We start from the raw sequence: 54134 nt of genomic DNA on the forward strand, positions 1-54134 counted from the left end.
GGGGGCAGACGGCCAGGGGCGTCCGCCACGAGAACCACGGCCTGGAGGGTCACTCCTGATGGCTGCTCATCCCGTCGGATCATATCCAGTACCCGTGACACCGCCTGGAGACCGGAAGCGTGCGTCCGTGCCACGAGAAGGACTTTTCCGGACGCTCCGGCTTCCGTTTCGGGCCACCTGGCGCCGCAGTCGTAACCGCCGAACACCGTGGCCAGCGTGCTTGCCCCCGCGCCTCCGTGGGCGTTCATCCAGCTGAAGGCGGTCGTCCCCGGAGGGGGCCCGGAAACCGGAAGACCCGTGTCCGCAAAGGGTTGTGGAGGTGCGGTGGAGATGTCGACCGGAGCGGAGTCGCCGCCGATCGGTCCCCGGATCCAGATCTCCGGACCACCAGGTGTTTTATCGTTCAAGGCTTCATCTCCCCCCGTGTCGACGCATGTCCGCGGTCTCGCGTAGCGTCCAGCATCGACAACTTAGTGCGAATCTCTGGGGATTGTTTGTGACAGTCTCGTGACCGTGCTGCCGGGAGTTCCCCAGGAGACTCGCACCGGCAACGGCATTGGAACACGACTACGGGGGAGTGATGTCGAAAGAGGGGGGCGGGGGCGCAGCCATGTGGGTGGCGGGCGCCGGAGCGGCGGCCGTCTTGATGCCGTTCATGCTGTTCGTCGGCGTCAGCGGCGGCGGGGCGGACCCGAACATGGACGTCGTCGCGGGCGGCGCGCTCAATCCGAAGAACGTGCCCGCGCAGTACCTGCCGTGGGTGTTGAAGGCGGGCTCGATGTGCCCGCAGATCACCCCACCGGTCATCGCCGCGCAGATCGAGGCCGAGTCCGGCTGGATCAACGGCCGTACCTCGCCCGTCGGCGCGCAGGGCCTGTCCCAGTTCATGCCCGGAACCTGGGCCGGTTGGGGTCGCGACGACGACGGCAACGGCCGAATAAACCCGTTCGACCCCGGCGACGCCATCATGGCCCAGGGCCGCTACGACTGCGCCCTCGCCCGGGACGTCGAGCGGTACAAGGCCCGCGGCATCGCCGCCGGCCCCACCCTCGACCTCACCCTCGCCGCCTACAACGCGGGACCGGGAGCCGTGGAGAAGTACGGCGGCATCCCCCCGTACCGCGAGACCCGGGGCTACGTCGTCGCCATCAAGAACGCCATGGCGAAGTACACGGCCATCGCCTCCGACCCCGGCGGCGGCACCATCCCCGCCGGCCAGCAGATGGCCTTCCCGCTGCGCGGCAGCTTCCCGGTCACCTCGCCCTACGGCATGCGCGTGCACCCGGTGACCGGCGTCCACAAGCTGCACACCGGCATGGACTTCGGCGTCGCGGCCGGCAACCCCGTCCTGGCGGCCAAGGAGGGCACGGTCACCTTCTCGGGCTGGAACGCCGCCTACGGAAACCGCGTCATCATCTCGCACGGCACCATCGGCGGCGCGCAGGTCTCGACCACCTACAACCACATGTCCGCCCTGAACGTCGGGGTGGGACAACAGGTCGGGGTCGGCACGGTGGTCGGGCTCGTCGGCTCGACGGGCTACTCCACCGGCGCCCACCTCCACTTCGAGGTCCAACAGAACGGCAGCTACGTGAACCCCGCACCCTGGATCGGCAGATGAGCGGGACGAGGACGCAGAAGAAGGGGAAGGGCGTCATGCGCAACACGCTCGGCCTGGCACTCGCGACCGTCGCGGGCGCCGCGCTCCTGACGGGGTGCGGCCTGAAGGACCTACGGGACGACAAGGGCGCGGGACCCTCGCCGCTGCCCTCCGTCTCGGAGACCTTCCCGGTCAAGGCCCCGCTGCCGGCCGGGAAGCCGCTCGACGGCCAGGCGAAGGTGCGACCCGTGCCCGCGCCCGACCCCGCCGACCCGAACTCCGTGGCCCGCGCCTGGCTGGAGACGGTCTACAGCCACGACACGGCGTACGACACCGGGCCGCAGGACGCCAACCTGCGCGCCCTCGACCACCTCACGCCGCAGCAGGCCGAGGCCGAGCGCGCCTACCGGCCCGGCGCCGGCAGCGGCGCGGCCTGGGCGGTCTGGGCGGAGCACAAGGCGTGGACCACGGTGGAGATCACCGCCGACGAGGACGACCAGGGCCCGGGTGACACGCCGACGTCCTCCTTCCGTACCTTCTACGTCGACGGCAAGGCCCACGGCCGCGACGGCTGGAACGGCACCGGGCCGCAGCTGACCGCCGTCGTGGAGCTGACCATGACCGCCCCGGGCACGTGGAAGGTCGCCGGAGCCACGGTGACGCCGGCCGCGATCCCGCCCGGTCCCGTCCCGACCACGTCGTCTTCGGCGGCCTCCTCCCCGTCGCCCTCCACCACCAACACACGCTGAGCCGAGCAGAGCCGAGGAACGCATGTCCCTATTCAGTCGACGAGGCCGGAAGTCGGAGCCCGCACCGCAGCCGGCACCGGTCGAGGCGGTCCACGTGGAGGTACGGGTCACGGCGGACGGCTACGCGGAAGTGGCGGGCCGGCCCGTCGTCGCGGGCGTCGGGGAACCGGTGCAGGACGCGGTGCTCGACTACCTCCACCGGCAGGCGCTGTCGAGCGGGGCGCCGGTCACCGCCACGGTGCGGGACGAGCGCATCGCCTCGATCGTGCCGATCCAGGTACTGGCGGACGGCTCCAGCCGGTTCACGGCGGAGCCGGTGCCGCTGCCCGGCGCGGTGCCGGTGGCGCCGGTCGCGCCCGAGGTGGTCGCGCCCGCGCCGGTGGTGCCGGAGGTGGCCGTGCCCGTAGCGGTCGTGCCGCCGGTCGCCGTGGTGCAGGAGCCGCCCGCGGTCCCCGCGCCCGTCCCGGTGCCGCAGGACCGGCCGGTGCCCGCGCCGCCGGCGGAGCCCGTTCCGGCTCCCGTACCCGAGCCGACGCCGCTCCCCGCGCCGGTGCCCGCGCCGGAGTCCGTGGTGGCGCCCGCCCCGGAGCCCACGCCCGTCCCGGTGCCGCAGGCCCAGCCCGAGCCGACGCCCGTGCCCGCGCCGGTCGCGCTCCCCGTGCCCGAGCCCGAGCCGGTCCCCGTGCCCGAGCCGACGCCGGTGACCGTGCCCGCGCCGGTCGCGCTCCCGGAGTTTGAGCCCGAGCCGGTGCCCGCGCCCGTCCCACTCCCGGAGCCGAGCCCCGTTCCCGCGCCGGAGCCGGAGCCGGAGCCGGAGCCGGAGCCGGAGCCCGCGCCCGCGGTGGCGGTGGTGCCTGCCCCCGAGCCCGCGCCCGCGCCGGAGCCCGTCGTGGCGCCCGCGCTCCCCGCCGCGCCCGCCCCCGTACCGGATCCGCCCTCGGAGCCGGCGCCCGTGGCGACGCCCCAGCCCGAGCCGACGCCCGCGCCCGAGCCGACGCCCGAGCCCGAGCCGACGCCCGAGCCCGAGCCGACGCCCGAGCCCGAGCCCACCCCCGCGCCCGTGCAGGTGCCGCCCCCGCCGCCGATGCCGCCCACGGCGCCGCCCGTACCGCCCGCGCCCCCGGCGCCCGCGCACGCGCCCGGGCCCGATCTCATCGAGGGGCCCATCGCGCGGATCAACGACGCCATCCGCCGCGGCTGGATCGAGTGGGCCGCCGGCCACGCCCGGGAGAGCACCGCCACCGCCGCCGAGAGCCTCGGCTGGGAGGACCCCGGCGTGCTGCGGCTGCGCGAGCTCAACGCGTACGTCGCCTACGTCGCCGGCGACGCCCGCCGCTCCTTCCACAGCTCCCTGGAGATCGCCCGGATCCGCTCCGGCCGCCAGGACCCGCTGGCCCTCCAGAGCGTCCACAACGCGGCCGCCGCCTGGGCCAAGGTGAGCGACCCGGTCGAGGCCATCGCCATGGGCCGGGACCTCGTCGCCCTGTGGGTGCTCGCCGCGCCCGCCGGGGCGGACACCGCCCACCTCGACGCCGCCCGTGCCCGGATAGCCCGCATGGAGCAACGGGCCGCCCGCTGACCGTTCCCGTCAGGAGCCGGCGGGCCCGCCCCGCCGGCGCAGGCGCGCCAGCGTCGGGAACGCCAGCAGCGCGAGCAGCGCCAGACCCCCCGCCGCGAGGCCCGGGGCCAGGCCCTTCGGGGTGAAGGAGCACGAGACCCGGTCGGCGCCGGCCGGGACCTCGACGGCCACCAGCCCGTGGAAGGGCTCGATCGGCGCCGAGCACCGCCAGCCCTCGACCGCCGTCATCGCGAAGACGGCGGTACGGGCGCCGCCCGCCGGCAGCGTGGCCTCGATCGTGTGACCGCCGACGTCCACGGACGCGGCGCCCGTCGCCGTCAGCTCCCGCACCCGGGCGTCGAGCGCGGCCCGGTCCAGACAGCCGATCGGACGGTCGCCGGCCGTCGCGCCCTCGGTCCGGGTGTCGACGGCGACCTCGACGCGGCCCGACGCGGGCACCCGCCCCAGCGGCAGGACCCCGCTCATCCGGTCCTCCAGCGGACGCCGCAGCTCACCGGAGCGCAGCGTCCCGTACAGCTCGGGGGAGTACCAGAAGGCCTCGGAGCCGGGCGTGCACCGGGCGGCGTACGTCTGCTCGGTCGGGGTGCCGCCCGCCGTGACGGCGGGGACCTCGTAGACCCGGGCGCCGAGCACGTTCTCCTGCCGGGCGTAGACGCCGTCCGGGTTCGGCGACGCGAACGGGGTCCCCGACCGGACGGTGACCAGCGGGGGAGCCGCGAACCGCGCGCCGGTCCAGGTGTTCGGCGCCGTCCCCGGCCGGACCCGCGCACCGATCGAGAAGATCGCGTCGAGCACCGGGTTGTCCGCCCCGAAGAAGGTCCGGCCGTCGTTCTTGTAGCCGTACCCCAGCGGCTCCAGCGCCCGGTAGGTGACCTCCGGCAGGTAGCTGCTGTAGTACTGCGGCCCCTCCGCCCCGAGCGCGAGCGCGTCGTTGTACGAGGTCTGTGGCGCGCCCGAGTCCGTCCGGTACGCGGGCCAGCCGTCCACGTCGCGGACCGCCTCGAAGTGGCGCGTGATCGACTGGCTGGAGGTGACCGCCGGCTTCGCCCAGCGCTCGCGGGCCCGCCGCGCGTCCGCGTTCGCCGCCGCCACGGTCGACTCCGCGAAGACCACGCCCACCATCAACGCGGCCGCCACCGGCACCAGCACGCGCCGCTTCCCGCCCGGCGCGAGCAGCACCAGCGCGAGCAGCGACACCGCGCCCCCGCCGAGCACCGCGGGCCAGGTCCAGCCGCCGAAGTCGTCGGTGTGCCGGAGCGCGAACGTGGCCACCACCAGCAGGGCGGCCGACAGGGCCAGGTGCAGGGGGCGGGGCCGGTGGGCGAGCGCCAGCCAGGCCACGATCACGACCATGCCGCTGAAGACGAACGCCTCGCGGTACGGATTGCCGTTCGGGACCGCGAGCCCGTGCCACACGTACTGCGTCGGAGGGAACTGGAAGGAGACGGCCACCAGCACGACCGCGGCCGCCCACACCAGTCGGGTGCGGCGGGCGACGGCCGTGTTGAACAGGAAGCTGCCGGCCAGGATGAGAGCCAGGGAGGCGACGTACAGGCGCGGCCGGCCGCCCCACAGGTGCGTCGCCGGGAGCATCCCGGACAGGAACACCTCGATCCGCACCGGGTCGAAGGCGGCGGCCTTCGTCGGCTGCGCCGCCCCGCTCGACAGGAAGGACGGCAGCAGCAGCGGCAGCGTCAGCAGGATGCCGACGGCCGCCGCGGAGGCGGCCCGCCACAGCGCCCGCACCCGCTGCCGGCCGGTGAGGTCGAGGGTGAGCATCCGGACGCCGAGGAGCACGCAGGCGGCCATCGTGGCCATCATGGCGGTGTAGAAGTTCCCGAACCAGGCGAGCGCGACGAACAGCGCGACGCCCGGCCACCGCCGCCCCTCCAGGCACCACTCGACGGCGATGCCGAGCAGCGGCAGCGCCACCAGCCCCCACAGCCACATCGGGATGTACGAGGCGTCGCTGAGCGCCCACCCGCACAGCCCGTACGTCGCCCCGAGCACGCCCCGCTGCCACCACGGGCCGGGCTTCAGCCTGCCCAGGTACACCGCCATCAGCGCGGCGGCCGTGCCCATGGTGATCGGGGTGATCGCGAAGACGGCCAGGTCCACGTGTTGGCGCGGCACCAGGACGGCGAGCCAGGAGAAGGGGTTGCCGAGGTAGGTGTAGTAGTCGGAGAGGAACTGTTGTCCGAAGCCGCCGCGCCAGCTGAACAGCAGGTCACCGGCGGCCTGCCCGTGCACCAGGTCCCACAGGGCGCGGTGGAAGGGCACGTACTGGTTGGCCTGGTCGTTGATGGCCCGGCCGGTGTCGCCGAAGGGGAACCCGCCGCGGGCCACCCAGGCCGCGCAGAAGGCGCCCGAGGTGACGAGGAAGGCCAGCAGGGGACCGTAGAGGCGGGAGAGCGCGCCGCGCCCGGTCGCCGGGCCGGCCGCGCCGTCGTCGGGAGGCGGGGTGTCCGCCGTCTTCGGCTCCGGTGTGACCGTCCCCAATGTCCCGCTCCTGGCACTCGTACGTGTTTGGACTGACCCGCTGCGATTCGCAGGAAGTGTAGTTCGCCCGCTCTACCACGAACGGGCGCCGGTCGCGCGGCCGGCCCGGTGCGATGCCCCGCCGCCCGTGTGCCGCTTGAGCTGTGGTCCCGTGGGGCGGGGTGCCGTGCCGCTTATGTTTTGACCGCAGTGGATGCGGTGGGTACGCTCAGACCTTGTGCCTGGGGTGTGCCTGGGCTCCCGTGCGTGTCCATCAACCGCACGCGAGTCGTATCGGCCACCGCGATCCACGCGTTTCCGCGCTTGCGCGGAGGTCCGCCGGATCCGACACACCCGACCGCGTGGGTCGGCAAAGTTCCAGGTTAGCTTCACTACACGGCACACAGAAACCGGAGAAGTAGTGCCTACGATCCAGCAGCTGGTCCGTAAGGGCCGGCAGGACAAGGTCGAGAAGACAAAGACCCCCGCGCTTGAGGCCTCGCCCCAGCGTCGTGGCGTCTGCACGCGTGTGTTCACGACCACCCCGAAGAAGCCGAACTCGGCGCTCCGTAAGGTCGCGCGTGTGCGTCTGACCTCCGGCATCGAGGTCACCGCTTACATTCCGGGTGAGGGACACAACCTGCAGGAGCACTCGATCGTGCTCGTGCGTGGTGGCCGTGTGAAGGACCTGCCGGGTGTTCGTTACAAGATCATCCGCGGTGCGCTTGACACCCAGGCTGTCAAGAACCGCAAGCAGGCCCGCAGCCGCTACGGCGCCAAGAAGGAGAAGTAAGAATGCCTCGTAAGGGCCCCGCCCCGAAGCGCCCGGTCATCATCGACCCGGTCTACGCATCTCCTCTGGTGACCTCGCTCATCAACAAGATCCTCCTGAACGGCAAGCGCTCCACCGCCGAGCGCATCGTCTACGGCGCCATGGAAGGCCTCCGCGAGAAGACCGGCAACGACCCGGTCATCACGCTGAAGCGCGCGCTGGAGAACGTCAAGCCGTCCCTCGAGGTCAAGTCCCGCCGTGTCGGTGGCGCGACCTACCAGGTTCCCGTCGAGGTCAAGCCGGGTCGTCAGTCGACCCTGGCCCTCCGCTGGCTCGTGGGTTACTCCCGCGCCCGTCGTGAGAAGACCATGACCGAGCGCCTGATGAACGAGCTGCTCGACGCCTCGAACGGTCTTGGCGCTGCCGTCAAGAAGCGTGAGGACACGCACAAGATGGCCGAGTCCAACAAGGCCTTCGCGCACTACCGCTGGTAGTCCCAACCCACATCGAGACCGAGAGAAGACTGAGCCGATATGGCTACCACTTCGCTTGACCTGGCCAAGGTGCGCAACATCGGCATCATGGCCCACATCGACGCGGGCAAGACGACCACCACCGAGCGCATCCTGTTCTACACCGGTGTGTCGTACAAGATCGGTGAGGTCCACGACGGCGCCGCCACGATGGACTGGATGGAGCAGGAGCAGGAGCGTGGTATCACCATCACGTCTGCCGCCACCACCTGCCACTGGCCGCTCGAGGATGTTGACCACACGATCAACATCATCGACACCCCGGGTCACGTCGACTTCACCGTCGAGGTGGAGCGTTCGCTCCGCGTCCTCGACGGCGCCGTCACCGTCTTCGACGGTGTGGCCGGCGTAGAGCCGCAGTCGGAGACCGTCTGGCGTCAGGCGGACCGCTACGGCGTCCCGCGCATCTGCTTCGTCAACAAGCTCGACCGCACCGGCGCCGAGTTCATGCGCTGCGTCGACATGATCAAGGACCGCCTCGGCGCCGTCCCGATCGTGATGCAGCTGCCGATCGGTGCCGAGGCCGACTTCCAGGGTGTCGTCGACCTCGTCCGCATGAAGGCGCTCGTGTGGTCCGCCGAGGCGACCAAGGGCGAGATGTACGACGTCGTCGACATCCCGGCCACGCACACCGAGCTGGCCGAGGAATGGCGCGGCAAGCTCGTCGAGCAGGTCGCCGAGAACGACGAAGAGATGATGGAGCTCTTCCTCGAGGGCGAAGAGCCCACCGAGGAGCAGCTGCACGCCGCCGTGCGTCGCATCATCCTCGGCTCCGGCAAGGGCAAGGGCGAAGCCACGATCACCGCGGTGTTCTGCGGTACGGCGTTCAAGAACAAGGGCGTCCAGCCCCTGCTCGACGCCGTCGTGCGCTACCTCCCGTCGCCCCTCGACATCGAGGCCATCGAGGGCCACGACGTCAAGGACGCCGAGGTCGTCGTGAAGCGCAAGCCGTCCGACGAGGAGCCCCTCGCCGCGCTCGCGTTCAAGATCATGAGCGACCCGCACCTCGGTAAGCTCACCTTCGTCCGGGTTTACTCGGGCCGCCTGGAGGCCGGCACCGCGGTGCTGAACTCCGTCAAGGGCAAGAAGGAGCGCATCGGCAAGATCTACCGCATGCACGCGAACAAGCGTGAGGAGATCGACGCGGTGGGCGCCGGCGACATCGTCGCCGTCATGGGCCTGAAGCAGACCACCACCGGTGAGACGCTGTGCGACGACAAGGCGCCCGTGATCCTGGAGTCCATGGACTTCCCGGCTCCGGTCATCCAGGTCGCCATCGAGCCCGCTTCCAAGGGTGACCAGGAGAAGCTGGGTGTCGCCATCCAGCGTCTCGCGGAAGAGGACCCGTCGTTCCACGTCCACTCGGACGAGGAGACCGGCCAGACCATCCTCGGCGGCATGGGCGAGCTGCACCTCGAGGTGCTGGTCGACCGCATGAAGCGCGAGTTCAAGGTCGTCGCCAACGTCGGCAAGCCGCAGGTGGCCTACCGCGAGACGATCCGCAAGGCCGTCGAGCGTCACGACTACACCCACAAGAAGCAGACCGGTGGTACCGGTCAGTTCGCCAAGGTGCAGATCGCGATCGAGCCGATCACGGACGCCGATGGTCCGGCGTACGAGTTCGTCAACAAGGTCACCGGTGGCCGCGTGCCGAAGGAGTACATCCCTTCGGTCGACGCCGGTGCGCAGGAGGCCATGCAGTTCGGCATCCTGGCCGGCTACGAGATGACGGGCGTTCGCGTCACGCTTCTCGACGGTGGCTACCACGAGGTCGACTCCTCCGAGCTCGCCTTCAAGATCGCCGGCTCGCAGGCCTTCAAGGAGGCCGCGCGCAAGGCTTCTCCCGTGCTCCTCGAGCCGATGATGGCCGTCGAGGTCACCACGCCGGAGGAGTCCATGGGTGACGTCATCGGCGACATCAACTCCCGCCGTGGCCAGATCCAGGCCATGGAGGACCGTCACGGAGCCAAGATCGTCAGGGGCCTCGTGCCGCTGTCGGAGATGTTCGGCTACGTCGGCGACCTCCGCAGCAAGACCTCGGGTCGCGCCAGCTACTCGATGCAGTTCGACTCCTACGCCGAGGTTCCCCGGAACGTCGCCGAGGAGATCATCGCGAAGGCCAAGGGCGAGTAACTCTTCCGAGTACACGCTTTAGGCTTGTCACCGGAGCCTCTGGGGCAACAGGAGCAACCCTCCCGTTGCCCCGGGGAACCCGGCTTTCCAGCAAAGATCACCTGGCGCCGATCTGTAAGGCGTACAGAACCACTCTCCAGGAGGACCCCCGTGGCGAAGGCGAAGTTCGAGCGGACTAAGCCGCACGTCAACATCGGCACCATCGGTCACATTGACCACGGTAAGACGACCCTCACGGCCGCCATTACCAAGGTGCTGCACGACGCGTACCCGGACCTGAACGAGGCCTCGGCCTTCGACCAGATCGACAAGGCTCCTGAGGAGCGCCAGCGCGGTATCACCATCTCCATCGCGCACGTCGAGTACCAGACCGAGGCGCGTCACTACGCCCACGTCGACTGCCCGGGTCACGCGGACTACATCAAGAACATGATCACCGGTGCCGCGCAGATGGACGGCGCCATCCTCGTGGTCGCCGCCACCGACGGCCCGATGCCGCAGACCAAGGAGCACGTGCTCCTGGCCCGCCAGGTCGGCGTTCCGTACATCGTCGTCGCCCTGAACAAGGCCGACATGGTGGACGACGAGGAGATCCTGGAGCTCGTCGAGCTCGAGGTCCGTGAGCTGCTCTCCGAGTACGACTTCCCGGGCGACGACCTTCCGGTCGTCCAGGTCTCCGCGCTCAAGGCGCTCGAGGGCGACAAGGAGTGGGGCGAGAAGCTCCTCGGCCTCATGAAGGCCGTCGACGAGTCGATCCCGACCCCGCCGCGTGACACCGAGAAGCCGTTCCTCATGCCCGTCGAGGACGTCTTCACGATCACCGGTCGTGGCACCGTCGTCACCGGTCGTATCGAGCGTGGTGTCCTCAAGGTCAACGAGACCGTCGACATCATCGGCATCAAGACCGAGAAGACCACCACCACGGTCACCGGCATCGAGATGTTCCGCAAGCTGCTCGACGAGGGCCAGGCCGGTGAGAACGTCGGTCTGCTCCTCCGTGGCATCAAGCGCGAGGACGTCGAGCGCGGCCAGGTCATCATCAAGCCCGGTTCGGTCACGCCGCACACCGAGTTCGAGGCCGCCGCGTACATCCTGTCGAAGGACGAGGGTGGCCGTCACACCCCGTTCTTCAACAACTACCGCCCGCAGTTCTACTTCCGTACCACGGACGTGACCGGCGTCGTGACCCTCCCCGAGGGCACCGAGATGGTCATGCCGGGCGACAACACCGACATGACGGTCGAGCTGATCCAGCCGGTCGCCATGGAGGAGGGCCTGAAGTTCGCCATCCGTGAGGGTGGTCGCACCGTCGGCGCCGGCCAGGTCACCAAGATCACGAAGTAATTCGTGCTCTGACCTGGTAGTCCGCGAGAGCGGACGCCATGTTTGACAGAAGGGCCCCTTCCCACCGCCTCGGCGGCGGGGAGGGGCCCTTTGTCATACCCCCCGGTAAGGATGGGATAAGGGGCCCGTGAGAGGCTCCGGCACGGATCGACGTACGAACGTTCGGGGCGGGGAGCATGGCGCAGCAGCAGCACGGTGACGGGTCGGGGATATCCGACGAGGAGTGGGCCCGGTTCGGCGCCGAGGTCGCGCGGGAGCGCGCGGACGCGCCGAGGGAGCCCTCGGCGCGGGCGCGGATGGTCACCGAGCGGCTGCGGCGCGAGGAGGAGGAGCGGGCGCGGTCGGCCGGGCGCGGCCTCTTCGGACGCCGCCGGCCCGCGCCGAGCGACCCGCCCGGATGGCGTACGGGGCCGACGTGGCAGGAGACGCGGCAGCGCGGGCGCGCCAAGCGGGGCCTGAAGGCCGCGGCGGCCATCGCGTGCATCGCGGCACTCGCGGTGATCGTCGTACGCCCCGAGCTGGTCATCGACCGGCTGACGGGGGAGACGCGGGACGGCGCGGGTTCCACGAGCGCGGCCCCGCTGCCCGCGGAGTCCGTACGCCCCACCGCGCCCCCGCCGCCCGTGGACCCGGACCGGCCGACCCTGAAGGACCCCTTCCGAGGCTCCCCGGCCCTCCAGTGGGCCGACGGGGAAGCCGGCATCGAGGTGCCCGCGGCGAGCGCCCTGGCCGGGATGTCGCAGGAGCAGGTCGCGGGCGCGCTCGCGAAGGCGAAGACCTTCCTGGTCGCGGCCAACCTCGACCCCGCGACCCTGCGGGGTGAGCGGCCCCAGGCGGCGTTGGCGCTCCTGGACCCCCGGCAGCCGAAGGTTCCCGAGCAGGTGGAGCGGTCCCTGACGCGGCCGACGAAGGAGGACGACCCCGCCACCCTGTTCACCCGCTTCGACCCGGCCGAGGTGCGGCCGGTGGGGGACGTGGTCAAGGTGCGCGGCAGCATGCGCGCGGAGGCGGGGGACCCCGGGGAGCTGCGGGTGGTCGCCGACTACACCTTCGTGTATCCGATGACGAAGCCGACGACGGCCGAGGACCGGGACGTGCAGCGCACGATCGTGCGCCGGCAGATCACCTTCTCGCTGCTCGACCCCTCGCGTTGGCAGGCCACCAAGGGGCGGCTCCAGCTCCACACGTACGACTCCGAGTGGTCGAACGTGCGGTGCGAGGCCACCGGCGGCTTCCTGCACCCGGACTTCCCGCAGGACGTCGCGGATGGACCGCAGCCCTCCGGGCCGGCCGTGGACCCGTACGACCGCAGCCGCGACATCGAGGGCGAGGGGTGCGGGACCATCACGAGGTCCTGACCAGGGATCCCCGTCGCGTGGCGCGGTTTGACGTGTCCGCGCGGCGGGGTATTCTCTTCCGCCCGATTGGCCAGGTACGTGTCTCGTATGGCAGACTACTCAAGTTGCTCGGCTGAGTGCCGATGCTGTGCGCCTCCCGCCGGGAGGACCGGAAGCGAGTCCCACAGTACTCGTCGTCCTTAATCTGCCTCTCGGGGCAGCAATGGGGGCGGACGTACGGGAATCTTCTGGGAAGTGTCAGCACGGTGCCAACCAGGCACTCGGTGGGTGTTTCTCCCCCGAAGCGCGGTCAGGACCGCATCCCCTTGGACGAGGGAATTTCCGTATGGGAATTTTCTGTAGAGGGAGTGCGACACGCCCGACCGCGTGGGTCGGAGAGAAGCCGCGGAACCCCGTTCCGCAGCCTCCCGGGAGCCAGAGCGTTTCCACACAGAGACAGGACTACGGAGTAGCCATGGCGGGACAGAAGATCCGCATCCGGCTCAAGGCCTACGACCACGAGGTCATCGACTCCTCGGCGAAGAAGATCGTCGAGACGGTGACCCGCACTGGTGCGTCGGTCGCGGGCCCGGTGCCGCTGCCCACTGAGAAGAACGTGTACTGCGTCATCAAGTCGCCGCACAAGTACAAGGACTCGCGCGAGCACTTCGAGATGCGCACCCACAAGCGCCTGATCGACATCCTCGACCCGACGCCGAAGACCGTTGACTCCCTGATGCGACTCGACCTCCCGGCCGGTGTCGACATCGAGATCAAGCTCTAAGGGCCGGTGATCTGAGAGATGGCTAAGCAGATCAAGGGCATCCTGGGCGAGAAGCTCGGCATGACGCAGGTGTGGGACGAGAACAACCGTGTTGTTCCCGTCACCGTCGTCAAGGCCGGTCCGAACGTCGTGACCCAGGTCCGTACCAACGACATCGACGGCTACGAGTCGGTCCAGATCGCCTTCGGCGAGATCGACCCGCGCAAGGTGAACAAGCCCCTCAAGGGCCACTTCGCCAAGGCCGACGTGACCCCCCGCCGCCACCTGGTGGAGCTCCGCACCTCCGACGCCAGCGAGTACACGCTCGGCCAGGAGATCACTGCTGAGGTGTTCGAGTCCGGCGTCAAGGTCGACGTCACGGGCAACAGCAAGGGCAAGGGCTTCGCCGGTGTCATGAAGCGGCACAACTTCCGGGGCCTCGGCGCCGGTCACGGTGTGCAGCGCAAGCACCGCTCCCCCGGTTCGATCGGTGGCTGCGCCACCCCTGGGCGTGTCTTCAAGGGCATGCGCATGGCCGGTCGCATGGGTAACGAGCGCGTCACCACCCAGAACCTGACCATCCACGCGGTTGACGCGGAGAAGGGTCTGCTGCTCATCAAGGGCGCGGTCCCCGGTCCGAACGGCGGCCTCGTCCTGGTCCGTACCGCGGCCAAGGGGGCTTGAGGTAATGAGCACCATTGACATCCTTTCGCCGGCAGGCGACAAGGCCGGTACCGTCGAGCTCCCCGCGGAGATCTTCGACGCGAAGACCAGCGTTCCGCTGATCCACCAGGTCGTCGTCGCCCAGCTGGCAGCTGCCCGTCAGGGCACGCACAAGACCAAGACCCGTGGCGAAGTCCGTGGTGGTGGCCGCAAGCCGTACCGCCAGAAGGGCACCGGCCGCGCCCGTCAGGGTTCGACCCGCGCTCCGCAGTTCGCCGGCGGTGGCGTCGTCCACGGCCCGCAGCCGCGTGACTACTCGCAGCGGACCCCGAAGAAGATGAAGGCCGCCGCCCTCCGCGGTGCCCTCTCGGACCGTGCGCGTCACTCCCGCATCCACGTCGTCACCGGCGTGGTCGAGGGTGCCGCCTCCACGAAGGCCGCGAAGACGCTGTTCGGCAAGATCTCGGAGCGCAAGAACCTGCTCCTGGTCGTCGACCGCTCCGAAGAGGCCGCGTGGCTGTCCGCCCGCAACCTGCCCCAGGTTCACATCCTGGAGCCGGGCCAGCTGAACACGTACGACGTGATCGTCTCTGACGACGTGGTCTTCACCCAGGCCGCTTTCGAGTCCTTCGTGTCTGGCCCCAAGGCCGTTGAGACCGAAGGGAACGAGGCCTGATGTCTGAGGCGACCGTTACCAGCAAGACCTTCACCGACCCGCGCGACCTGCTGATCAAGCCGGTCGTCTCGGAGAAGAGCTACGCGCTGCTGGACGAGAACAAGTACACGTTCATCGTCGCGCCCGGCGCCAACAAGACCCAGATCAAGCAGGCCGTCGAGGCGGTCTTCTCGGTCAAGGTCACCGGGGTCAACACGATCAACCGTCAGGGTAAGCGCAAGCGCACCAAGACCGGTTTCGGCAAGCGCGCCAACACCAAGCGCGCCATCGTGACCCTTGCCGAGGGCAACCGTATCGACATCTTCGGCGGCCAGGCCTCCTAACGGAGGTCTAGTCGTCCGGAATCGGACGAGGACTGAGAAATGGGTATCCGCAAGTACAAGCCGACGACCCCGGGCCGTCGTGGCTCCAGCGTCGCCGACTTTGTCGAGATCACGCGGTCCACGCCGGAGAAGTCGCTGGTCCGCCCCCTGCACAGCAAGGGCGGCCGTAACAACACCGGTCGTGTGACCGTTCGCCACCAGGGCGGTGGCCACAAGCGCGCCTACCGCGTGATCGACTTCCGTCGTCACGACAAGGACGGCGTGCCGGCCAAGGTCGCGCACATCGAGTACGACCCCAACCGCACCGCGCGCATCGCGCTCCTGCACTACGCGGACGGCGAGAAGCGCTACATCATCGCGCCGAAGGCTCTGAAGCAGGGCGACCGGATTGAGAACGGCCCCACGGCCGACATCAAGCCCGGTAACAACCTCGCGCTCCGTAACATCCCGGTCGGTACCACGATCCACGCGATCGAGCTCCGTCCCGGTGGTGGCGCCAAGTTCGCCCGCTCCGCGGGTGCCTCCGTGCAGCTGCTGGCGAAGGAGGGCACCATGGCCCACCTTCGTATGCCGTCCGGTGAGATCCGTCTCGTCGACGCGCGCTGCCGCGCCACGGTCGGCGAGGTCGGCAACGCCGAGCAGTCGAACATCAACTGGGGCAAGGCCGGCCGCATGCGCTGGAAGGGCGTTCGCCCGACCGTCCGCGGTGTCGCGATGAACCCGGTTGACCACCCGCACGGTGGTGGTGAGGGCAAGACCAGCGGTGGTCGCCACCCGGTCTCCCCGTGGGGTCAGAAGGAGGGTCGTACTCGCTCGCCGAAGAAGGCTTCGAGCAAGTACATCGTCCGCCGCCGCAAGACGAACAAGAAGCGCTAGGAGCGGGTTTAGATGCCGCGCAGTCTCAAGAAGGGACCCTTCGTCGACGACCACCTCGTGAAGAAGGTGGACGCTCAGAACGAAGCTGGTACCAAGAACGTCATCAAGACCTGGTCCCGTCGCTCGATGATCATCCCGGCGATGCTGGGTCACACCATCGCGGTGCACAACGGCAAGACGCACGTCCCGGTGTTCGTCACCGAGTCGATGGTCGGCCACAAGCTCGGCGAGTTCTCGCCGACTCGCACCTTCCGCGGCCACGTCAAGGACGACCGGAAGTCGAAGCGCCGCTAAAGGCGGGGTGGTTACGACTATGACTTACACCGAAGGGACAACCATGGAAGCCAGGGCCCAGGCGCGGTACATCCGCGTCACGCCCATGAAGGCCCGCCGCGTGGTGGACCTTATCCGTGGCATGGATGCCACGGAGGCTCAGGCGGTCCTGCGTTTCGCCCCGCAGGCCGCGAGCGTGCCGGTCGGCAAGGTGCTGGACAGCGCCATTGCCAACGCCGCACACAACTACAACCACCCGGACGCCTCCACGCTGGTCATCAGCGAGGCGTACGTGGACGAGGGCCCGACCCTGAAGCGGTTCCGTCCGCGTGCCCAGGGCCGTGCCTACCGGATCCGCAAGCGGACCAGCCACATCACCGTGGTCGTCAGCAGCAAGGAAGGTTCCCGGTAATGGGCCAGAAGGTAAACCCGCACGGGTTCCGGCTCGGCATCACCACGGACTTCAAGTCCCGTTGGTACGCCGACAAGCTGTACAAGGACTACGTCAAGGAAGACGTCGCCATCCGTCGGATGATGACGTCCGGCATGGAGCGCGCCGGCATCTCGAAGGTTGAGATCGAGCGCACCCGTGACCGCGTGCGTGTGGACATCCACACCGCTCGTCCCGGCATCGTCATCGGCCGCCGTGGCGCCGAGGCCGACCGCATCCGCGGTGACCTCGAGAAGCTCACGGGCAAGCAGGTCCAGCTGAACATCCTCGAGGTCAAGAACCCCGAGCTCGACGCTCAGCTCGTTGCCCAGGCCGTTGCCGAGCAGCTCTCCTCCCGCGTCTCCTTCCGTCGTGCCATGCGCAAGAGCATGCAGGGCACCATGAAGGCCGGCGCCAAGGGCATCAAGATCCAGTGTGGCGGTCGCCTCGGCGGCGCCGAGATGTCCCGCTCCGAGTTCTACCGCGAGGGTCGTGTGCCGCTGCACACGCTGCGCGCGAACGTGGACTACGGCTTCTTCGAGGCCAAGACCACCTTCGGCCGTATCGGTGTGAAGGTCTGGATCTACAAGGGCGACGTCAAGAACATCGCCGAGGTTCGCGCCGAGAACGCTGCGGCCCGTGCGGGTAACCGCCCGGCCCGTGGTGCCGGCGCTGGCGACCGTCCCGCCGGCCGTGGTGGCCGTGGTGGCGAGCGCGGCGGCCGTGGTGGCCGCAAGCCGCAGCAGGCTGCTGGTGTCGAGGCCCCCAAGGCCGAGGCTCCCGCCGCCGCTCCGGCCGAGAGCACCGGAACGGAGGCCTGACCGACATGCTGATCCCTCGTAGGGTCAAGCACCGCAAGCAGCACCACCCGAAGCGCCGCGGTATGGCCAAGGGCGGTACTGAGGTCTCGTTCGGCGAGTACGGCATCCAGGCGCTCACCCCCGCCTACGTGACGAACCGCCAGATCGAGGCGGCTCGTATCGCGATGACCCGCCACATCAAGCGTGGCGGCAAGGTCTGGATCAACATCTACCCGGACCGCCCGCTGACGAAGAAGCCCGCCGAGACCCGCATGGGTTCCGGTAAGGGTTCCCCCGAGTGGTGGATCGCGAACGTGCACCCGGGCCGGGTCATGTTCGAGCTGTCCTACCCGAACGAAAAGATTGCGCGTGAGGCCCTCACTCGTGCGGCCCACAAGCTGCCGATGAAGTGCCGGATCGTCAAGCGCGAGGCAGGTGAGTCGTGATGGCGACGGGAACCAAGGCGTCCGAGCTCCGCGAGCTCGGCAACGAGGAGCTCGTTGCCAAGCTGCGCGAGGCCAAGGAGGAGCTGTTCAAGCTCCGTTTCCAGGCGGCCACCGGCCAGCTGGAGAACAACGGCCGGCTCAAGTCCGTCCGTAAGGACATCGCTCGCATCTACACCCTGATGCACGAGCGTGAGCTCGGTATCGAGACGGTGGAGAGCGCCTGATGAGCGAGAAGAACGTGACCGAGACCACTGAGCAGCGCGGTTTCCGCAAGACCCGTGAGGGTCTGGTCGTCAGCGACAAGATGGACAAGACCGTCGTCGTCGCCGTCGAGGACCGCGTCAAGCACGCGCTGTACGGCAAGGTCATCCGCCGTACGAACAAGCTCAAGGCTCACGACGAGCAGAACGCTGCCGGCGTCGGCGACCGCGTCCTCATCATGGAGACGCGTCCGCTGTCGGCGAGCAAGCGCTGGCGCATCGTCGAGATCCTCGAGAAGGCCAAGTAATCACTTGAAGGGGTAACCCTTCGAGTTCGTTCCGCCAGGCTCGGTCGGGGCTCCGCTGTCCGCAGTGAAGCCCCGGCCGGGAACCGGCAGACAAACAGGAGATAGACGTGATCCAGCAGGAGTCGCGACTGCGTGTCGCCGACAACACTGGTGCCAAGGAGATCCTTTGCATCCGTGTTCTCGGTGGCTCCGGTCGCCGCTACGCGGGCATCGGTGACGTCATCGTCGCCACCGTCAAGGACGCGATCCCCGGCGGCAACGTGAAGAAGGGTGACGTCGTCAAGGCGGTCATCGTTCGCACCGTCAAGGAGCGCCGCCGCCAGGACGGCTCGTACATCCGCTTCGACGAGAACGCCGCCGTCATTCTGAAGAACGACGGCGACCCTCGCGGCACCCGTATCTTCGGCCCCGTCGGCCGTGAGCTGCGCGAGAAGAAGTTCATGAAGATCATCTCGCTCGCGCCGGAGGTGCTGTAAGCATGAAGATCAAGAAGGGCGACCTGGTCCAGGTCATCACCGGTAAGGACAAGGGCAAGCAGGGCAAGGTCATCGCGGCCATGCCCAGCGAGAACCGCGTCCTGGTCGAGGGTGTCAACCGGGTCAAGAAGCACACCAAGGCCGCGCAGAACCAGGCCGGTGGCATCGTCATCACCGAGGCCCCGGTCCACGTGAGCAACGTGCAGCTGGTCGTGGAGAAGGACGGCAAGAAGGTCGTCACCCGCGTCGGTTTCCGCTTCGACGACGAAGGCAACAAGATCCGCGTTGCCAAGCGCACGGGTGAGGACATCTGATGGCTACCACTCCGCGTCTGAAGACGAAGTACCGCGAGGAGATCGCGGGCAAGCTGCGTGAGGAGTTCTCCTACGAGAACGTCATGCAGATCCCCGGCCTCGTCAAGATCGTCGTGAACATGGGTGTCGGCGACGCCGCCCGTGACTCGAAGCTGATCGACGGCGCCATCCGCGACCTGACGACGATCACCGGTCAGAAGCCGGCCGTCACGAAGGCCCGCAAGTCCATCGCGCAGTTCAAGCTGCGCGAGGGTCAGCCGATCGGCTGCCACGTCACCCTCCGTGGTGACCGCATGTGGGAGTTCCTGGACCGTACGCTGTCGCTCGCGCTGCCGCGTATCCGTGACTTCCGCGGTCTGTCGCCGAAGCAGTTCGACGGCCGTGGCAACTACACCTTCGGTCTCACGGAGCAGGTCATGTTCCACGAGATCGACCAGGACAAGATCGACCGTACCCGGGGTATGGACATCACCGTGGTCACCACGGCGACCAACGACGACGAGGGCCGCGCGCTCCTTCGTCACCTCGGCTTCCCCTTCAAGGAGGCGTAAGCGAGATGGCGAAGAAGGCTCTCATCGCGAAGGCTGCCCGCAAGCCCAAGTTCGGTGTGCGTGCGTACACCCGCTGCCAGCGCTGCGGTCGTCCCCACTCCGTGTACCGCAAGTTCGGCCTCTGCCGCGTGTGCCTCCGTGAGATGGCTCACCGTGGCGAGCTGCCGGGCGTGACCAAGAGCTCCTGGTAATCCCCTCACCCTTTGGGTGTTGAGGTTTTCCAGACGCTCTCGGTAAGCATCAGGTCGGCGGACCGCCCTGCCCGCATGCCGTAGGCTTGTGGGGTTGGGCGTCCGCCGCCCTATCGACTTACTACGCCGTAGGTCCCCGTGCCGCACCCGTCCCGCCACTGAGTGGGGAGAGGGATGGCGCATACAGGAAACCCCGGCGAGAGAGGCCGAAGGCCACTTCATGACCATGACTGACCCGATCGCAGACATGCTCACGCGTCTGCGTAACGCTAACTCGGCGTACCACGACTCCGTCGTGATGCCGCACAGCAAGATCAAGTCGCACATCGCGGAGATCCTCAAGCAGGAGGGTTTCATCACCGGCTGGAAGGTCGAGGACGCCGAGGTCGGCAAGAACCTCGTCCTCGAGCTGAAGTTCGGGCCGAACCGTGAGCGCTCCATCGCGGGCATCAAGCGGATCTCGAAGCCCGGTCTGCGCGTGTACGCGAAGTCCACCAACCTGCCGAAGGTCCTCGGTGGCCTGGGCGTGGCGATCATCTCCACGTCGCACGGTCTCCTGACCGGTCAGCAGGCAGGCAAGAAGGGCGTAGGTGGGGAAGTCCTCGCCTACGTCTGGTAGTCGGGAACGGAGGAAAAGCAATGTCGCGAATCGGCAAGCTCCCCATCCAGGTTCCCGCCGGTGTGGACGTCACCATCGACGGCCAGACGGTCGCGGTGAAGGGCCCCAAGGGTTCCCTCACGCACACCGTCAAGGCGCCGATCGAGATCGTCAAGGGTGAGGACGGCGTTCTGAACGTCACCCGCCCGAACGACGAGCGTCAGAACAAGGCCCTGCACGGCCTGTCCCGCACGCTGGTGGCGAACATGATCACCGGTGTGACCACGGGGTACGTCAAGGCTCTCGAGATCAGCGGTGTCGGTTACCGCGTGGCCGCGAAGGGCTCCGACCTGGAGTTCCAGCTCGGCTACAGCCACCCGATCCTGATCGAGGCGCCCGAGGGCATCTCGTTCAAGGTCGAGTCCCCGACCAAGTTCTCGGTCGAGGGCATCGACAAGCAGAAGGTCGGCGAGGTCGCCGCCAACATCCGCAAGCTGCGGAAGCCCGACCCGTACAAGGCCAAGGGTGTCAAGTACGCCGGCGAGGTCATCCGCCGCAAGGTCGGAAAGGCTGGTAAGTAGCCATGGCATACGGTGTGAAGATCGCCAAGGGCGACGCGTACAAGCGCGCTGCCAAGGCTCGCCGCCACATCCGCATCCGCAAGAACGTCTCGGGTACGGCGGAGCGTCCGCGCCTCGTCGTGACGCGTTCGAACCGCAACATCGTTGCTCAGGTCATCGACGACCTCAAGGGTCACACCCTTGCGTCGGCGTCGACCCTGGACGCTTCGATCCGCGGTGGCGAAGGCGACAAGAGCTCGCAGGCCCAGGCTGTCGGCGCGCTCGTCGCCGAGCGTGCCAAGGCCGCGGGTGTCGAGACCGTCGTGTTCGACCGCGGTGGCAACCGATACGCCGGGCGCATTGCCGCTCTGGCTGACGCCGCCCGCGAAGCCGGGCTGAAGTTCTAAGCCCCGGTTCCGGGACTCACGGACGTAACAGAGAGAGGTAATCCAATGGCTGGACCCCAGCGCCGCGGAAGCGGTGCCGGTGGCGGCGAGCGGCGGGACCGGAAGGGTCGCGACGGTGGCGCTGCCGCCGAGAAGACCGCTTACGTTGAGCGCGTTGTCGCGATCAACCGTGTCGCCAAGGTTGTCAAGGGTGGTCGTCGCTTCAGCTTCACCGCGCTCGTCGTGGTGGGTGACGGTGACGGCACCGTAGGTGTCGGTTACGGCAAGGCCAAGGAAGTTCCCGCGGCCATCGCCAAGGGCGTCGAGGAAGCCAAGAAGAACTTCTTCAAGGTTCCCCGCATCCAGGGCACCATCCCGCACCCGATCCAGGGCGAGAAGGCGGCCGGCGTTGTCCTGCTGAAGCCTGCTTCCCCCGGTACCGGTGTTATCGCCGGTGGCCCGGTGCGCGCCGTTCTGGAGTGCGCCGGCGTTCACGACATCCTGTCGAAGTCGCTCGGCTCCGACAACGCGATCAACATCGTGCACGCGACCGTGGAGGCCCTCAAGGGTCTGCAGCGCCCCGAGGAGATCGCGGCTCGCCGTGGTCTGGCCCTCGAGGACGTCGCCCCCGCGGCTCTCCTTCGTGCGCGCGCTGGGGCGGGTGTCTGATGGCCCGCCTCAAGATCACGCAGACGAAGTCGTACATCGGCAGCAAGCAGAACCACCGCGACACGCTGCGTTCGCTCGGGCTCAAGCGCCTGAACGACGTCGTCGTCAAGGAGGACCGCCCCGAGTTCCGCGGAATGGTGCACACCGTCCGCCACCTCGTGACGGTTGAGGAGGTTGACTAATCATGGCTGAGAACAGCCCGCTGAAGGCCCACAACCTCCGTCCCGCCCCCGGCGCCAAGACCGCGAAGACCCGTGTCGGTCGTGGTGAGGCGTCGAAGGGTAAGACGGCCGGTCGTGGTACGAAGGGCCAGAAGGCCCGCTACCAGATCCCGCAGCGCTTCGAGGGTGGGCAGATGCCCCTCCACATGCGCCTGCCGAAGCTCAAGGGCTTCAAGAACCCGTTCCGCACCGAGTTCCAGGTCGTGAACCTGGACAAGCTCGGCGCTCTCTACCCCGAGGGTGGAGAGGTCACGGTGGCCGACCTGGTCGCCAAGGGCGCGGTTCGCAAGAACAGCCTCGTCAAGGTCCTGGGCCAGGGCGAGATCTCCGTGGCGCTGCAGGTTTCGGTTGACGCCGTCTCCGGCTCCGCCAAGGAGAAGATCGCCGCTGCCGGCGGCACCGTCACCGAGCTCGTCTAAGACGAAACTCAGTGACAAATAGCTAGAAACCCGACCGGGGATGCCTCACATATGGGGCATCCCCGGTTGGTCGTTCCACGGGGGGCGCAGTCGCCGGTAAGGTGGCCTGCACCTTTGCTCGTACGTTATTCGTCGATCCCTCAGACCGTCACCTCTGACGCAGTAGCGCGGGGGTCGCAGGAGGCACCGTGCTCACCGCGTTCGCCCGGGCGTTCAAGACGCCCGACCTGCGCAAGAAGCTGCTCTTCACGCTCGGCATCATCGTGCTGTTCCGGCTCGGGTCCCACATCCCGGTACCCGGCGTGAGCTACAAGAACGTTCAGATCTGTGTGGACCAGATGGGGAGCAGCAACAGCCTCTTCGGTCTCGTCAACATGTTCAGCGGCGGTGCGCTGCTGCAGATCACGATCTTCGCGCTCGGCATCATGCCGTACATCACGGCGAGCATCATCCTGCAGCTGCTGACCGTGGTCATCCCGAAGCTGGAGACCCTCAAGAAAGAGGGACAGTCCGGCACGGCGAAGATCACTCAGTACACGCGCTATCTGACGGTCGCGCTCGCGATCCTTCAGGGCACCGGCCTGGTCGCCACCGCGCGCACCGGCGCCCTGTTCGGCACCTGCCCCGTCGCTCGCGAGATCGTCCCGAACCAGTCGATCTTCACTACGGTCGTCATGGTGCTCACCATGACCGCCGGCACCTGTGTCGTGATGTGGCTCGGTGAGCTCATCACCGACCGCGGCATCGGCAACGGCATGTCGATCCTGATGTTCATCTCGATCGCCGCCGGCTTCGTCGGCGCTCTGTGGCAGATCAAGCTCCAGGGCAAGATCGCTGATGGCTGGGTCGAGTTCGGCGTGGTCATGCTCGTCGGTCTCGCGATGGTGGGTCTGGTGGTCTTCGTCGAGCAGGCGCAGCGTCGGATCCCGGTCCAGTACGCGAAGCGCATGATCGGCCGCCGCGCCTACGGCGGTACGTCCACCTACATCCCGCTCAAGGTGAACCAGGCGGGCATCATCCCCGTCATCTTCGCCTCGTCGCTGCTCTACATCCCGGCACTGGTCGTGCAGTTCAGCGGGTCGACCGCGGGCTGGGCCACCTGGATCCAGAAGCACTTCGTCAAGGGCGACCACCCGTACTACATCGCGGTCTACTTCCTCCTGATCGTCTTCTTCGCGTTCTTCTACGTGGCGATCTCGTTCAACCCCGAGGAAGTTGCCGACAACATGAAGAAGTATGGTGGGTTCATCCCGGGCATCCGCGCCGGCCGGCCCACCGCCGAGTACCTGAGCTACGTACTCAACCGGATCACCTGGCCGGGGTCGCTGTACCTGGGTCTCATCGCTCTTGTGCCGACGATGGCGTTGGCAGGCTTCGGAGCGAACCAGAACTTCCCGTTCGGCGGGACGAGCATCCTCATCATCGTGGGTGTGGGTCTGGAAACCGTGAAGCAGATCGAGAGCCAGCTCCAGCAGCGCAACTACGAAGGGTTCCTCCGCTGATGCGAATCGTCCTCGTCGGACCCCCCGGTGCGGGCAAGGGAACGCAGGCCGCGTTCCTTGCCAAGAACCTGTCGATCCCGCACATCTCCACGGGCGACCTCTTCCGCGCCAACATCAGCCAGAACACGGAGCTGGGCCTGCGCGCGAAGGGGTTCATGGACGCGGGTGAGCTCGTCCCCGACGAGATCACCATCGGCATGGCCAAGGACCGCATGGAGCAGCCGGACGCCGTGAACGGCTTCCTGCTCGACGGCTTCCCGCGCAACGTGTCCCAGGCCGAGGCCCTCGACGCGATGCTCCAGTCGTCCAACATGAAGCTGGACGCGGTCCTCGACCTGGAGGTCGAGGAGGACGAGGTCGTCAAGCGCATCGCCGGTCGCCGGATCTGCCGCAAGGACTCCTCGCACGTCTTCCACGTCACGTACGCGGCGCCGAAGACCGAGGGTGTCTGCGACACCTGTGGCGGCGAGCTGTACCAGCGCGACGACGACTCCGAGGCGACGGTCCGCAACCGGCTGGAGGTCTACCACACGCAGACCGAGCCGATCATCGACTACTACAAGGCCCAGGGCCTGCTGGTGACGATCGCGGCCCTCGGCGAGGTGCACGAGATCACCAAGCGGGCGATGGACGCCCTGAAGAAGTAGTCCCCCCGTTGTGCAGGTACGGCCGCGGTGTCCTTCGGGCGCCGCGGCCGTACTGTTGAGAAGCTCAGAACACGCAGAACCGAAGGTGGAAGGCACTCTCCATGGTCCAGATCAAGACCCCCGAGCAGATCGCGAAGATGCGCGAGGCGGGGCTGGTCGTCGCGGCGATCCACGCGGCGACCCGTGAGGCGGCCGTTCCGGGCGCCACGACGCGGGATCTGGACATGGTGGCCCGCAAGGTCATCGCGGACGCCGGCGCCAAGTCGAACTTCCTCGGCTACGGCGGTTTCCCCGCGACGATCTGCACCTCGGTGAACGAGGTCGTCGTCCACGGCATCCCGGACGACAAGACGGTCCTCAAGGACGGCGACATCATCTCGGTGGACGCCGGCGCCATCGTGGACGGCTGGCACGGTGACGCCGCCTTCACGGCCTTCGTGGGCACCGGTCACGCACCGGAGCTGGTCGAGCTCTCCCGGGTGACCGAGGAGTCGATGTGGGCCGGTATCGCGGCCATGCGGCTCGGCAACCGTCTGGTGGACATCTCGAAGGCGATCGAGTCGTACATCAAGCGCCAGCCGCGCCCCTCGACCGGTGCGCACAGCCTCGGCAAGTTCGGGATCATCGAGGACTACGGCGGCCACGGCATCGGTTCCGAGATGCACATGGACCCGCACCTGCTGAACTACGTCTCGCGCAAGCGGGGCAAGGGCGTCAAGCTGGTCCCGGGCCTGTGCCTGGCGATCGAGCCCATGGTGTCCCTCGGAACCGCCCAGACGGAGGTATTGGCGGACGACTGGACCGTCATCACCACCGACGGCACCTGGTCCTCGCACTGGGAGCACTCGGTCGCCCTGACCGAGGCCGGTCCCATCGTCCTGACCAGCCCGGACTGCGGCAAGGCGAAGCTGGCGGAGTACGGCGTGACCACCGCGCCGGACCCCCTCGGTTAATGATCTAGACTCTGGGGCAAACTTTCCGGATTCGTCTTTCTGGGTGCCCTGACGTAGACTGACTCGTCGGCTCACGTGCATTTCCATGCCTGTGCGCCGATCAAGGTAGCCGATTCGAAAGGCGAAGCGTGGCCAAGAAGCAAGGTGCCATCGAGATCGAGGGCACCGTGATCGAGTCCCTCCCGAACGCCATGTTCAAGGTGGAACTCCAGAACGGTCACAAGGTCCTCGCGCACATCAGCGGCAAGATGCGCATGCACTACATCCGCATCCTCCCTGACGACCGGGTCGTGGTGGAGCTCTCTCCCTACGACCTGACGCGTGGCCGGATCGTCTACCGATACAAGTAGATCTTGCCCCCGCATCCCGCTCCCGCGGGGTGGTGGCACTGACCCGGAGAACCTCACCAACATGAAGGTCAAGCCGAGCGTCAAGAAGATCTGCGACAAGTGCAAGGTGATCCGCCGTCACGGTCGGGTCATGGTCATCTGCGACAACCTGCGCCACAAGCAGCGCCAGGGCTGACGCACGCCGACCGACCTGCCTTACGCAGTTCTTCGCGCGACGTAAGAAAACGTACATACGCAGAACCCGCCCAGCCCTGAGAGGGGCCGGCGGCACCTCCGGCGGGGGCCGGGGACCCGGACGTACCATCACCCGACTCGGGTGGTCGGCGGTCGGGGCCGGTTCTGTGGAAGACCCCCGAATCACACAGGAGCCATTGAATGGCACGCGTTTCCGGTGTTGACATCCCGCGCGAAAAGCGTGTGGAGATCGCACTCACCTACGTCTTCGGTATCGGGCGCACCCGGTCCAAGGAGATCCTCGCCTCCACCGGCGTGAACCCGAACACCCGCGTTCGTGACCTGGCCGAAGAGGACCTGGTCAAGATCCGCGAGTACGTGGACGCCAACCTCCGTACCGAGGGTGACCTCCGCCGCGAGATCCAGGGCGACATCCGCCGCAAGATCGAGATCCAGTGCTACCAGGGCATCCGCCACCGTCGTGGCCTGCCGGTGCACGGTCAGCGCACGAGCACCAACGCGCGTACCCGCAAGGGCCCGCGTCGCGCGATCGCCGGTAAGAAGAAGCCGGGCAAGAAGTAGTCCTGTTCAGCGGTCTTGCGCTGTAGGACCGACCACCTCCCGTAGGAGTAAGAGATGCCCCCCAAGGGTCGTCAGGGCGCTGCCAAGAAGGTGCGCCGCAAGGAAAAGAAGAACGTCGCTCACGGGCACGCCCACATCAAGAGCACGTTCAACAACACCATCGTTTCGATCACGGACCCGTCCGGCAACGTGATCTCCTGGGCCTCCGCCGGCCACGTCGGCTTCAAGGGCTCGCGCAAGTCCACCCCCTTCGCCGCGCAGATGGCCGCCGAGTCGGCCGCCCGTCGCGCGCAGGAGCACGGCATGCGCAAGGTCGACGTCTTCGTCAAGGGTCCCGGCTCCGGCCGTGAGACCGCGATCCGCTCCCTCCAGGCCACCGGCCTCGAGGTCGGCTCGATCCAGGACGTCACCCCCACCCCGCACAACGGCTGCCGCCCCCCGAAGCGGAGGCGCGTCTGACCTCAGGTGCGTTACGCATCTGTGGTTGATGTGGGACTCCGGGCGACACGCCTCCGCAAGGCGGCGTGTCGCCCGTACCCTTGCTGTACCTGGCTTTACCCGTCGGGCGTCAAATAGTGGGCGTCCACGAATGAAGGAACACAGACATGCTTATCGCTCAGCGTCCTTCGCTGACCGAAGAGGTCGTCGACGAGTACCGCTCGCGGTTCGTGATCGAGCCGCTTGAGCCGGGCTTCGGCTACACCCTCGGCAACTCCCTGCGCCGTACCCTCCTGTCCTCCATCCCGGGTGCCGCTGTCACCAGCATCCGCGTGGACGGCGTCCTGCACGAGTTCACCACCGTGCCGGGCGTCAAGGAAGACGTCACGGACATCATCCTCAACATCAAGCAGCTGGTCGTCTCCTCGGAGCACGACGAGCCGGTCGTGATGTACCTGCGCAAGCAGGGTCCCGGCCTGGTCACCGCTGCCGACATCGCGCCCCCGGCCGGTGTCGAGGTGCACAACCCGGACCTGGTCCTCGCCACGCTCAACGGCAAGGGCAAGCTGGAGATGGAGCTGACCGTCGAGCGCGGTCGCGGCTACGTCTCCGCCGTCCAGAACAAGCAGCTGGGCCAGGAGATCGGCCGCATCCCGGTCGACTCCATCTACAGCCCGGTCCTCAAGGTCACCTACAAGGTCGAGGCGACCCGAGTCGAGCAGCGCACCGACTTCGACAAGCTCATCGTCGACGTCGAGACCAAGCAGGCCATGCGCCCGCGCGACGCCATGGCGTCCGCCGGCAAGACCCTGGTCGAGCTGTTCGGCCTGGCCCGCGAGCTCAACATCGACGCCGAGGGCATCGACATGGGCCCGTCCCCCACGGACGCCGCCCTGGCCGCCGACCTGGCGCTGCCGATCGAGGAGCTGGAGCTCACCGTTCGGTCGTACAACTGCCTCAAGCGCGAGGGCATCCACTCCGTGGGTGAGCTCGTCGCCCGCTCCGAGGCCGACCTGCTCGACATCCGCAACTTCGGTGCGAAGTCGATCGACGAGGTCAAGGCGAAGCTGGCCGGCATGGGCCTGGCCCTCAAGGACAGCCCGCCCGGATTCGACCCGACCGCCGCCGCCGACGCCTTCGGCGCCGACGACGACGCGGACGCCGGTTTCGTCGAGACCGAGCAGTACTAAGCAGCACCCGTAGATCTTTCCCGCGGCGTCCGCCTCGGGGGAACTGACACCGGTACCTGACACGGCCGGTGCAGATATGAAGGAGTAACACCATGCCGCGTCCCGCAAAGGGTGCCCGTCTGGGCGGTTCCGCCGCGCACGAGAAGCACCTCCTCGCGAACCTCGCGAAGGCGCTCTTCGAGCACGGCCGGATCACCACCACCGAGGCCAAGGCCCGCCGCCTGCGTCCCTACGCCGAGCGTCTGGTCACCAAGGCCAAGAAGGGCGACATCCACAACCGTCGCCTGGTGCTGCAGACGATCACGGACAAGAGCATCGTGCACACGCTGTTCACCGAGATCGCCCCGCGCTACGAGAACCGCCCCGGTGGTTACACGCGCATCACCAAGATCGGCAACCGTCGTGGCGACAACGCCCCGATGGCCGTGATCGAGCTGGTCGAGGCCCTTACGGTCGCCCAGCAGGCCACCGGTGAGGCCGAGGCCGCCACCAAGCGCGCGGTCAAGGAGGCGGAGGCCAAGGCCGAGGCCACCGAGACCGAGGCCGTCGAGGAGACCAAGGAGGCCTGATCCCGTTCCGGGATCGAGCTTGCTTGATCGGCTCTGAACGGGCCCGCCCCTTCCGGGGGGCGGGCCCGTTCTGCATTGCTGTGCTTCTGAGAGGATCGGTCACGTGAGTGACGAGGTGGAGCCCGGGCACGTCCGGGTACGGCTGGACCTGAGCTACGACGGCAAGGACTTCTCCGGCTGGGCGAAGCAGCGCACGCTGCGGACCGTCCAGGGCGAGCTGGAGAGCGCCCTCCAGACCGTGATGCGGCTGAAGGAGCCCGTCGACCTGACCGTGGCCGGACGCACCGACGCGGGCGTGCACGCGCGCGGCCAGGTCGCCCAGTTCGACCTGGCCGAGGAGGTGTGGGCCGAACACCACGACAAGCTGCTGCGCCGCCTCGCGGGCCGGCTGCCGCACGACGTACGGGTGTGGAAGGTCGCCGAGGCCCCCGAGGGCTTCAACGCCCGCTTCTCGGCCATCTGGCGCCGCTACGCCTACCGCGTCGGCGACCACCAGGCCGGCGTCGACCCGCTGCGCCGCGGCCACGTGCTGTGGCACCAGTGGCCCCTGGACGTGGACGCCATGAACCGGGCCTCCGCGGCCCTGCTGGGCGAGCACGACTTCGCCGCGTACTGCAAGAGGCGCGAGGGCGCCACGACGATCCGCACGCTCCAGGAGCTGAGCTGGGAGCGCGGGGCCGACGGCGTCGTCACCGCCACCGTCCGGGCCGACGCCTTCTGCCACAACATGGTCCGCTCGCTCGTCGGGGCCCTGCTGCACGTGGGCGACGGGCACCGGCCCGTCGAATGGCCCGGCGCCGTGCTGGCCGCCGCCGTACGGGACTCCTCCGTCCACGTCGTGAAGCCCCACGGGCTCACCCTGGAGGAGGTCGGCTACCCGGCGGACGAGCTGCTGGCCGCCCGCAGCAAGGAGGCGCGGAACCTGCGCACCCTGCCCGGGGCCGGCGGGGGCTGCGCGGGCTGCTGAGCCCGGCGCGGGCGCGTCCCTCCGCCCCGGCGCGCCCCGGCCCGCCCCCGTCGCGGGGCAATCCATTTGGGCGGCGCCGTGGCGGCCCCGCACAATGCGGGACATGGGACATCTCGAAGCGAGTCATCTGGAGTACTACCTTCCCGACGGGCGGGTCCTGCTCCCCGACGTCTCCTTCCGGGTGGGGGAGGGGGCCGTCGTCGCCCTGGTCGGGGCGAACGGGGCCGGCAAGACCACCCTGCTCAAGCTGATCTCCGGTGAGCTCCAGCCGCACGGCGGCGGCGTCACCATCAGCGGCGGCCTCGGCGTGATGTCGCAGTTCGTGGGCTCCGTGCGGGACGAGACGACCGTACGGGACCTGCTGGTCTCGGTCGCCCAGCCGCGGATCCGGGAGGCCGCGAAGGCCGTGGACCGGGCCGAGCGGCTGATCCTGACCGTCGACGACGAGGCCGCGCAGATGGCGTACGCGCAGGCGCTCAGCGACTGGGCCGACGTCCAGGGTTACGAGGCGGAGACCCTGTGGGACGTCTGCACGATGGCCGCGCTGGACATCCCGTACGACTCCGCGCAGTTCCGCGAGGTGCGGACGCTGTCGGGCGGTGAGCAGAAGCGGCTCGTGCTGGAGGCGCTGCTGCGCGGTCCGGACGAGGTGCTGCTGCTGGACGAGCCGGACAACTACCTGGACGTCCCCGGCAAGCGGTGGCTGGAGGAGCAGCTGCGGGCCACGCGCAAGACGGTGCTGTTCGTCTCGCACGACCGGGAGCTGCTGACCCAGGCCGCCGAGAAGATCATCAGCCTGGAGGCGAGCCCGACCGGCTCCGACGTGTGGGTGCACGGGGCGGGCTTCGCCACCTACCACGACGCCCGCAAGGAGCGCTTCGCGCGCTTCGAGGAGCTCAAGCGGCGTTGGGACGAGGAGCACGCCCGGCTGCGGGCCCTGGTGCTGCGGCTGCGCAACCAGGCGGCGTCCAGCCCCGACATGGCCTCGCGCTACCGGGCGATGCAGACGCGCTTCCAGAAGTTCGAGGAGGCGGGCCCGCCGCCCGAGCCGCCGCGCGAGCAGGACATCAAGATGCGGCTCAAGGGCGGCCGGACCGGTGTGCGGGCGCTGACCGTGGAGAACCTGGAACTCACGGGGCTGATGAAGCCGTTCTCCCTGGAGGTGTTCTACGGGGAGCGCGTCGCGGTCCTGGGCTCGAACGGCTCGGGCAAGTCGCACTTCCTGCGGTTGTTGGCGGGGGAGGACGTCCGGCACACGGGGCAGTGGAAGCTGGGCGCGCGGGTGCTGCCCGGGCACTTCGCGCAGACGCACGCCCATCCGGAGCTGTTCGGTCGCACCCTCGTCGACATCCTGTGGACGGAGGCGGCGAAGCCCCTGGGGCAGGCGATGGGCGCGCTGCGCCGCTACGAGCTGGAGCGGCAGGCGGAGCAGCCGTTCGAGAAGCTGTCGGGTGGTCAGCAGGCGCGTTTCCAGATCCTGTTGCTGGAGCTGGCCGGCACCACGGCGCTGCTGCTGGACGAGCCGACGGACAACCTCGACCTGGAGTCGGCGGAGGCCCTCCAGGACGGGCTGGAGGCGTACGAGGGCACGGTGCTGTGCGTGACGCACGACCGCTGGTTCGCGCGCACATTTGACCGCTATCTGGTCTTCGGTTCGGACGGTGTGGTGCGGGAGACTCAGGAGCCCGTCTGGGACGAGCGTCGGGTCGAGCGCAAGCGCTGAGGGGAATCTCCCCCTCGGCCGGTCGAGGGGGAGGCGTCGTGGGGCTGCGGCCTGGGATCCGGATCGCGAAGTGGGGCCGACCGCCCGCGCCCGACGGGTGGACGGCCTGGCTGACGCGGCCGGCGCCCCGGTCGTGGCGGCTGGTCTCGCTCGGGGTCCTGCTGTTCGTCTGCGTCTCGACGAGCCTGCGGGAGAACTGGGGATCGGACAACGCCTTCGTGGTGAAGGCGGCCGAGGCGCTGCTCGCCGGGGTCTCCCCGTACGAGGACAAGCGGTTCCTGTACCTGCCGAGCGCGGTGCTGATGGCGGTGCCGGAGGCGCTGGTGCCGCGGTCGGTGCTGCGGTGGTCGCTGCCGGTGGGGATGACGGGGCTGACGGCCCTGGGTTGGTGGGCGGCGCTCCGGTTGTTCGGGGTGCCGCCCACCTCGCGTTTCGCGGTGGGGGGCCTCGGGCTGCTGGCGCTCGCGTACAAGCCGTACGCGAACCTCGTGCTGATCGGGAACTGGACGGTGATCTCGGCGGCGGCCCTGCCGGTGGCGCTGTTGTTGGCGCACCGGCGGTCGTGGGGGGCCGCGGGGCTGGTGGTGGGGCTGGCGATCGCCTGCAAGCCGATGCTGGTGCCGATCGGGTTGCTGTTCGTGCTGGCCCGGCGGTGGCGGGGGCTGGCGGTGGCGGTGGCGGTGCCGCTCGGGTTGTCGCTGGTGGGGGCGCTGGTGATGCCGAGCCCGTCGCTGTTCTTCACCAAGACGCTGCCCTTCCTGCTCCAGGGGCAGGACGCGTACGCGTTGCCCTGGGACGCGTCGCCGATCGCGGTGCTGCCGCGGCTGGGGGTGCCGGAGCCGGTCGCGGTGGCGTTGGCGGGCGCGGGGGCGGCGGCCGGGCTGTGGGCGGCGTGGACGCGGTGGCGGCGTCCGGACGCGGAGGGCGAGGGCGGCGAGCTGAGGCTCGCGGAGACGGCGTGCATGGTGATGCTCGCCGCATTCCTGGTGTCGCGGCCCTCCTTCGACCACTACCTGCTGGTGGTGCTTCCGCTGCTGCTGGCGACGGGTGCTCGGGAGGGCTCGATGCCGCGTACGCCCTGGTTCTGGCTGGCCCTGGTGCCGCAGGCGGCGCTGGTCCCGTGGCCCTCGGAGCTGGCCCACAAACGGCGCGCCTTCAGGGACTGCGCGACCCTGTGCGGGCTGGCGGTTCTGCTGGCGCGTCGTGCGAGGGGCTCGGGGCGGGTTACTCTGGAGCCCGTAACAACTGCGGGGTCCCCACCCAGGACCGAACCGGAGTGCGCCGCGAAGCCGATTCGATCGGCATCGCGGACCGCGTTTTGACCCGTACGGGTCTGCTTGGGTATCCTGCTGGTTTGTTATGCGTATTGGCTTTCTCATTCTCACGTGAAAGGGCCTTACGCCGGTCCACCGGACCGATGACCAGCGGTTCACCGTTCACGAGGGTTGCGTCCCCGATGTGAACGAGGGCTGTCGTGATCGTCCGTGGTGACCCTGTCAGGACCCTTCCCCCGGGGCTCGCGCCCCATGGGATGACCCACCACTGAAGAAGCGAAGGCATACGCGTGCGTACGTACAGCCCCAAGCCCGGCGACATCTCGCGCCAGTGGCTCGTCATCGACGCCCAGGACGTCGTCCTCGGCCGTCTGGCGACCCAGGCCGCTGCCCTCCTGAAGGGCAAGCACAAGCCGACCTACGCCCCCCACATGGACATGGGTGACTTCGTCGTCATCATCAACGCCGACAAGGTGCACCTGTCCGGTAACAAGGCGTCCCAGAAGATGGCCTACCGCCACTCCGGCTTCCCGGGCGGTCTCCGCTCCGTGCGTTACGACGACCTCCTGGCGAACAACCCGGAGAAGGCCGTCGAGAAGGCCGTCAAGGGCATGCTCCCCAAGAACACCCTGGGCCGTCAGATGCTCTCGAAGCTGAAGGTCTACTCGGGCGACCAGCACCCCCACGCTGCCCAGCAGCCGGTGCCGTTCGAGATCACCCAGGTCGCGCAGTAGTTCCGGCCACCCCCTAAGACGTAGAAAATTCTGAGGAGCATCGTGGCCGAGACCACCGCCGAGACCCCCGTCGAAGAGTTCGAGGGCGTCGAGGAGTACACCACCGAGACCGAGGTCGTCGTCGAGGGCGACTACACCTCCGAGTCCCTTGCCGGTCGCTTCGGTGACCCCCAGCCGGCCGCCGGCCTGGGCCGTCGCAAGAACGCCATCGCCCGCGTCCGGATCGTTCCGGGCACCGGCAAGTGGAAGATCAACGGTCGCACCCTTGAGGACTACTTCCCCAACAAGGTGCACCAGCAGGAAGTCAACGAGCCCTTCAAGCTCCTGGAGCTCGACGGCCGCTACGACGTCATCGCCCGCATCTCGGGTGGCGGCGTCTCCGGCCAGGCCGGTGCCCTGCGCCTCGGTGTCGCCCGTGCGCTGAACGAGGCGGACGTGGACAACAACCGCCCGGCGCTGAAGAAGGCCGGCTTCCTCTCCCGCGACGACCGTGCGGTCGAGCGCAAGAAGGCCGGTCTCAAGAAGGCCCGTAAGGCTCCGCAGTACAGCAAGCGTTAATCTGCGCCTGCTGTTCTGCAACGAAACCGCCCCGGCAGCACTCTCTGTGCTGCCGGGGCGGTTCGTTTACCGCCATAAGCGGCAAATACCTGTCACAAGCGGTCACAAGCAAAGCGTGAGCTCGGGAGGACAACAGTGGGACGACTCTTCGGGACGGACGGTGTACGAGGCGTAGCCAACGCGGATCTGACGGCCGAGCTCGCGCTCGGCCTCTCCGTGGCGGCGGCGCACGTACTCGCCGAAGCGGGCACCTTCGCGGGCCACCGGCCCACGGCCGTGGTGGGCCGGGACCCCCGCGCGTCGGGCGAGTTCCTGGAGGCCGCGGTCGTCGCGGGCCTCGCCAGCGCCGGCGTGGACGTCCTGCGCGTCGGTGTGCTGCCCACCCCGGCGGTGGCGTATCTCACCGGTGCGCTGGGTGCCGACCTCGGCGTGATGCTGTCGGCCAGCCACAACGCCATGCCCGACAACGGCATCAAGTTCTTCGCGCGCGGCGGGCACAAGCTCGCCGACGAGCTGGAGGACCGCATCGAGTCCGTCTACGAGGAGCACCGCACGGGCGCTCCCTGGGACCGGCCCACCGGCTCCGGCGTCGGCCGCGTCTCCGACTACACCGAGGGCTTCGACAAGTACGTCGCGCACCTCATCGGCGTCCTCCCGAACCGTCTCGACGGCCTGAAGGTCGTCCTCGACGAGGCCCACGGCGCGGCCGTGTACGTCTCGCCCGAGGCCTTCACCCGCGCCGGCGCGGAGATCGTCACGATCGGCGCCGAGCCCGACGGGCTGAACATCAACGACGGCTGCGGCTCGACCCACCTGGACCTGCTGAAGCAGGCCGTGGTGGAGCACGGCGCGGCCTTCGGCATCGCGCACGACGGTGACGCCGACCGCTGCCTGGCGGTGGACCACACCGGCGCCGAGGTCGACGGCGACCAGATCCTCGCCGTGCTGGCGCTGGCCATGCGCGAGGCGGGCCAGCTGCGGGAGAACACCGTGGTCGGCACCGTCATGTCCAACCTGGGCTTCAAGCTGGCCATGGAGGGCGAGGGCATCCAGGTCGTGCAGACCGGTGTCGGCGACCGCTACGTGCTGGAGTCGATGAAGGAGCACGGCTACGCGCTCGGTGGCGAGCAGTCCGGCCACGTGATCATCCTCGACCACGCGACGACCGGCGACGGCACGCTGACCGGCCTGATGCTGGCGGCGCGCGTCGCGGCCACCGGCCGCACGCTGGCCGACCTGGCGGGGGTCATGGAGCGGCTGCCGCAGATCCTGATCAACGTCCCGGACGTGGACAAGTCCCGGGTCGCGACCTCGGGCGAGCTGGCGGCGGCGGTGGCCGACGCCGAGCGCGAGCTGGGCTCCACCGGCCGGGTGCTGTTGCGCCCGTCCGGTACGGAGCCGCTCGTACGGGTGATGGTGGAGGCCGCGGACATCGAGCAGGCCCGCGCGGTCGCCGGCCGGCTGGCCGACGTGGTGAAGTCCGCGCTGGGCTAGCGGTCCCCGCTCATCGGCCGGGGGCCCCGGTGCTCCCGGCCCGGCGGATCCAGCGACCGCGCTGGGTCCGCCACAGCGCTTTCTGGGCGTACAGGGTGGCGATGCCCGCGAGCATGATGCCGCCGAGGTTGAGCAGGAGCTGTTCCGCCGAGCCCCACATCTGGGCGAACTCCCCGTACCCGAGTGCCACGGCGGCGTTCGCGGCGGCCGGGACGGTCGTCACGGAGATGGCCACGCCGACCAGCGCGCCCGATTTCGCGGAGGTCAGGGAGAGCACTCCGGCCACGCCGGCCAGGAGCGAGACCACGAAGGAGAACGGGTCCGGCTGCCAGATGAAGCCGGTGTTCGGGCGGGGTCGCTCCAGCATCTGCGGATCGAACTGTCCGATGGCGTCCATCCCGAGGCTGAAGACGGTCGTGGCCGCGATGGCCGCGGCGAACCCGACCAGCAGCGCGATCAGGGAGCGCAGGGCGAGCCGCGGCTCGCGCCGTACGACGCCGACGGACACCCCCGCGAGCGGGCCGAACTCCGGGCCGACGGCCATGGCGCCCACGATGAGGACCGCGTTGTCCAGCACCACACCGCAGGCGGCGATCATCGTCGCGAGGATCATGAACGCGCAGTAGGTGATGGAGAGCGTGGACTCCTCGTGGGTGGCCTCGGTGAGCTGTCCCCACAGCACGGCGTCGGCGGCCTCGCCGGGGGCCTCCTCCTCGGCCTCGTCGGCCCGCTCGGACAGGGACAGGTCGATGTTCTCGACGGCGATCGAGCCGTCCTTCTCGATGCCCAGGGCCTGGAGCTCGCCGAGCAACTCGTCACCGGCCTCCCGGGCCACGTCGCACAGCACGAGGTCGCCCGCCGGCACCCGGGCCGCGCCGGGCAGGACGACGAGGTGGGTGGTGCCGACCGTCCGCTCGACGACCGCGACCACCTCCTCCGTCCGGTCGGGCGGGGTGATCATCCGTAGATGCAGCATGGCCGCACCCTAGGGCCTCTCGGCCCTGTGGGCCCTGTCGGCCCCGGCGGCGGTCAGAGCTTGCGCAGGCTCAGCTTCTGCACCTTGTGGTCGGGGCCCTTGCGGACCACGAGGGTGGCGCGGCCGCGAGTGGGCGCCACGTTCTCCAGCAGGTTCGGCTTGTTGATGGTCCGCCACATCGTCTGGGCGTACTCCAGGGCCTCCTCCTCGGAGACCTGGGTGTACTTGCGGAAGTAGGAGAACGGGTTCTGGAACGCCGTCTCGCGCAGCTTGCGGAACCGGTTGAGGTACCAGCGCTCGATGTCCTCGGCCCGGGCGTCGACGTACACGCTGAAGTCGAAGTAGTCGGCGAGGGCGACGCGGGTGCGGCCGTCCTTGCCGGGCAGGGCGGGCTGGAGGACGTTGAGGCCCTCGACGATCAGGATGTCCGGGCGGCGGACGACGAGCCGCTCGTCGGGGACGATGTCGTAGATCAGGTGGGAGTAGACGGGGGCGGTGACCTCGTCCTTGCCGGCCTTGATGTCGGCGACGAAGCGGGTCAGCGCGCGCCGGTCGTAGGACTCGGGGAAGCCCTTGCGGGAGGTCAGGCCGCGGCGCTGGAGTTCCTTCATCGGGTAGAGGAACCCGTCCGTGGTGACGAGCTCCACCCGCGGGTGCTCGGGCCAGCGGGCCAGGAGGGCCTGGAGGAGGCGGGCGACGGTGGACTTGCCGACGGCGACGGAGCCGGCGACGCCTATCACGAAGGGGGTGCCCTGCTGGGCGCCGTGGCCGTTGCCCGCGTCGCCGAGGAAGGTGTTGACGGTGCCGCGCAGGTTGCTGGTGGCGCCGACGTAGAGGTTCAGCAGGCGCGAGAGCGGCAGGTAGACGTCGCGCACCTCGTCCAGGTCGATCACGTCGCCGAGGCCGCGCAGCCGCTCGACCTCGTCCGCCGTCAGCGGCAGGGGCGTGCGCTCGCGCAGGGCGCTCCACTCGGACCGGGTGAGGTCGACGTAGGGGGACGCGTCGGAGACCCGGCGGGGGCCGGTGCGCTCCGTCGCGCGGTCCGGCGTGCAACGCGTAGGCGATGTGATCACACCGCCATTGTCGGGGTTCGGGGTCGCTCGTGGGTGGTGGGGTCGGTCACGTGGGGTCGCGACACGAGCGGACGTGGGGTTGTACGCGTGCCGGTATCGATCGGAGGGCCGCCCGGTCTCGTGCGGATCACGATTGCGACCGGAGCCCGAAAATATCGATCACCCGGTCGAACGAAGTCGTAGATTGACGATCACCGTGGCGCTGATCTGCGCGTTTTTGGTGCGCTTCAGCCTGCCTTTACTTTTTCCGGGGGAGTCCTTCCGTGCGTTCCGCTGTTGTCCGTCGTTCCGTCCTGGCCGCCTCCGCGGTCTCCCTGAGCCTGCTCGTCACCGCGTGCGGCTCCGGCGACTCGAAGTCGGACGCCAAGTCCGACGCGAAGCCGGACGCCAAGGCGTCGGCGAGCGCCGCTCCGGCCGCCAAGGCGAAGACCGCCGCCGAGCTGGCCCCGCTGCTGGTCACCCAGGCCGACCTGCCGGACCACAAGATCGGCGCGGACAAGTCCATCGACGCCGCGCAGAGCGAGAAGGTCACCACGGACAAGGCCGCGTGCCAGCCGCTGGTCGAGCTCCAGAGCTTCAAGTCGGCCGGTACGCCCGCGGGCACCGCCCACACCGGGACCACCGAGAACTCCAAGGCGCCGTCCGAGGGCGCCAGCGTGGAGGAGAAGCTCAACGCGATCACGGACAAGCTGTCCGCGACCCGCACCGTGGTCATCCTCTCCTCCTACGAGGGCAAGGCGACCGAGGAGACCCTCGCCGCGGTGAAGTCCGCCGTCACCGCCTGCGCCGCCGGCTACACCGTCACCGCGGGCACCGAGGTCACCAAGGTCGAGAAGGCCGCCGCCTCCACCGCGGTCACCGCCGGTGACGAGGCCTTCGCCTTCAACACGACCATCGACCTGAAGGACGGCCAGAAGAACACGATGGAGTTCGTGGTCGTCCGCAAGGGCAACGTCCTCGCGTCCTTCGCCTCCGTCAGCGGCGCCGGCCAGGCGAAGCAGCCGAAGACGGTCGTCGAGGCCCAGGTCAAGAAGCTCGGCTGAGTCGCCGTCATCGACGGCCCGTGAGGCCGTTCGAACAGTCGTCAACCCCGCTCCGGCGCGTTCGCCGGGGCGGGGTTTTCGTCTTGTCCAGGTACCGGACGGCCGGCCCGGCGCGGCGTACGCTGCCGCCTATGTGCGGAATTGTGGGTTACGTAGGAGCGCAGTCTGCGCTCGATGTGGTCATCGCCGGACTGAAGCGGCTGGAGTACCGCGGCTACGACTCGGCAGGCATCGCCGTGCTCGCCGACGGGGACCTGGCCAACGTCAAGAAGGCCGGGAAGCTGGTCAACCTGGAGAAGGAGCTGGTCGGGCGGCCGTTGCCCGCCGGCTCCACGGGCCTGGGACACACGCGGTGGGCGACCCACGGCGGCCCCACCGACGTCAACGCCCACCCCCACCTGGACAACTCCGGGCGGGTGGCCGTCGTCCACAACGGCATCATCGAGAACTTCGCGGCGCTGCGCGCCGAACTGGCCGAGCGGGGGCACCGGCTGGAGTCCGAGACGGACACCGAGGTCGTGGCGCACCTGCTGGCGGAGCGCTTCGAGGCGGCCGGCGCCGGCACGGGCGGAGCCGGCGGCGCCGCCCGCGCCGGCGGGCTGGCCGAGGCGATGCGGCAGGTGTGCCGGCGGCTGGAGGGCGCCTTCACCCTGGTCGCCGTGCACGCCGACGAGCCGGACGTGGTGGTCGGCGCGCGCCGCAACTCCCCCCTGGTGGTGGGCGTCGGCGAGGGCGAGAACTTCCTGGCCTCGGACGTGGCCGCGTTCATCGCCCACACCCGCTCGGCCATCGAGCTGGGCCAGGACCAGGTCGTCGAACTGCGCCGCGACGGGGTCACCGTCACCGACTTCGACGGCGCGCCCGCGACCGTGCGGGCGTACCACGTGGACTGGGACGCCTCCGCGGCCGAGAAGGGCGGCTACGACTACTTCATGCTCAAGGAGATCGCCGAGCAGCCGAAGGCCGTCGCCGACACCCTCCTGGGCCGGATCGACGCGAGCGGCCTGCTGACCCTGGACGAGGTGCGCATCCCCGCCTCGGTGCTGCGCGAGGTCGACAAGGTCGTGATCGTGGCCTGCGGTACGGCGTACCACGCGGGCATGATCGCGAAGCTGGCCATCGAGCACTGGACCCGCATCCCCTGCGAGACGGAACTGGCCAGCGAGTTCCGCTACCGCGACCCGATCCTGGACCAGCGGACGCTGGTGATCGCGATCTCGCAGTCCGGCGAGACCATGGACACCCTGATGGCGCTGCGCCACGCCCGTGAACAGGGCGCCAGGGTGCTGGCCGTCTGCAACACGAACGGTTCGACGATCCCGCGAGAATCGGACGCCGTGCTCTACACGCACGCCGGTCCCGAGGTCGCCGTGGCCTCCACGAAGGCGTTCCTGACGCAGCTGGTGGCCTGCTACCTGGTCGCCCTGTACCTCGGGCAGGTGCGGGGCACCAAGTGGGGCGACGAGATCCGGGCGGTGATCCGCGAGCTGTCCGACATCGCGGCGGCCGTCGACACCGTCCTGGAGACGATGGAGCCCGTACGGGCCCTCGCGCGTTCCCTCGCCGACAAGGACACCGTGCTGTTCCTGGGCCGGCACGTGGGCTACCCGGTGGCGCTGGAGGGCGCGCTCAAGCTCAAGGAGCTGGCCTACATGCACGCCGAGGGGTTCGCGGCGGGCGAGCTCAAGCACGGGCCGATCGCGCTGATCGAGAAGGACCTGCCGGTGGTCGTGGTCGTGCCCTCGCCGCGCGGGCGCTCCGTCCTGCACGACAAGATCGTCTCGAACATCCAGGAGATCCGGGCCCGCGGGGCGCGCACGATCGTGATCGCCGAGGAGGGCGACGAGGCGGTCGTCCCGTACGCCGACCACCTGATCCGCATCCCGGCGACCCCCACGCTGCTCCAGCCGCTCGTGGCCACGGTGCCCCTCCAGGTGTTCGCCTGCGAGCTGGCCACCGCGCGTGGAAACGAGGTGGACCAGCCGCGTAACCTCGCCAAGTCCGTCACGGTGGAGTAGTCGTCAGGGGTTGGTGTTGTGATCATCGGTGTGGGGATCGACGTCGCGGAGATCGACCGGTTCGCCGCGGCGCTGGAGCGGACGCCCCAACTGGCGGCCCGCCTCTTCCTCGACGCCGAGATGACCCTGCCGAGCGGCGAGCGGCGCGGGAGCGCGTCGCTCGCCGCCCGCTTCGCGGCCAAGGAGGCCCTGGCCAAGGCGCTGGGGGCGCCGGGCGGGCTGCTGTGGACGGACGCCGAGGTGTACGTCGAGGAGTCCGGGCAGCCCCGCCTGCGGGTCTCCGGGACGGTCGCGGCGCGGGCCGCGTCCCTCGGGGTGAAGTCCTGGCACATCTCGCTGAGCCACGACGCGGGAGTCGCCTCCGCTGTGGTGATCGCCGAGGGATGACGGGCAGGCTGGGGGCATGCGTACCGCTTACAGCGTGGAGACCGTACGGGCCGCCGAGCGCGAGCTGATGGCCCGCCTGCCCGAAGGCGCCCTCATGGCGCGCGCCGCCGCCGGACTGGCCGCCGTCTGCGCGGGGTTGCTCGGCCGCGTGTACGGCTCCCGGGTCGTGCTGCTCGTCGGGCCCGGGGACAACGGCGGCGACGCCCTGTACGCGGGTGCCCGCCTGGCCCGGCGCGGGGCGGCGGTCACCGCGGTGCCCCTGGACCCCGAACGGCTGCACCCCGGCGGGTGGGCCGCGCTGCGGGCCGCCGGGGGCCGCCTCGCGCCGACCGTGCCGACCCGGGCGGACCTGGTGCTGGACGGGCTCGTCGGCATCGGCGGACGCGGCGCACTGCGCCCGGAGGCCGCCGCGCTGGTGGCGGCCGTGCCCGTCGGGGCGCCCGTCGTCGCGGTGGACCTGCCGAGCGGGGTGGACGCCGACACCGGGGAGGTCGCGGGCCCGGCCGTGTCGGCGGACGTCACCGTCACCTTCGGGGCGCACAAGCCCGGCGTGCTCATCGACCCGGGCGCCTCGCGGGCCGGTGTCGTGCGGCTCGTCGACATCGGGCTGGAGCTGCCGCCCGCCCCCGCGATCGAGGTGCTGCAACACGCGGAGGTCGCGGCCCTGCTGCCGACCCCCACGGCGAGCAGCGACAAGTACCGCCGCGGCGTCGTCGGCGTCGTCGCCGGGTCCGAGCAGTACCCCGGGGCGGCGGTGCTGGCCGTGGCCGGCGCCCTGCGCGGCGGCGCGGGAGCGGTGCGGTACGTGGGCCCGGCGGGGGACGCCGTCCTGGCCCGGTACCCGGAGGTGCTGGTGGGGACGGGCCGGGTACAGGCCTGGGTCGTCGGTCCGGGCATCGGCGCGGGGCGGGAGGCCGAGGTCGAGAAGGCGCTGGCGGACCGCGACGTGCCCGTCCTGCTCGACGCCGACGGGCTGCGGGCCCTGGACGCCGCCCTGGTGCGCTCGCGCCGGGCGCCCACCCTGCTGACCCCGCACGCGGGGGAGGCGGCGGCGCTGCTGGGGACGGCCCGGGAGGAGGTGGAGGCCGGGCGGCTGGCCGCCGTGCGCGAGCTCGCCGGGCGGTACGGGGCCACGGCCCTGCTGAAGGGCTCGACGACGCTGGTGTCCGCGGGAGGCGTCGTACGCGTCAACCCGACGGGCACGCCCTGGCTGGCGACGGCGGGCAGCGGCGACGTGCTGTCCGGCCTGGCCGGCGCCCTGCTCGCGGCGGGCCGCGACGGCCTCGACGCGGGATCGCTGGCCGCCTACCTCCACGGACTCGCCGGCCGCCGGGCCGCCTCGGGCGCCCCGGCCCTGGCCCATGAGGTCGCCTCCGCGCTGCCGGCCGTGTGGCGCGACATCACCGCCTGAGCGACCGACTTCGTCCCGAGATGTCCCACAGCGGGCCGGTGCACCCCGGCCGGCCTGCGGCGAAGGGCGGGCGGGCCTCTGAGAGACTGGGGGCGATGAACGAGACAGCCACGCGCGTGTACGCCGAGATCGATCTTGACGCAGTACGGGAGAACGTACGCGCACTGCGCGCGCGGGCGCCCCGTTCAGGCCTCATGGCCGTCGTCAAGGCGGACGCCTACGGGCACGGGGCCGTCCCCTGCGCCCGCGCCGCCCGCGAGGCCGGCGCCACGTGGCTCGCCACCGCCACCCCCGACGAGGCGCTCGCGCTGCGCGCCGCCGGCATCGAGGGCCCGATGCTGTGCTGGCTGTGGACCCCCGGCGGCCCCTGGCGCGAGGCCATCGAGGCCGACATCGACGTGTCCGTCAGCGCCCTGTGGGCCCTCGACGAGGTCCGCGCCGCCGCCCGCGCCGCGGGCCGCACCGCCCGCGTCCAGCTCAAGGCCGACACCGGCCTCGGCCGCGCCGGCTGCCAGCCCGCCGAATGGGCCGAGCTCGTCGGCGCCGCCGTGGCCGCCCAGGCCGAGGGAACCGTCCAGGTCACCGGCGTCTGGTCGCACTTCGCGTGCGCCGACGAACCGGGCCACCCCTCCATCGCCCTCCAGCTCGACGCCTTCCGCGACATGCTCGCCTACGCGGAGAAGGAGGGGATCGACCCCGAGGTCCGTCACCTCGCCAACTCCCCGGCGACCCTCACCCTCCCCGAGAGCCACTTCGACCTCGTCCGCCCCGGCCTCGCGATCTACGGCGTCTCGCCCGCCCCCGAACTCGGCACCCCCGCCCAGCTCGGCCTGCGCCCCGCGATGACCCTCAAGGCCTCCCTCGCGCTGGTCAAGCGGGTCCCCGCCGGTCACGGCGTCAGCTACGGCCACCACTACGTCACCGAGGGCGAGACCCACCTCGCCCTCGTCCCCGCCGGGTACGCCGACGGCCTGCCCCGCAGCGCCTCCGGTCGCGGTCCCGTCCTCGTCGGGGGCCGGATCCTGAACGCCGCCGGACGCATCGCCATGGACCAGTTCGTCGTCGACCTCGGCCCCGACCAGGGCGGCGTCCCCGTCCGGGCCGGCGACGAGGCCGTCCTCATCGGTGACGCCGAACGGGGCGAACCCACCGCCGAGGACTGGGCTCAAGCGGCGCACACGATCGCGTATGAGATCGTCACCCGTATCGGAGGTCGGGTGCCCCGGGTGTACCTGGGCGGCTGAGTGAGGACGGCGACGTCGTGAGCGAGAACTGGCGCAAGGCCGGCTGGGCCGGCGCCGCCATCGGTGTCATAGCGGCGGGCGCCGCGGCCGGTGTCGCGGTCGAACGCATCACCGTGGGGCGGGGCATCCGCATGAAGGCCCGACTCGCCCTCGACGCGACCGGGGACTACGGCTCCCTGCGCGGCACCGAGGGCACCTGTCGGGCCGAGGACGGCACCGCGCTCCACCACGAGGTCGACGAACTCCCCGAGGAGGCACCCAAACGGCGACTGCGCCGCAAGGGCCCGCCCCCGGTCACCGTCGTCTTCTCCCACGGCTACTGCCTGGGGCAGGACTCCTGGCACTTCCAGCGCGCCGCGCTGCGCGGACTCGTCCGCTGCGTCTACTGGGACCAGCGCAGCCACGGCCGCAGCATGCGCGGCCTCGCCCAGGCCGACGGACTGCCCGTCACCATCGACCAGCTCGGCCGCGACCTCAAGGCCGTCATCGACGCCACCGCCCCCGAGGGCCCCCTGGTCCTCGTCGGCCACTCCATGGGCGGCATGACCGTCATGGCACTGGCCGACCAGTTCCCCGAGCTCGTGCGCGACCGGGTCATCGGCGTGGCCCTCGTCGGCACCTCCAGCGGCGGGCTCGACCAGGTCACGTACGGGCTGCCCTCCGTCGGCACGGCCGCGCTGCGCCGCCTGCTGCCCGGAGTGCTCAAGGCCCTCGGATCGCAGGTCGAACTGGTCGAGAAGGGCCGCCGGGCCACCGCCGACCTCTTCGCCGGCATGATCAAGATGTACTCGTTCGGCTCCCGGGACGTGGACCCGGCCGTCGCGCGCTTCGCCGAGCGGCTGATCGAGGCCACCCCCATCGACGTCGTCGCCGAGTTCTACCCGGCCTTCCAGACCCACGACAAGACCGAGGCACTGCAACGCTTCGCGGAGATCCCGGTCACCGTCATCGCCGCCGACCGCGACATGATCACCCCGGCCGAACACAGCGTCACCATCAAGGAGGCCCTCCCGGCCGCCGAGCTGGTGGTGCTGGAGGACACCGGGCACCTGATGATGCTCGAACGCCCCGACATCGTGACCGGGCTGCTCACCGACCTGCTGACCCGGGCCGGAGCCCTGCCCGCAGCGACTAACGTTGGGACGCATGGAAGAAGTACCGCGGGAAGCGCCGCGCAGCCCGGCGGCTGAGGTCCTGGCCGAGGCCGCCGCCGAAACCCTGATCACCGTCGACTCGCCCGACTCCATGCGGGAGCTGGGCCGTCGGATCGCCGGCCTGCTGCGCCCCGGCGACCTCGTCCTGCTGACCGGCGAACTCGGCGCGGGCAAGACCACCCTGACGCGCGGCCTGGGCGAGGGGCTCGGCGTCCGCGGGGCCGTCACCTCCCCGACCTTCGTGATCGCCCGGGTGCACCCGTCCCTGGGTACCGGCCCGGCGCTGGTGCACGTGGACGCGTACCGGCTCGGAGGCGGGCTGGACGAGATGGAGGACCTGGACCTCGACGTCTCGCTGCCCGAGTCCGTGATCGTCGTGGAGTGGGGCGACGGCAAGGTGGAGGAGCTGTCGGACGACCGGCTGCACGTGGTCATCGGACGGGCCGTCGGACACGAGGAGGTCCTCGACGACGTGCGCGAGGTCGCGGTGCGCGGCGTCGGCGCGCGCTGGGCCGAAGCCGGACTGGAGACCCTGGCGGGCCAGAGGGCGCGCTAGTCGCCCGCAGTCACGGAGAGTGTTTCGAGGGGCGCCCCCGCGGTGGGGCGCCCCTCGGCGTTCCGGTCGCGGGCGGGCCCTCGCGGCGGAAACGTACCGACAAGACGTCGGCAACATATTGCGCCGGCGTGGCGTCGCGTGATGACATGGTACCCAGCGTTGGTTAGGTATACCTAAGTACGCCGTCCCGGGATCCAGGAGGCAGCCATGTCGACAGCAGGAGCAGCAGAGCGAGCGCCCGTCGTGTCCATGCGGGCCCTGCTCGCGGCGGGCATCGCCGCCACGGCGGTGTCCACCCCGCCGAGGGTGCGCCCGTTCCCGGACCCGGAGGTCGCCGCCGCGGCCGCCGCACACGCCGAACAGGCCGCTCCGGAGTCGGAAGCGGCCTGAGCCCTCACCCGTTCGGGTGGGGGAGGGGAAACCCGTGCGGGCGGCGAGGCGTCAGGGGACGACGACGACCTTCGCGCTGATCGTCGCGAACGCCCACATGGCGTCCCCGTCGCCCCGCGACATGCGGATGCCGCCGGTGCGCTTCGTCGGATCCGGCTCGGGCATCGCACCGTCCACCCGCGCGCTGAAGCCGACCGAGATCCCGTCCGAGGTGGCGAACCGCACCACGTGCTCGATCGGCACCCCGTCGGAGCCGGTCACCGACCCGGAGCGGGACCCGACCACGTACGTCCCGGTCACCGGGTGCACGGTGCTCGGCATCACCGCGAACGTCTTCGGCTGGCTGCCGTCCTCGGGGACCAGCCAGACCCGCTTCTGCGAGATGGAGTACACCACCCGCGTGCCCGTGCCGGAATCGGCGGGCACCGCCGCCGGCTTGGCGGGGTCCTGCTTGGCCGGGGGCTGCTCCTGCGCGGCCGCCGGGGTCTGCGCGGCGGGCCGCAGGGGGTGCTCGGGGGCGGACGCGGACGCCTGGTAGGCCAGGAACCCGATGGCGGCGACCGCCGCGAAGGTGAGCCCGGCCACGATTCCCGAGCTTCTGCGTGCCACCTTGCTCCACCTCTCCGCCGCCCGCGTCGCCGACCTGCTCGCGGGCCACGACTGGTAACGGTCGAATATCCCGGTCGAAAGGTAGCAGCCGGGCCCGGCCGGCGACCGGCCGCAAGGCCCCGGGCCCCGGGAGTCGTAGGCTGTTCGCGTGCTCTTGCTCGCCGTAGATACCGCCACGCCCGCCGTCACCGTCGCCCTGCACGACGGGGAGTCCGTCCTCGCCGAATCGAACCAGGTCGACGCCCGCCGCCACGGGGAGCTGCTGCTGCCCTCCGTCGACCGGGTCCTCGCCGAGGCCGGGGTGAAGCTCGAAGCCGTCACCGGCATCGTCGTGGGCGTCGGCCCCGGCCCCTACACCGGGCTGCGCGTCGGCCTCGTCACCGCTTCCACCTTCGCCTCCGTCCTCGGCGTCCCCGTGCACGGCCTGTGCACCCTCGACGGCCTCGCCCACGCCGCCGGCGCCGCCGGCATCGAGGGCCCCTTCGTCGTCGCCACCGACGCCCGGCGCAAGGAGGTCTACTGGGCGCGCTACGAGGACCCCCGCACCCGCCTCGAAGGCCCCTCCGTCGACCGCCCCGCCGACATCGCCGAGCGCGTCGCGGGCCTGCCCGCCGTCGGCCAGGGCGCCGAGCTGTACCCGGCCGTCTTCCCCGACGCGCGCGGCCCCGTCCACCAGTCCGCCGCCGCCCTGGCCGCCCTCGCGGCGGAGCGCCTCGCGAGCGGCGCGGCCTTCGAGAACGCCGACGGCGCGCCCCCGACCCCCCTGTACCTGCGCCGCCCCGACGCCGAGGTGCCCAAGAACTACAAGGTGGTCACCCCCAAGTGACGGCCGCGACCGTGGTGCTCCGCGAGATGCGCTGGTGGGACATCGCACCGGTGCTGGAGCTGGAGCACGAGCTGTTCCCCGAGGACGCCTGGTCCGCCGGCATGTTCTGGTCCGAGCTCGCCCACGCGCGCGGCCCCCGCGCCACCCGCCGGTACGTGGTGGCCCAGGACGGGACCGGCCGGCTCGTCGGCTACGCCGGGCTCGCCGCCGCCGGCGACCTGGCCGACGTACAGACCATCGCGGCCGCCCGCGACCAGTGGGGCACCGGGCTCGGCGCCCGGCTCCTCACCGAACTGCTGCGCGCCGCCACCGCCTTCGAATGCGCCGAGGTGCTCCTGGAGGTGCGCGTGGACAACACCCGCGCCCAGCGGCTCTACGAGCGCTTCGGCTTCGAGCCGATCGGCTTCCGGCGCGGCTACTACCAGCCCGGCAACGTCGACGCGCTCGTCATGCGACTGACCGACCCCGCCCACGCGGGCACCGAAAACCCTGAGAGCAGTGAGACCCATGGCTGACGAACCGCTCGTCCTCGGCATCGAGACCTCCTGCGACGAGACCGGCGTCGGCGTCGTCCGCGGCACCACCCTGCTGGCCGACGCGATCGCGTCGAGCGTCGACGAGCACGCCCGCTTCGGCGGCGTCGTCCCCGAGGTGGCCTCCCGGGCCCACCTGGAGGCGATGGTCCCGACCATCGAACGCGCCCTGAAGGAGGCCGGCGTCTCCGCGCGCGACCTCGACGGCATCGCCGTCACCGCCGGCCCCGGCCTCGCGGGCGCGCTGCTCGTCGGCGTCTCCGCCGCCAAGGCGTACGCGTACGCGCTGGGCAAGCCGCTCTACGGCGTCAACCACCTGGCCTCCCACATCTGCGTCGACCAGCTGGAGCACGGCCCGCTCCCGGAGCCGACCATGGCGCTGCTCGTCTCCGGCGGGCACTCCTCGCTGCTGCTGGCCCCGGACATCACCAGCGACGTCCGCCCGCTCGGCGCGACCATCGACGACGCCGCCGGCGAGGCCTTCGACAAGATCGCCCGCGTGCTCCAGCTCGGCTTCCCCGGCGGCCCGGTCATCGACCGGCTCGCGCGCGAGGGCGACCCCAAGGCGATCAACTTCCCGCGCGGTCTGACGGGGCCGCGCGACGCGGCGTACGACTTCTCCTTCTCCGGCCTGAAGACGGCGGTGGCCCGCTGGATCGAGGCCAAGCGCAAGGCGGGGGAGGAGGTGCCGGTGCGTGACGTGGCGGCGTCCTTCCAGGAGGCCGTGGTGGACGTGCTGACGCGCAAGGCGATCCGGGCGTGCAAGGACGAGGGCGTCGACCACCTGATGATCGGCGGCGGTGTCGCGGCCAACTCCCGGCTCCGCTCACTGGCCCAGGAGCGCTGTGACGACGCGGGGATCGTCCTGCGCGTGCCGCGCCCGAAGCTGTGCACGGACAACGGCGCCATGGTGGCGGCGCTCGGCGCCGAGATGGTCAGGCGCAACCGGCCGGCCTCCGACTGGGACCTGTCCGCGGACTCCTCGCTGCCGGTCACGGACCCGCACGTGCCGGGCGCGGCGGCGGACCACGAGCACGGCGAAGGCGAGGGGCACGGGCATGCGCACGGCCACGGCCACGGGCACGGCCACGACCATGACCACGTGCACGAGCTGAGCAAGGACAACCTCTACTCATGAGCACCGTCGCCCTGATGTGGGAGGCCCGGGCCGCCACCGGCCGCGGCAACGAGCTGCTGGAGTGGGCCCGCTCGCAGGTCCTGGCCCGGGAGCCGGTGCGCCGCGAGGTGCTGCGCGCGCCCCAGGACCGGGTCCTCGTGGTCACCTGGTGGGACAGCGCGGAGGGCCTGGCGGCGGAGCTGCCCGAACTGCCCGAGCCGGCGGCGGACCTGATCACCCGTGCGGTGCACCGCTGGCGGTTCGAGTCGGTCGAGGTCACCGGAGGCTGAGGGGCTCGGCGCCTCGCGGCCGCGCGGGACTCGTGGCCGCGCGGGACGGCGTGGGGCTCCGGGGGTTCCCGGGGCCGCCGTGCCCGCCGTGCCCGCTGTGGCGACGTTCCAGGGGCTCTCAGTCGGAGTTGGAGCGCGTGACGCTATGGTCATGCGCATGCCTAGCCGTGAGCTTCCGCCTCCACCGCCGCCCGCGCACCTGCGCGAGTGGCTGGACGAGACCGTCGTACGGGCCGACCGCGCGCGGTTCCTGGCGGACCTCAGCCGGCGCAGCCTGGGCCTCGGCCGGCTGGCGCTGCTGTGGACCGTGGCCGCGGTCTTCGCGTTCGGCTGGACCTTCGTCGGCATGGCCGTCATGTCCTTCGAGTCCGGCGACGCCTTCGGCTCCCTGTTCGGGGTCCTCTACGCCGTCATCGGGCTCGGCGTCCTGATCCCCGCCGGGTTCTGGTTCGCCTGGGGCGCCCGCCAGGAGCGGCGGGTGCGCCGGCTGCTGTGCGCCTGGGTCGAGGCGGGCCGCGACCCCGCCACCGACGCCCGGCTGCGCGCCCCCGCGCGGAGCCTGGTGTGGCTCACGGCCTCCCTCGCACTGGGCGCCGTGGGGCTCTGGGTGGCCTTCGCGGCGGCGGCCGGGGCCCGGCCGGGCCAGGACACGTACGGCGAGGTCGCCTACTTCATGGGCTTCGGCATGATCCTGTGGATCACCGCCCTGCTGGGCCTGGCCAAGGCCGGCGCGCACTACCGCTGGGCGATCCGCGCCTTCCGCGGCGGACCGGCCGCGAGCGGCCCCGGCGGCCGGCGCCTGGTGTCGGAAACCCCGTAACCCCGTAACCCCGTAACCCCGTAGCCCCGGGCGCGGGCGCCGGGGCCGGGCGAGGGGGTCAGGAGACCGGCGAGCCGATCAGCATGGACGGGGCCCCCGCGACGCGCGTCAGGAACACCGTCGCGGAGTTCGGCCCCTGCGGCTTCACCTTCTTGCGCAGCTCCTCGGGCTCGATCGCCGAGCCGCGCTTCTTCACCGTCAGGATCCCGACCTCGCGCTCGCGCAGCAGCGCCTTCAGCTTCTTCAGGCCGAAGGGCAGCACGTCGGTGATCTCGTACGCGGTCGCGTACGGCGTCGCGCGCAGCTCGTCGGCGGTGATGTACGCGATGGTCGGGTCGATGAGCCGGCCGCCCAGCTCCCGCGCGACCTCGGCCACCAGGTGGGCGCGGATCACGGCCCCGTCGGGCTCGTACAGCCAGCGGCCCACCGGCCCCGCCTCCGGGTCGGGCAGCGGATCGGCGGTGCGCAGGGCGCGCGGGCCGGGCAGCAGGGTGGCCCGCACGGTCCCCGGGGCGGTGCCGAACCACAGCACGGCCTCCTTCACGTCACCGTGGTCGGAGATCCACTCCGCCTCGGCCTGCGCCGGGACCGCCTCGTGCGGGATCCCGGGGGCGATCTTGATGGCGGCGTACCGGGCCGCGCGGGCCGTCTCGACCGCCCAGGACAGCGGCGGCGAGTAGGACTCCGGGTCGAAGACGCGCCCTCGCCCGCCGCGCCGGGCCGGGTCGAGGAACACGGCGTCGTACGCCGACACGTCCACGTCGGTCACGTCCGCCTCCCGGACCTCGATCAGGTCCGCCAGCCCGAGCGCCTCGGCGTTGGCGCGGGCGACGGCCACCGTCAGCGGGTCCCGGTCCACGGCCAGGACGCGGATGCCGAGCCGGGCCAGGGCCAGGGCGTCGCCGCCGATGCCGCAGCACAGGTCCGCGACGGAGCGTACGCCCAGCTCGGCCAGACGACCGGCGCGGTACGCGGCCACCGAGGCGCGGGTGGCCATCTCGCCGCCGCCGGGCGTGAAGTACATCCGGAAGGCGTCCTCGGCCCCGAACTTCGCGACCGCCCGCTGACGCAGTCGGGCCTGCCCGAGCGCGGCCGACACCAGGGCGGCGGGGTGCTCGCGGCGCAGCCGGGTGGCGACGGCCAGCTCCTGGGCGGGGTCGTACGCGCGCAGGGAGTCGAGGAGGGCGCGGCCCTCGGGGGTGAGGAGCTCGGCGAAGTCTTCGGGGGTCACCGTCCCATTGTCCGCCAGTCGGTGGAAGGGCGATCTCCGGCCGTGTGTGTCGGCCGGGTCGGCGCGCTGTGCGATGGAAAGATCCGCAGCTATGCAGCTTGTGCGACAAAAGGGAAATAGTACGCAGTTTGGTCACCGGTGCGCGGCACGCCCGCGCGGCCGGTACGGCGTGGCCCTGGCCGCGCTGCTCGTCGCGGCCCTCGGAACGGGATGCGGATCCGGAGCGGACGCGCCCGCCAAGACCAAGGCGGCGGCCGGCCCCGCCAAGGAGGGCGGCGCGGCGGGCGCCCTCGCCAACTCCGCCGAGCGGCTCAAGGCCGCCCAACAGGCCCGGATCGCCGCCGCCAAGAAGTGGGGCCTGGCCAAGACCCCGCTGCTCGCCCCCGCCGCACCGAAGGAAAAGCCCGAGATCACCACGCGGGACGGCTTCGAGGTGGAGGACCAGGACGAACTGCCGCCCGTATTCACCACCGTCCCCACGGAGGACAAGGTCGTCTTCCTCACCATCGACGACGGCGCGGAGAAGGACCCCGAGTTCGTCCGGATGATGCAGGAACTGAAGATCCCGTACACGGCGTTCCTCAGCGACTACCTCGTCCGCGACTCCTACCCCTACTTCAAGGGGATGCAGGCCGCCGGCGTCACCCTCAACAACCACACGCTCAACCACCGCTACATGCCCGGACTCTCGTACGAGAAGCAGCGCGAGGAGATCTGCGGCCAGCAGGACACCATCCAGAAGCAGTTCGGCAAGCGCCCCACGCTCTTCCGGCCGCCCTACGGCAACTACAACCAGGACACGCTGCTCGCCGCGAAGTCCTGCGGCATCAAGGCCGTCCCCCTGTGGAACGCCGAGGCCTTCCCGAACCGGATGGACTACCGGGAGTGGGACCGCGACCTGCACCCCGGCGACATCATCCTGACGCATTTCAGGGGCCGGGACGACTGGAAGGGCACGATGCCTGACATGATCCGTCATGTCATGAAGACCGTCACGGACAAGGGGTATGCCGTGGCTCGCTTGGAGGACTACCTGTGAAGTACGCGCGCCGGTTGGTAGCCGGGACGCTGACGGCCGGCGCGCTCGCGCTGTCCCTGACGGGGTGCGGGAACAGCGTGGATCCCATCGAACGCCTGGGCCGCAAGGCCGCCTCGGACCCGGGGGCGTCCGCCTCCCCGTCCGCGCCGGCCCCGGCTGCCTCCGGCCCCTCGGCCACACCGGCGCAGGGGGACCAGGCGTACCGCAAGTGGGGCCTGACGGCCCCCGTCCAGTACGCCCCCAAGCCCGACCGCAAGCCCCAACTCCCCAAGGGCGCCCCCGGCAAGGCGGCCGTCGTCGACCGAATACCCGTCGCGCCGACGGACAAGGTCGTCTTCCTGACCTTCGACGACGGCGCGGAGAAGGACCCCGAGTTCCTGAAGATGGCGGCCGACCTGAAGCTGCCCATCAGCATGTTCCTGACGGACAACGTCGCGGCCTCGGACTACGGCCACTTCGAGAAGCTCCGCGACAACGGCTCCGGCAGCACCGTCAACAACCACACCCTGACGCACCCGAACCTCCGCACCCTGCCCTTCGCGGCGCAGAAGAAGGAGATATGCGGCCAGCAGGAACGCCTGGAGAAGCGCTTCGGCAAGCGCCCGCCCCTCTTCCGGCCGCCGTTCGGCAACTACAACGACGACACCCTCAAGGCCGCTTCCGAATGCGGCATCTCCTCGGTCGTCCTGTGGCGCGCGTCGATGCAGATCAACGACTTCCAGTACGCCGAGGGAAGCGCCCTCAAGCCGGGCGACATCATCCTGGCCCACTTCCGCGGCCCCTCGGAACTCAAGGGCAAGACCGAAACCCAGATGACGGCCCGCATGCTCCAACACATCCAGGAACAGGGCTACCGCATAGGCCTCCTGGAGGACTACCTGTAACCGGGACCGGGGGCCCCGCCGGACACCCGCCCGAGGCCTACCTGCACGAAAAGTCGACGAGACCACCCTGCGGAGCACCCAAGCGCGCCAGATTGCCACACGCTGCTCATCCTTCGGAGTCCGAAGACCATCCGGGGCCGACACCCGTGCCGTATGTCGGTCAGGAAGGCGCCGGCCGTGGTCAGACCGGGGGGCGGCCGGGCGTCGGGGTGGGCGCTGGTGAGGGAAGTGGCGGGCCGGGGTCGGGCGGCAGCTCGGGGTGGCCGGGGTTGCGGTGCTTGTCCATCGTGACCTTCCTCCAGGTGAGCTTGTAGATGCCCAGGGGCGGGAAGAGTTCCACCCGCACCGGGGAGTCCTGCTGCGCGCACGGGACGCAGAGCAGGTCGCGTCGGACGCCGTGCCTCGGTGTGCGAGCCACTTCGACGTGGTTCTTCCAGCAGGCTTCGCAGGTGACGACGTCCGTTGCCGTCGTTTCGAACTCAGCGGTGATCATTCGATCCACAGCTGTCGGTCCACACGGAAGCCGGCCTTCTCGATGGACGTGATCGTCCGCTCGATGACGGCGAGGTCGCCGGACCCCGTCACCGACGGATTCGGGTAGTGGTCGACGAAGGTGCCCACGGTGGTGCACAGGGTCTTGTAGAGGTGGGTGTGGAGGATGAGGGCGTGCCAGCCCTTGTCCACGAGGCGCGAGGGCGTGAGGTCACCGG

67 protein-coding genes (2 of these 67 only partly in view) are annotated in these 54134 nt (G+C 70.1%); 59 read left to right on the plus strand and 8 right to left on the minus strand.

What is annotated here, in order from left to right; all coding sequences use genetic code 11:
- Nucleotides 1-248, minus strand: the 5' portion of a protein-coding gene (locus tag AB0D01_RS28380) for a DUF6668 family protein (protein ID WP_363060223.1). 145 nt of this gene lie to the left of the window's left edge; only the first 248 of its 393 coding nucleotides appear in the window; the start codon lies at nucleotides 246-248; its stop codon lies off the left edge, out of view.
- 332 nt (nucleotides 249-580) lie between these two features.
- Here AB0D01_RS28380 and AB0D01_RS28385 point away from each other — a divergent pair, with 332 nt between their 5' ends.
- From AB0D01_RS28385 to AB0D01_RS28395, 3 genes are read left to right on the plus strand one after another with little or no spacing between them, the layout of a single operon-like run.
- Nucleotides 581-1621 (plus strand): peptidoglycan DD-metalloendopeptidase family protein, encoded by a 1041-nt coding sequence (locus AB0D01_RS28385; RefSeq protein WP_363060124.1) that lies wholly within the window; start codon nucleotides 581-583, stop codon nucleotides 1619-1621.
- Nucleotides 1618-2349 (plus strand): hypothetical protein, encoded by a 732-nt coding sequence (locus tag AB0D01_RS28390; RefSeq protein WP_363060126.1) that lies wholly within the window; start codon nucleotides 1618-1620, stop codon nucleotides 2347-2349. Before AB0D01_RS28385 ends, AB0D01_RS28390 begins: the two co-directional genes overlap by 4 nt.
- A 22-nt stretch (nucleotides 2350-2371) precedes the next feature.
- On the plus strand, nucleotides 2372-3928 hold the full coding sequence (locus AB0D01_RS28395) for a hypothetical protein (RefSeq protein ID WP_363060128.1): 1557 nt from the start codon (nucleotides 2372-2374) through the stop codon (nucleotides 3926-3928).
- A 9-nt stretch (nucleotides 3929-3937) separates the two neighbouring features.
- On the opposite strand, the gene AB0D01_RS28400 is transcribed toward AB0D01_RS28395, so the two are convergent.
- Entirely contained in the window at nucleotides 3938-6427 is a 2490-nt protein-coding gene (locus AB0D01_RS28400) for a YfhO family protein (protein WP_363060129.1), read from the minus strand.
- A gap of 400 nt (nucleotides 6428-6827) precedes the next feature.
- On the opposite strand from AB0D01_RS28400, the gene rpsL reads away from it, so the two are divergent.
- From rpsL to glmM, 41 genes are all read left to right on the plus strand, one after another.
- On the plus strand, nucleotides 6828-7199 hold the full coding sequence (gene rpsL, locus AB0D01_RS28405) for a 30S ribosomal protein S12 (protein ID WP_007265893.1): 372 nt from the start codon (nucleotides 6828-6830) through the stop codon (nucleotides 7197-7199).
- 2 nt (nucleotides 7200-7201) lie between these two features.
- Nucleotides 7202-7672, plus strand: coding sequence for a 30S ribosomal protein S7 (gene rpsG, locus AB0D01_RS28410; RefSeq protein WP_007265894.1), 471 nt, complete (start codon nucleotides 7202-7204; stop codon nucleotides 7670-7672).
- Nucleotides 7673-7711: 39 nt separating this feature from the next.
- Complete coding sequence (gene fusA / locus AB0D01_RS28415) at nucleotides 7712-9844, plus strand: elongation factor G (RefSeq protein WP_363060131.1); 2133 nt, start codon at nucleotides 7712-7714, stop codon at nucleotides 9842-9844.
- 150 nt (nucleotides 9845-9994) lie between these two features.
- Nucleotides 9995-11188: an elongation factor Tu gene (gene tuf, locus AB0D01_RS28420; RefSeq protein WP_363060133.1), complete on the plus strand. Its 1194-nt coding sequence runs from the start codon at nucleotides 9995-9997 to the stop codon at nucleotides 11186-11188.
- Nucleotides 11189-11364: 176 nt separating this feature from the next.
- Nucleotides 11365-12546, plus strand: a complete 1182-nt coding sequence (locus tag AB0D01_RS28425) for a hypothetical protein (protein WP_363060135.1) — start codon at nucleotides 11365-11367, stop codon at nucleotides 12544-12546.
- Between the two features lie 454 nt (nucleotides 12547-13000).
- Nucleotides 13001-13309, plus strand: a complete 309-nt coding sequence (rpsJ, locus tag AB0D01_RS28430; protein ID WP_003948644.1) for a 30S ribosomal protein S10 — start codon at nucleotides 13001-13003, stop codon at nucleotides 13307-13309.
- 18 nt (nucleotides 13310-13327) lie between these two features.
- Nucleotides 13328-13972 (plus strand): 50S ribosomal protein L3, encoded by a 645-nt coding sequence (gene rplC, locus AB0D01_RS28435; protein ID WP_069921521.1) that lies wholly within the window; start codon nucleotides 13328-13330, stop codon nucleotides 13970-13972.
- A 4-nt stretch (nucleotides 13973-13976) separates the two neighbouring features.
- On the plus strand, nucleotides 13977-14627 hold the full coding sequence (gene rplD, locus AB0D01_RS28440; protein WP_249767355.1) for a 50S ribosomal protein L4: 651 nt from the start codon (nucleotides 13977-13979) through the stop codon (nucleotides 14625-14627).
- Nucleotides 14627-14950 carry a 50S ribosomal protein L23 gene (rplW, locus tag AB0D01_RS28445; RefSeq protein WP_007265901.1) on the plus strand — a complete coding sequence of 108 codons (324 nt, stop codon included), beginning with the start codon at nucleotides 14627-14629 and terminating at the stop codon, nucleotides 14948-14950. The genes rplD and rplW overlap by 1 nt, the downstream gene beginning before the upstream one ends.
- A 39-nt stretch (nucleotides 14951-14989) precedes the next feature.
- Nucleotides 14990-15826, plus strand: a complete 837-nt coding sequence (rplB, locus tag AB0D01_RS28450; protein WP_363060137.1) for a 50S ribosomal protein L2 — start codon at nucleotides 14990-14992, stop codon at nucleotides 15824-15826.
- A 12-nt stretch (nucleotides 15827-15838) separates the two neighbouring features.
- Entirely contained in the window at nucleotides 15839-16120 is a 282-nt protein-coding gene (gene rpsS / locus AB0D01_RS28455; protein ID WP_249767356.1) for a 30S ribosomal protein S19, read from the plus strand.
- A 43-nt stretch (nucleotides 16121-16163) separates the two neighbouring features.
- Nucleotides 16164-16511 carry a 50S ribosomal protein L22 gene (gene rplV / locus AB0D01_RS28460; RefSeq protein WP_007265904.1) on the plus strand — a complete coding sequence of 116 codons (348 nt, stop codon included), beginning with the start codon at nucleotides 16164-16166 and terminating at the stop codon, nucleotides 16509-16511.
- Nucleotides 16511-17350 (plus strand): 30S ribosomal protein S3, encoded by an 840-nt coding sequence (gene rpsC / locus AB0D01_RS28465; RefSeq protein ID WP_363060139.1) that lies wholly within the window; start codon nucleotides 16511-16513, stop codon nucleotides 17348-17350. The genes rplV and rpsC overlap by 1 nt, the downstream gene beginning before the upstream one ends.
- Before the next feature lie 5 nt (nucleotides 17351-17355).
- On the plus strand, nucleotides 17356-17775 hold the full coding sequence (rplP, locus tag AB0D01_RS28470; RefSeq protein ID WP_030653642.1) for a 50S ribosomal protein L16: 420 nt from the start codon (nucleotides 17356-17358) through the stop codon (nucleotides 17773-17775).
- Complete coding sequence (gene rpmC, locus AB0D01_RS28475; RefSeq protein WP_079429299.1) at nucleotides 17775-17999, plus strand: 50S ribosomal protein L29; 225 nt, start codon at nucleotides 17775-17777, stop codon at nucleotides 17997-17999. The genes rplP and rpmC overlap by 1 nt, the downstream gene beginning before the upstream one ends.
- A complete protein-coding gene (gene rpsQ / locus AB0D01_RS28480) occupies nucleotides 17999-18283 on the plus strand; it encodes a 30S ribosomal protein S17 (protein WP_008739702.1) in 285 nt (94 codons plus the stop codon). The genes rpmC and rpsQ overlap by 1 nt, the downstream gene beginning before the upstream one ends.
- 107 nt (nucleotides 18284-18390) lie before the next feature.
- The gene (gene rplN, locus AB0D01_RS28485; protein ID WP_003956455.1) at nucleotides 18391-18759 is read left to right on the plus strand and encodes a 50S ribosomal protein L14; all 369 of its coding nucleotides are present in this window, start codon (nucleotides 18391-18393) and stop codon (nucleotides 18757-18759) included.
- A 2-nt stretch (nucleotides 18760-18761) separates the two neighbouring features.
- Nucleotides 18762-19073, plus strand: a complete 312-nt coding sequence (rplX, locus tag AB0D01_RS28490; RefSeq protein WP_363060142.1) for a 50S ribosomal protein L24 — start codon at nucleotides 18762-18764, stop codon at nucleotides 19071-19073.
- A complete protein-coding gene (rplE, locus tag AB0D01_RS28495) occupies nucleotides 19073-19624 on the plus strand; it encodes a 50S ribosomal protein L5 (RefSeq protein WP_249767359.1) in 552 nt (183 codons plus the stop codon). Before rplX ends, rplE begins: the two co-directional genes overlap by 1 nt.
- A 5-nt stretch (nucleotides 19625-19629) precedes the next feature.
- Nucleotides 19630-19815, plus strand: coding sequence for a type Z 30S ribosomal protein S14 (locus tag AB0D01_RS28500; protein ID WP_003956452.1), 186 nt, complete (start codon nucleotides 19630-19632; stop codon nucleotides 19813-19815).
- 220 nt (nucleotides 19816-20035) lie between these two features.
- The gene (gene rpsH / locus AB0D01_RS28505) at nucleotides 20036-20434 is read left to right on the plus strand and encodes a 30S ribosomal protein S8 (RefSeq protein WP_008739698.1); all 399 of its coding nucleotides are present in this window, start codon (nucleotides 20036-20038) and stop codon (nucleotides 20432-20434) included.
- A gap of 20 nt (nucleotides 20435-20454) precedes the next feature.
- On the plus strand, nucleotides 20455-20994 hold the full coding sequence (rplF, locus tag AB0D01_RS28510) for a 50S ribosomal protein L6 (protein ID WP_363060145.1): 540 nt from the start codon (nucleotides 20455-20457) through the stop codon (nucleotides 20992-20994).
- A gap of 2 nt (nucleotides 20995-20996) precedes the next feature.
- Complete coding sequence (rplR, locus tag AB0D01_RS28515) at nucleotides 20997-21380, plus strand: 50S ribosomal protein L18 (RefSeq protein WP_007265913.1); 384 nt, start codon at nucleotides 20997-20999, stop codon at nucleotides 21378-21380.
- Nucleotides 21381-21425: 45 nt separating this feature from the next.
- Nucleotides 21426-22028: a 30S ribosomal protein S5 gene (rpsE, locus tag AB0D01_RS28520; RefSeq protein WP_249767360.1), complete on the plus strand. Its 603-nt coding sequence runs from the start codon at nucleotides 21426-21428 to the stop codon at nucleotides 22026-22028.
- The gene (rpmD, locus tag AB0D01_RS28525) at nucleotides 22028-22210 is read left to right on the plus strand and encodes a 50S ribosomal protein L30 (protein WP_005313525.1); all 183 of its coding nucleotides are present in this window, start codon (nucleotides 22028-22030) and stop codon (nucleotides 22208-22210) included. Before rpsE ends, rpmD begins: the two co-directional genes overlap by 1 nt.
- Nucleotides 22211-22212: 2 nt before the next feature.
- Nucleotides 22213-22668 (plus strand): 50S ribosomal protein L15, encoded by a 456-nt coding sequence (rplO, locus tag AB0D01_RS28530; protein WP_053682613.1) that lies wholly within the window; start codon nucleotides 22213-22215, stop codon nucleotides 22666-22668.
- Nucleotides 22669-22856: 188 nt separating this feature from the next.
- On the plus strand, nucleotides 22857-24170 hold the full coding sequence (gene secY, locus AB0D01_RS28535) for a preprotein translocase subunit SecY (protein ID WP_363060148.1): 1314 nt from the start codon (nucleotides 22857-22859) through the stop codon (nucleotides 24168-24170).
- Complete coding sequence (locus AB0D01_RS28540; RefSeq protein ID WP_363060150.1) at nucleotides 24170-24817, plus strand: adenylate kinase; 648 nt, start codon at nucleotides 24170-24172, stop codon at nucleotides 24815-24817. Before secY ends, AB0D01_RS28540 begins: the two co-directional genes overlap by 1 nt.
- A 101-nt stretch (nucleotides 24818-24918) precedes the next feature.
- Nucleotides 24919-25770, plus strand: a complete 852-nt coding sequence (gene map, locus AB0D01_RS28545; protein WP_363060152.1) for a type I methionyl aminopeptidase — start codon at nucleotides 24919-24921, stop codon at nucleotides 25768-25770.
- Nucleotides 25771-25898: 128 nt separating this feature from the next.
- Nucleotides 25899-26120 carry a translation initiation factor IF-1 gene (gene infA, locus AB0D01_RS28550; RefSeq protein ID WP_003956442.1) on the plus strand — a complete coding sequence of 74 codons (222 nt, stop codon included), beginning with the start codon at nucleotides 25899-25901 and terminating at the stop codon, nucleotides 26118-26120.
- A 61-nt stretch (nucleotides 26121-26181) separates the two neighbouring features.
- Nucleotides 26182-26295 (plus strand): 50S ribosomal protein L36, encoded by a 114-nt coding sequence (rpmJ, locus tag AB0D01_RS28555; RefSeq protein ID WP_003956441.1) that lies wholly within the window; start codon nucleotides 26182-26184, stop codon nucleotides 26293-26295.
- 200 nt (nucleotides 26296-26495) lie between these two features.
- Complete coding sequence (gene rpsM / locus AB0D01_RS28560; protein ID WP_007265919.1) at nucleotides 26496-26876, plus strand: 30S ribosomal protein S13; 381 nt, start codon at nucleotides 26496-26498, stop codon at nucleotides 26874-26876.
- Nucleotides 26877-26930: 54 nt separating this feature from the next.
- Entirely contained in the window at nucleotides 26931-27335 is a 405-nt protein-coding gene (gene rpsK / locus AB0D01_RS28565; RefSeq protein WP_003956432.1) for a 30S ribosomal protein S11, read from the plus strand.
- Nucleotides 27336-27481: 146 nt separating this feature from the next.
- Nucleotides 27482-28504 (plus strand): DNA-directed RNA polymerase subunit alpha, encoded by a 1023-nt coding sequence (locus AB0D01_RS28570; RefSeq protein WP_007265920.1) that lies wholly within the window; start codon nucleotides 27482-27484, stop codon nucleotides 28502-28504.
- A gap of 92 nt (nucleotides 28505-28596) precedes the next feature.
- Nucleotides 28597-29073, plus strand: coding sequence for a 50S ribosomal protein L17 (rplQ, locus tag AB0D01_RS28575; protein ID WP_007265921.1), 477 nt, complete (start codon nucleotides 28597-28599; stop codon nucleotides 29071-29073).
- A gap of 103 nt (nucleotides 29074-29176) precedes the next feature.
- Nucleotides 29177-30040, plus strand: coding sequence for a tRNA pseudouridine(38-40) synthase TruA (gene truA, locus AB0D01_RS28580; RefSeq protein WP_363060154.1), 864 nt, complete (start codon nucleotides 29177-29179; stop codon nucleotides 30038-30040).
- Nucleotides 30041-30134: 94 nt separating this feature from the next.
- Nucleotides 30135-31763, plus strand: coding sequence for an ATP-binding cassette domain-containing protein (locus AB0D01_RS28585; RefSeq protein WP_363060156.1), 1629 nt, complete (start codon nucleotides 30135-30137; stop codon nucleotides 31761-31763).
- Nucleotides 31764-31801: 38 nt separating this feature from the next.
- Nucleotides 31802-33085 (plus strand): glycosyltransferase family 87 protein, encoded by a 1284-nt coding sequence (locus tag AB0D01_RS28590; protein WP_363060158.1) that lies wholly within the window; start codon nucleotides 31802-31804, stop codon nucleotides 33083-33085.
- 242 nt (nucleotides 33086-33327) lie between these two features.
- Complete coding sequence (rplM, locus tag AB0D01_RS28595; RefSeq protein WP_363060160.1) at nucleotides 33328-33771, plus strand: 50S ribosomal protein L13; 444 nt, start codon at nucleotides 33328-33330, stop codon at nucleotides 33769-33771.
- A 42-nt stretch (nucleotides 33772-33813) separates the two neighbouring features.
- Nucleotides 33814-34329 carry a 30S ribosomal protein S9 gene (gene rpsI / locus AB0D01_RS28600; protein ID WP_363060162.1) on the plus strand — a complete coding sequence of 172 codons (516 nt, stop codon included), beginning with the start codon at nucleotides 33814-33816 and terminating at the stop codon, nucleotides 34327-34329.
- 135 nt (nucleotides 34330-34464) lie between these two features.
- Complete coding sequence (glmM, locus tag AB0D01_RS28605) at nucleotides 34465-35823, plus strand: phosphoglucosamine mutase (RefSeq protein ID WP_363060164.1); 1359 nt, start codon at nucleotides 34465-34467, stop codon at nucleotides 35821-35823.
- Between the two features lie 10 nt (nucleotides 35824-35833).
- Here the strand turns inward: glmM and AB0D01_RS28610 are convergent, their stop codons facing one another.
- Both AB0D01_RS28610 and coaA read right to left on the minus strand, forming a co-directional pair.
- Nucleotides 35834-36799, minus strand: a complete 966-nt coding sequence (locus tag AB0D01_RS28610) for a DUF389 domain-containing protein (protein ID WP_363060166.1) — start codon at nucleotides 36797-36799, stop codon at nucleotides 35834-35836.
- Nucleotides 36800-36852: 53 nt separating this feature from the next.
- Nucleotides 36853-37872 carry a type I pantothenate kinase gene (gene coaA / locus AB0D01_RS28615; protein WP_363060168.1) on the minus strand — a complete coding sequence of 340 codons (1020 nt, stop codon included), beginning with the start codon at nucleotides 37870-37872 and terminating at the stop codon, nucleotides 36853-36855.
- 263 nt (nucleotides 37873-38135) lie between these two features.
- On the opposite strand from coaA, the gene AB0D01_RS28620 reads away from it, so the two are divergent.
- The 8 genes from AB0D01_RS28620 to AB0D01_RS28655 all read left to right on the plus strand — a co-directional run bounded on the left by AB0D01_RS28620 (nucleotide 38136) and on the right by AB0D01_RS28655 (nucleotide 46075).
- Nucleotides 38136-38915, plus strand: coding sequence for a hypothetical protein (locus AB0D01_RS28620; RefSeq protein WP_363060170.1), 780 nt, complete (start codon nucleotides 38136-38138; stop codon nucleotides 38913-38915).
- Between the two features lie 131 nt (nucleotides 38916-39046).
- Nucleotides 39047-40933, plus strand: a complete 1887-nt coding sequence (gene glmS, locus AB0D01_RS28625) for a glutamine--fructose-6-phosphate transaminase (isomerizing) (RefSeq protein WP_363060171.1) — start codon at nucleotides 39047-39049, stop codon at nucleotides 40931-40933.
- 18 nt (nucleotides 40934-40951) lie between these two features.
- The gene (locus AB0D01_RS28630) at nucleotides 40952-41320 is read left to right on the plus strand and encodes a holo-ACP synthase (RefSeq protein WP_363060173.1); all 369 of its coding nucleotides are present in this window, start codon (nucleotides 40952-40954) and stop codon (nucleotides 41318-41320) included.
- Between the two features lie 16 nt (nucleotides 41321-41336).
- Nucleotides 41337-42731, plus strand: coding sequence for an NAD(P)H-hydrate dehydratase (locus AB0D01_RS28635; RefSeq protein WP_363060175.1), 1395 nt, complete (start codon nucleotides 41337-41339; stop codon nucleotides 42729-42731).
- Between the two features lie 95 nt (nucleotides 42732-42826).
- Nucleotides 42827-43975, plus strand: coding sequence for an alanine racemase (gene alr / locus AB0D01_RS28640; protein WP_363060177.1), 1149 nt, complete (start codon nucleotides 42827-42829; stop codon nucleotides 43973-43975).
- Nucleotides 43976-43992: 17 nt separating this feature from the next.
- Nucleotides 43993-45165: an alpha/beta hydrolase gene (locus AB0D01_RS28645; protein WP_363060179.1), complete on the plus strand. Its 1173-nt coding sequence runs from the start codon at nucleotides 43993-43995 to the stop codon at nucleotides 45163-45165.
- The gene (tsaE, locus tag AB0D01_RS28650) at nucleotides 45122-45685 is read left to right on the plus strand and encodes a tRNA (adenosine(37)-N6)-threonylcarbamoyltransferase complex ATPase subunit type 1 TsaE (protein WP_363060181.1); all 564 of its coding nucleotides are present in this window, start codon (nucleotides 45122-45124) and stop codon (nucleotides 45683-45685) included. The genes AB0D01_RS28645 and tsaE overlap by 44 nt, the downstream gene beginning before the upstream one ends.
- Before the next feature lie 207 nt (nucleotides 45686-45892).
- Nucleotides 45893-46075, plus strand: coding sequence for a hypothetical protein (locus AB0D01_RS28655; RefSeq protein ID WP_363060183.1), 183 nt, complete (start codon nucleotides 45893-45895; stop codon nucleotides 46073-46075).
- 51 nt (nucleotides 46076-46126) lie between these two features.
- On the opposite strand, the gene AB0D01_RS28660 is transcribed toward AB0D01_RS28655, so the two are convergent.
- A complete protein-coding gene (locus tag AB0D01_RS28660) occupies nucleotides 46127-46684 on the minus strand; it encodes a hypothetical protein (protein WP_363060185.1) in 558 nt (185 codons plus the stop codon).
- Between the two features lie 148 nt (nucleotides 46685-46832).
- On the opposite strand from AB0D01_RS28660, the gene tsaB reads away from it, so the two are divergent.
- From tsaB to AB0D01_RS28685, 5 genes are all read left to right on the plus strand, one after another.
- On the plus strand, nucleotides 46833-47510 hold the full coding sequence (gene tsaB / locus AB0D01_RS28665) for a tRNA (adenosine(37)-N6)-threonylcarbamoyltransferase complex dimerization subunit type 1 TsaB (RefSeq protein ID WP_363060187.1): 678 nt from the start codon (nucleotides 46833-46835) through the stop codon (nucleotides 47508-47510).
- Nucleotides 47507-48025 (plus strand): ribosomal protein S18-alanine N-acetyltransferase, encoded by a 519-nt coding sequence (gene rimI / locus AB0D01_RS28670; protein WP_363060189.1) that lies wholly within the window; start codon nucleotides 47507-47509, stop codon nucleotides 48023-48025. The genes tsaB and rimI overlap by 4 nt, the downstream gene beginning before the upstream one ends.
- Nucleotides 48018-49181 carry a tRNA (adenosine(37)-N6)-threonylcarbamoyltransferase complex transferase subunit TsaD gene (gene tsaD / locus AB0D01_RS28675; RefSeq protein WP_363060191.1) on the plus strand — a complete coding sequence of 388 codons (1164 nt, stop codon included), beginning with the start codon at nucleotides 48018-48020 and terminating at the stop codon, nucleotides 49179-49181. Before rimI ends, tsaD begins: the two co-directional genes overlap by 8 nt.
- Nucleotides 49178-49450 carry a hypothetical protein gene (locus AB0D01_RS28680; protein ID WP_363060193.1) on the plus strand — a complete coding sequence of 91 codons (273 nt, stop codon included), beginning with the start codon at nucleotides 49178-49180 and terminating at the stop codon, nucleotides 49448-49450. The genes tsaD and AB0D01_RS28680 overlap by 4 nt, the downstream gene beginning before the upstream one ends.
- A gap of 157 nt (nucleotides 49451-49607) precedes the next feature.
- Nucleotides 49608-50270, plus strand: coding sequence for a hypothetical protein (locus AB0D01_RS28685; RefSeq protein ID WP_363060195.1), 663 nt, complete (start codon nucleotides 49608-49610; stop codon nucleotides 50268-50270).
- Nucleotides 50271-50328: 58 nt separating this feature from the next.
- On the opposite strand, the gene AB0D01_RS28690 is transcribed toward AB0D01_RS28685, so the two are convergent.
- The gene (locus tag AB0D01_RS28690) at nucleotides 50329-51501 is read right to left on the minus strand and encodes a methyltransferase domain-containing protein (RefSeq protein ID WP_363060197.1); all 1173 of its coding nucleotides are present in this window, start codon (nucleotides 51499-51501) and stop codon (nucleotides 50329-50331) included.
- Nucleotides 51502-51670: 169 nt separating this feature from the next.
- Here AB0D01_RS28690 and AB0D01_RS28695 point away from each other — a divergent pair, with 169 nt between their 5' ends.
- Nucleotides 51671-52540: a polysaccharide deacetylase family protein gene (locus AB0D01_RS28695; protein ID WP_363060199.1), complete on the plus strand. Its 870-nt coding sequence runs from the start codon at nucleotides 51671-51673 to the stop codon at nucleotides 52538-52540.
- On the plus strand, nucleotides 52537-53424 hold the full coding sequence (locus tag AB0D01_RS28700; protein ID WP_363060201.1) for a polysaccharide deacetylase family protein: 888 nt from the start codon (nucleotides 52537-52539) through the stop codon (nucleotides 53422-53424). The genes AB0D01_RS28695 and AB0D01_RS28700 overlap by 4 nt, the downstream gene beginning before the upstream one ends.
- Nucleotides 53425-53605: 181 nt before the next feature.
- Here the strand turns inward: AB0D01_RS28700 and AB0D01_RS28705 are convergent, their stop codons facing one another.
- Together AB0D01_RS28705 and AB0D01_RS28710 are read right to left on the minus strand one after the other, a co-directional pair.
- The gene (locus AB0D01_RS28705) at nucleotides 53606-53917 is read right to left on the minus strand and encodes a hypothetical protein (protein WP_363060203.1); all 312 of its coding nucleotides are present in this window, start codon (nucleotides 53915-53917) and stop codon (nucleotides 53606-53608) included.
- Nucleotides 53914-54134 carry the 3' portion of a hypothetical protein gene (locus AB0D01_RS28710; RefSeq protein WP_363060205.1) on the minus strand. The gene runs 103 nt beyond the window's last position, so 221 of the gene's 324 nt are visible here — the last part of the coding sequence; its start codon lies off the right edge, out of view; its stop codon occupies nucleotides 53914-53916. The genes AB0D01_RS28705 and AB0D01_RS28710 overlap by 4 nt, the downstream gene beginning before the upstream one ends.

Source organism: Streptomyces sp. NPDC048606 (assembly GCF_040650855.1).
Taxonomy (GTDB): domain Bacteria; phylum Actinomycetota; class Actinomycetes; order Streptomycetales; family Streptomycetaceae; genus Streptomyces.

Bases quoted from the DNA above. Each gene is read 5' to 3' on its own strand.
- AB0D01_RS28385 (WP_363060124.1), top strand. From the start codon at position 581: ATGTCGAAAGAGGGGGGCGGGGGCGCAGCCATGTGGGTGGCGGGCGCC.
- AB0D01_RS28390 (WP_363060126.1), top strand. From the start codon at position 1,618: ATGAGCGGGACGAGGACGCAGAAGAAGGGGAAGGGCGTCATGCGCAAC.
- AB0D01_RS28395 (WP_363060128.1), top strand. From the start codon at position 2,372: ATGTCCCTATTCAGTCGACGAGGCCGGAAGTCGGAGCCCGCACCGCAG.
- rpsG (WP_007265894.1), top strand. From the start codon at position 7,202: ATGCCTCGTAAGGGCCCCGCCCCGAAGCGCCCGGTCATCATCGACCCG.
- fusA (WP_363060131.1), top strand. From the start codon at position 7,712: ATGGCTACCACTTCGCTTGACCTGGCCAAGGTGCGCAACATCGGCATC.
- AB0D01_RS28425 (WP_363060135.1), top strand. From the start codon at position 11,365: ATGGCGCAGCAGCAGCACGGTGACGGGTCGGGGATATCCGACGAGGAG.
- rpsJ (WP_003948644.1), top strand. From the start codon at position 13,001: ATGGCGGGACAGAAGATCCGCATCCGGCTCAAGGCCTACGACCACGAG.
- rplC (WP_069921521.1), top strand. From the start codon at position 13,328: ATGGCTAAGCAGATCAAGGGCATCCTGGGCGAGAAGCTCGGCATGACG.
- rplD (WP_249767355.1), top strand. From the start codon at position 13,977: ATGAGCACCATTGACATCCTTTCGCCGGCAGGCGACAAGGCCGGTACC.
- rplW (WP_007265901.1), top strand. From the start codon at position 14,627: ATGTCTGAGGCGACCGTTACCAGCAAGACCTTCACCGACCCGCGCGAC.
- rplB (WP_363060137.1), top strand. From the start codon at position 14,990: ATGGGTATCCGCAAGTACAAGCCGACGACCCCGGGCCGTCGTGGCTCC.
- rpsS (WP_249767356.1), top strand. From the start codon at position 15,839: ATGCCGCGCAGTCTCAAGAAGGGACCCTTCGTCGACGACCACCTCGTG.
- rplV (WP_007265904.1), top strand. From the start codon at position 16,164: ATGGAAGCCAGGGCCCAGGCGCGGTACATCCGCGTCACGCCCATGAAG.
- rpsC (WP_363060139.1), top strand. From the start codon at position 16,511: ATGGGCCAGAAGGTAAACCCGCACGGGTTCCGGCTCGGCATCACCACG.
- rplP (WP_030653642.1), top strand. From the start codon at position 17,356: ATGCTGATCCCTCGTAGGGTCAAGCACCGCAAGCAGCACCACCCGAAG.
- rpmC (WP_079429299.1), top strand. From the start codon at position 17,775: ATGGCGACGGGAACCAAGGCGTCCGAGCTCCGCGAGCTCGGCAACGAG.
- rpsQ (WP_008739702.1), top strand. From the start codon at position 17,999: ATGAGCGAGAAGAACGTGACCGAGACCACTGAGCAGCGCGGTTTCCGC.
- rplX (WP_363060142.1), top strand. From the start codon at position 18,762: ATGAAGATCAAGAAGGGCGACCTGGTCCAGGTCATCACCGGTAAGGAC.
- rplE (WP_249767359.1), top strand. From the start codon at position 19,073: ATGGCTACCACTCCGCGTCTGAAGACGAAGTACCGCGAGGAGATCGCG.
- AB0D01_RS28500 (WP_003956452.1), top strand. From the start codon at position 19,630: ATGGCGAAGAAGGCTCTCATCGCGAAGGCTGCCCGCAAGCCCAAGTTC.
- rpsH (WP_008739698.1), top strand. From the start codon at position 20,036: ATGACCATGACTGACCCGATCGCAGACATGCTCACGCGTCTGCGTAAC.
- rplF (WP_363060145.1), top strand. From the start codon at position 20,455: ATGTCGCGAATCGGCAAGCTCCCCATCCAGGTTCCCGCCGGTGTGGAC.
- rplR (WP_007265913.1), top strand. From the start codon at position 20,997: ATGGCATACGGTGTGAAGATCGCCAAGGGCGACGCGTACAAGCGCGCT.
- rpsE (WP_249767360.1), top strand. From the start codon at position 21,426: ATGGCTGGACCCCAGCGCCGCGGAAGCGGTGCCGGTGGCGGCGAGCGG.
- rpmD (WP_005313525.1), top strand. From the start codon at position 22,028: ATGGCCCGCCTCAAGATCACGCAGACGAAGTCGTACATCGGCAGCAAG.
- rplO (WP_053682613.1), top strand. From the start codon at position 22,213: ATGGCTGAGAACAGCCCGCTGAAGGCCCACAACCTCCGTCCCGCCCCC.
- AB0D01_RS28540 (WP_363060150.1), top strand. From the start codon at position 24,170: ATGCGAATCGTCCTCGTCGGACCCCCCGGTGCGGGCAAGGGAACGCAG.
- map (WP_363060152.1), top strand. From the start codon at position 24,919: ATGGTCCAGATCAAGACCCCCGAGCAGATCGCGAAGATGCGCGAGGCG.
- rpmJ (WP_003956441.1), top strand. From the start codon at position 26,182: ATGAAGGTCAAGCCGAGCGTCAAGAAGATCTGCGACAAGTGCAAGGTG.
- rpsM (WP_007265919.1), top strand. From the start codon at position 26,496: ATGGCACGCGTTTCCGGTGTTGACATCCCGCGCGAAAAGCGTGTGGAG.
- rpsK (WP_003956432.1), top strand. From the start codon at position 26,931: ATGCCCCCCAAGGGTCGTCAGGGCGCTGCCAAGAAGGTGCGCCGCAAG.
- AB0D01_RS28570 (WP_007265920.1), top strand. From the start codon at position 27,482: ATGCTTATCGCTCAGCGTCCTTCGCTGACCGAAGAGGTCGTCGACGAG.
- rplQ (WP_007265921.1), top strand. From the start codon at position 28,597: ATGCCGCGTCCCGCAAAGGGTGCCCGTCTGGGCGGTTCCGCCGCGCAC.
- AB0D01_RS28585 (WP_363060156.1), top strand. From the start codon at position 30,135: ATGCGGGACATGGGACATCTCGAAGCGAGTCATCTGGAGTACTACCTT.
- AB0D01_RS28610 (WP_363060166.1), bottom strand. From the start codon at position 36,799: ATGCTGCATCTACGGATGATCACCCCGCCCGACCGGACGGAGGAGGTG.
- glmS (WP_363060171.1), top strand. From the start codon at position 39,047: ATGTGCGGAATTGTGGGTTACGTAGGAGCGCAGTCTGCGCTCGATGTG.
- AB0D01_RS28635 (WP_363060175.1), top strand. From the start codon at position 41,337: ATGCGTACCGCTTACAGCGTGGAGACCGTACGGGCCGCCGAGCGCGAG.
- alr (WP_363060177.1), top strand. From the start codon at position 42,827: ATGAACGAGACAGCCACGCGCGTGTACGCCGAGATCGATCTTGACGCA.
- tsaE (WP_363060181.1), top strand. From the start codon at position 45,122: ATGGAAGAAGTACCGCGGGAAGCGCCGCGCAGCCCGGCGGCTGAGGTC.
- AB0D01_RS28655 (WP_363060183.1), top strand. From the start codon at position 45,893: ATGTCGACAGCAGGAGCAGCAGAGCGAGCGCCCGTCGTGTCCATGCGG.
- tsaD (WP_363060191.1), top strand. From the start codon at position 48,018: ATGGCTGACGAACCGCTCGTCCTCGGCATCGAGACCTCCTGCGACGAG.
- AB0D01_RS28680 (WP_363060193.1), top strand. From the start codon at position 49,178: ATGAGCACCGTCGCCCTGATGTGGGAGGCCCGGGCCGCCACCGGCCGC.
- AB0D01_RS28685 (WP_363060195.1), top strand. From the start codon at position 49,608: ATGCCTAGCCGTGAGCTTCCGCCTCCACCGCCGCCCGCGCACCTGCGC.
- AB0D01_RS28705 (WP_363060203.1), bottom strand. From the start codon at position 53,917: ATGATCACCGCTGAGTTCGAAACGACGGCAACGGACGTCGTCACCTGC.